This is a genomic window from Rhodococcus sp. UFZ-B548, from assembly GCF_903819475.1.
Classification (GTDB): Bacteria; Actinomycetota; Actinomycetes; order Mycobacteriales; family Mycobacteriaceae; genus Rhodococcus_F; species Rhodococcus_F erythropolis.
In genome coordinates, this window is record NZ_CAIJDS010000010.1 from 1 (window position 1) to 57,671 (window position 57,671).

The window sequence follows — 57,671 nt, forward strand, 5'->3', positions numbered from 1 at the left end:
TCCGCATCGGCGTCGACAACAAACCCTGGTTCATCCCACCACCCTCGATCGACCCCGGCCAGCACCCACGGCCCGCGAACACCACCTTCAAAACCTGAGAAGAACCTCAGGCACAACAGAACACGGCCAGGCTCCGCATCGGTCATCAAACCCCGATACGGAGCCCACAGGCCGTGTCGCGTCCACAACTCACGACGTTTTGGCGGGGCGCAAGACCGATCTACCCAACAACTCACAAACCTGCAGGGCCAGAGCGAGATCCAACTTGTCTCGGCCGGCAGCGACTGGATCCCCGAGCGCCTTGTTGATGCGATACTTCACCGTATTCCGGTGCAGATTCATGTGATTGGCAGTGTGCAGATGGCTTTCTCCGTGGGCGAAGTACACACTCAACGTCGTCCGCAAGGATGCAGCAGAAGGCGTATCGTCCGCCAACGGGCCTAGCACCTCCCAGACCCATGACTTCGTAGAATCGATGTTCTCGGACAGAAGTGAAACCACAGCGACGCCGCGGTCCCCGAAGCTCACCACCGGCCGTTGCGGCGTATCCGGCACGGCAGCAACCGAATAGGCGGCGGTTGCCTGTTCGTGAGATCGCTTGAAACCTTCGACCCCTGACCCTGGCAGTCCGATTGCCACCCGCGCTCCGCCGTCCAACGGCACTGCCGCAGCGAGAACCTCCGGATCCGGCGCAGGCACCCGGCGACCGAACGGCAGCCACGCCCACACCGTGCGTCGATCGATGGCGGTGATGATCGGCGGCTTGTCCGCTCCCGCAGCTGCGCCGAGATCACGTACGAGTCGATCGAGCGTGTTGATACCCATGACGTCCGCATCCCACGTCGACCAAACCACCAGGGCGACGTGGTTCTGACCCAGGCGGTACCCGGTCTCCGCTTCGAAAGCAGCGGTATCTGCGTTGGTGCCGGACAGGAGGGCGTGGATCGCGGCCGAATGGAGGTTTCCCTGCGCTGCCATCCATCGACTGCGTTCCCGCTCGTACGCGTCGAAGACGTAGAGCGTGATCCAGTCGATGTAGCTGTAGACCACATCCGAAGTGTGTTTCAGGACAGCCAAAGTGAGTCGCGCCGGAATATCCAGTGTGCTGATCTCGTCGTGACAGATCCGCATCAGATCGCCTTGGCCCATGTGGTAGGCCCGAACGAGAGAGTTGGACGGAACGTCCCGCTGCGCCAGACGCAGAGCGTATTCCACTGCGGCAGTAGTCGGTTGGAGATGATCGATCGGAATGTCGTTGGCCAATACGTGGATGATCGTCGTGATGTTTCCCTGCACGCTGGCCTCGAGCATTTCGAGCAATTTGGCGTCTGCATCCAATTGGTCGATTTCGTGAGCCATCATGAAGGCCATCTCACGCGCGATGTCGGCACTGCGCTCGTCGAGTCGTCGGGCCAACTCGGCAACCACCGCAAGCACTTCCGGCTCCGCGGCTGCAGGCACTCGGGCGAGACGCCGCATCGCGCCGGCGCCTCGCTCCTTGTGCGATGGACTACTCACAGAACTTCCGCACCCTTTCGTCGCAGGTACTTCAGAGCCGATTCGGCCGCGTTGTACCCGCACATTCCATGTGCTCCGGCACCCGGCGGGGTCGAGGCCGAGCACAGGTAAGTGCCCGCGATCCCCGTGCTGTACGGATCGACTGCCACGCGCGGACGCAAGACAACCTGCAGTTCGGTGTTGGCACCTCCGATGATGTCGCCGCCTACCTGATTCGGATTGTCTTGTGCCAGGTCAGCTGTACCACTGCTCGATGTCGCGACGATCTGATCCCGGAATCCTGGCGCAAACCTCTCGATCTGACGAATGATCGCCTCTGTAGCGTCGCCGGCATATCCGTGTGGCACGTGCGCATAGGCGTACAGCGGATGAACGTTCCCGGCGGATCGGGTGGGATCAGCCAGGTATTGCTGACCGAGGAGCACGAACGGCCGGTCCGGCATGCGGCCTGAATTCGTCTCACGCTCAGCGGCCACGATTTCGTCGAAACCACCTGCCAGATGGACAGTTCCGGCCCGAGCGCAATCCGGATTGGTCCACGGCACATGACCTTCGATCGCAAAATCGACCTTGAACGCTCCGGGAGCCTGCTTGAACTTTCGATAGGCTCTCGCCACTCGGCCCGGGAGTCGATCGCCCAGGATTTCGAGCGCACCCCCCGGATTGACATCCAGCAGAACAACATCGGCGTCCGGAATCTCGGAGGCCGTGCGAACCCGAATGCCGGTGTCGATCTTGCCGCCGTGATCGAGGAGCATCGCGGCCATGGCGTCGGTGATCGAACGCGAACCTCCCTCGGCAACCGGCCAACCGTAGCGGTGACCAGCAGCAGTGATCATCAATCCCACCGCCGAGGTGGCCGGACGGTTGAGTGGATAGAAGGCGTGCGCGGCAACCCCGCCGAACAGCGCCTTCCCTTTGTCGGTCTTCCACAACTTCGCGGTCACGGTTGCCGGAAGCAGCGCTCGCGGACCGAAAGCTGCGAGCCGCAGCGGATGCCGCGGGACATTGACGATCGGGCGCATCAGGTCGGACGCCAATGCATCGAATCCCGTCGACAAGTCACCGAACATGCGTTGCCATCGAGGTCCGTCCGCGCCGAGTCCCGCCGCCGTCTGCTCCAGCGAGCGGTACAGAACACCGGCGTCCCCGTTGTCGAGCGGATGCGCGCAGTCCACCTCTGCCCATCTCCAGATCAGCCCGTATCGCTCGAGGTCCAGCTTGGACAGGTACGGCGAGCCGATACCCATCGGGTGAAATGCCGAGCAGTGATCGTGAATCAACCCCGGCACGTCGATCGGACCGGAGCGGGTGCCTCCGCCGATCTGGTCGGCGGCCTCGAGCACCTGCACGTCCACACCGCTACGTGCGAGGTGTACCGCGGCAGCGAGCCCATTGGGCCCGCTACCGACGACTACGGCCTTTGTCACTTACTCACCTCTTGCTCGCTACCGCTGACCCTCGTACGCATCTTCGGTTCGGAGACCACCTGCGGATCTGTTGCCGCGCGGTCGGCCCGTACGTCCAGTGTCCACTGAACGTCGAACGGAATGGGCCCGTTCGGCAACCACGGTTGTTCGGCAACTGCGTCGGCGACCTTGAAAGTACCTCGTTCGATGACGCCGAGAGCTGCGTCGATCACCTGGTACTCCTGCGTTCCCTTGTGGATGGGCTGCGATTCGATCCAGGTCACCAGGAACTCGCCGGGCGCGAAATTGCAGCGACGCTGAATGGCGGCAATCAACTTCGCGTCGTGCAGGTGCCCGTCACCGAAGTTGAAGGCGACGATGGAGTTGCACATGAACTCGGCTTCCCGCAGCGAGTACGTGTTGATGTCGTCGCCGAGGTGCCTGATCATCAGTGAGAACAGTGCACGCCCCTGGCTGTGCATGGAACGCCAGCCCAACAGCTGATGCAGAACGACATCGGACACATCTTCGGGGTACATCGTCATCAACTGATTACGCGTATCCGGCGACGGACGCTTGATGTACTGGTCGATCTTTGCTTCGGCGCCCGGCGCGAATGCCCACGTCGCAGATGCCCAGTTGCCGGCGTACTGACGCATCGACGGCAGGAACGACACCAGATCGGGTCGAAGGTTTCCGAGAATGGGGAAGAAGGCAAGGGCTGCAATAATTCCCGCTGTGATCCAGGGTGAAGACATGGCGCCGAGGCCGTAGCCGTCCCACGCCGGGAAGCCCAGGAACAGGAAGACCGAGGCGAAAGCGAACAGAAGATTCCATTCCAGCGGAACGGCCAGCGGGAAGGTCGACGCGATGAAGAGATGGAATCCGACCATGAGGATCACGGCGAGGATGGTGAGTGTCTTGTTCGTCGAGAACAGCAGTATCAACGGGGTGACGATTTCGACCATCGTTCCGGCCACGTGTGCGACCCCGCCGCCGAGGTGCGAGGGTCGCAGATCCTCCGGGAAATTCCGGTAGTGCGCACGCTTGATCTTCTTCGACGGGATCCACGGCGTATTGCTGAGCATCGGGGGGACCACCAGCGAGAAGTGACGGCCGAACTTCGAGACACCGGCACCGATCCACACCATGACGATCAGCAGTTTGAGCGCCAGAATCATGTCGACGAAGGGCAGGAACGTGAAGAAGAAGATCGCCGGCAGGTACTGCTCACTACGGGCAGCGATGAAGGGCACCTTGTCCCGCAACCCGAGAATCACCATGAGCACGAGGAAGGAGTACAAGACCGTCGGGCGTACCAGTCCGGCATTGTCGGCGATTGCCGAATCGATTCCTGCGGTGTGAACGCCGGGAAGAACTACGGCAACAAGAAGATTGGCGACTACGGCGACGTAGATGAAGACGTCGAACACCGTGCGGGTGTCACCCGAGGTGAGCGGCACCTTGCCCGGCCACGGTGGAAGGCGAATCGTGCCGGGGCGGATCCAGTAGAGAACTCCACCGGTCATCGGTTTGAAGTGGCCGGCCAATGGACCCCAAGACCCTGCCAGGCCCAGGATTTCGAGCATCATGGTCCAGATGATGAGTTTCTGGTAGACGATCGGCTGGTTCCACCATGATCCGATGTCGAACCACGAGAGGCCGGAAGTCAAAGTGGCAACGGCTGTTCCAGCTGCCAGGTAGAGGAACAACAGTTTCATGATGTAGACGGTGTGGACCATCTTCGGTGTACCGAAGCCGTAATCCACCCAGTGCGTGGACATGTCACGCAGACGCTCGAGAAACGGCTTGTCCATGAAGGTTGCCGGATCGACGGGAGGGAAGTTTCCTTCTTTGAATCCCATGATGTGCTCCTGAAATACGGAATGTGGGCATGACGGATCGACTCGACGCACGTCGTCGAGTTGTGCTGGTATTACGGGGAAGGGACTAGTGAGCGGGAGTTGCGCTCAAAGCTCGTCTCATTCCGGGTTTGTCGATCTTGCCCACCGGGTTTCGGGGAAGCGTATCGACGACGTAGATCGCCACTGGCACCTTTACTCGGGTGAGCAAGGCCGTGACATGTTCGAGCAGTTCGCCTTCAGTGACGGGCGCGTCGGGGTAGGCAACGACATAGGCAACTGGCACCTCTCCGTAGACCTGGTGCGGAGCGCCGATGACGGCGGCCTCGAGCACGGAAGGATGTGTGGCGAGCGAATTTTCGATCTCCTTGGGGTAGATGTTCTCGCCCCCACGGATGATCATGTCCTTGATGCGATCGACCAGGGTCAGGTAGCCGTCTTCGTCGAGGACCCCGACGTCGCCGGTATGCAACCAACCATCCTTGACGGTCTTCGCGGTCTCCTCCGGCTTGCCCAGATAGCCACGCATCACGTTGCCGCCCTTGATGACCACCTCTCCGGCAGTTCCGACGGGAGCAAAGGTTCCGTCCTCGGCAAGAATGGCAATCTGCTGGCCGGGCAACGCCGGGCCGACCGTACCCAGTTTGCGCAGGCCCTCCACAGGATTACAGGCCGACGCACAGGTCCCCTCGGTGAGTCCGTAACCCTCCACGATCACGAAACCGAAACGCTGCTCCGCGCGTTCGAGGAGTTCCTTGCTGATCGGCGCCGCACCGCACACGGCAAATCTCAAAGATGACGTATTGATCGAGGCGTCTTCCGGCTGCGAGGTCAGCATCGCGTAGATTGCCGGCACCGCCGAGAAATACGTGGGGCGAAGCCGCGCAACGTCGTCGAAGAATCTCGAAACCGAGAACTTCCCGGTGACACTCACCTGTCCGCCGACAAGCAAGGGCGTCAGGACGCTGACGCAGATCGCGTTGACATGGAACAACGGCAGAATCAGCAGGCAGTGATCCGCGCCGGTAACACCGATGTTCTTGCCCATCGACGAAGCCATGAACTGCAGGTTGGAATGCGTGAGCATCACTCCCTTGGGCCGTCCAGTGGAGCCGCTGGTGTAGATGAGTAACGCCAGATCGTCTGCTGCAACATCGATTCCGGGTCGGGGATCGGTCGGCGGCACTGTCGCCAGATCGTCGACGACCAACACCGCACGGCCACCCGAGGGCGCATCGGCAGTAGCGGTGATGACCAACTCGGCCCCGGAGTCCGCGATCTGGTAATCCGCTTCGTTCGCGGTGAACATCGGATTGATGGGCGTAGCTGCAGCACCGATGCGCCAGGCAGCCATGATCGCGATCAGCAACTCGGCGCGATTGGGCAGCATGATCGCCACCACGTCACCGAGTCCGATTCCAAGTCCGGCCAATTGCGCGGCAACAGCTTCCGTACGATCTGCGAACTCTTCATACGTGAGTTCGACGTGGTCGTCCCGCAGGCACGGCTTCTTCCCGTACTTCTCCGCAAGATCCCAAGCCAGATATCCGATGTCCGCCACGAGAGTCAGCACCTTTCATTCGTGTGTGACTCAAAACACTATCGGCGTCCTGCGGCCGAAGAAACGGTCTCAGGGGATCAACTTATCCAGGTTCTTTGTTCCCTGAGCACAACGCCGCAAGGGCGGCGAACATCAGATCGAGGGCTGATGCAACACTTCGTGGGCACGTCGGGTCACCACTTCGGAGATCCGGCGCAAGACGGGTGACGACAGTTTCCACTGCTGCCAGTACAGCGGAACGTCGTCCACGCAGTCCGGATCGAATCCGATCAGCACTCCGCCGCGATCGTCTTCGCCGCACTGCAGGTCCGGTATCAACCCCCACCCGTATCCCCGTCTGACGGCGTCCGCGAAGTCTGCCGATGACGGAACAAGATGGCGAGGCGGATCTGCCGGGTGGCCGACCTTTTGATCGAGGTACCGATCCTGCAGCAGATCCTTGCGATTGAACACCACCAGCGGTGCCTTCGAAAGGGATTCGGCCGTGACACCATCTGCGAACCAGCGACGGCAGAACTCTGCGCTCGCCATCGGCCGATACCGCATGATGCCCAACCGACTGGAGGTACACCCTTGAATCGGTGACGCAACAGACGTGACGGCAGCCATGACCGAACCGTCGCGCAGCAGTTCGGTGGTGTGGTCTTGATCGTCGAGATGAAAATCGAAACTGACTTCTTGCGTGAACTCCGCGAGGGCCCCGAGAACCCAAGTGGACAGCGAATCGGCATTGACCGCGATCGAGACGCGGGCGAAGGTGTTCGAACCGTTTTCCAAACCGAGTTCTCGCACGGTGTCACGCGACAGTGCGTCTATCTGACGGGCAAGACGCAGGACTTCACTCCCGGAATCGGTGACCTGGATGGGTTTGGTGCGCTGCACCAGGATCCGGCCCACCGAGGTCTCGAGAGCTTTGATTCGTTGGCTGACCGCCGAAGGCGTGATGTGTAACTTCCGCGCCGCCGCCTCGAAGGTTCCCTCGTCGACCGCAGCGTGCAATGCCCTCAGTTGCTCGAAATCCAACATAATCTGAAGCTACTCTGATGCGTCCTAAGAATCATTAGCTGGACTGAATGAAATCTGAGCGGCAGGCTCGACAACATGCTCAGCACCAACGACCCTGCGTCGGCCCTCGTCGGTTTCGGAGTCGGACTGTCATTGATCGTCGCAATCGGCGCCCAGAATGCGTTTGTTCTTCGCCAAGGTCTGACGCGATCGCACGTACTCCCGATCGTCGCAGTGTGCGCGTTGTCAGACGCAATTCTGATCCTTGCAGGCATCAGCGGAATCGGGACCCTCCTCGAACACGCACCGTCGCTGATCACGTTCGTTCGTATCGCCGGTGCGGTCTTCCTCCTCAGCTATGCAATCTTCGCCGCCAAGCGGGCGCTTCGACCCCAGACGCTGGCGCCGGATCAGCACGGCAACGGTTCGAGGCTGGCCGCCGTCACGATGGCATTGGCTCTCACCTGGCTCAATCCACACGTTTACCTCGACACCGTGGTGCTCATGGGTTCAATTGCCAACGGTCGCGGCGAAATCGGACGTTGGTGGTTTGCGGCCGGTGCCATCACCGCGAGTGTGGTCTGGTTCAGCGCCCTCGGTTACGGCGCACGTCTGCTGACGCCGCTTTTTGCGAAACCCAACGCCTGGCGGATTCTCGACGCTCTGATCGCCGTGATGATGGCGGTTCTCGGAATCAGCCTGCTTGTCGAATTGTGACTCGGCTGCACAACCTCGATCCGACACTGCGGGTATCGGGATGGGTTACCGTCCAAGGTGAGGAAGCTCAATTCACCTGTCGCGAGTTGTGACCATCAGGTAGGGCTGATCACGATGACCGAGGACGACGGCGGCACCGAACCGCGTGACTCCAACCGCGGACTGAGTTTGCTGTGTCTACTCGCTGCGGTCGCGGGCGTCGGGGTCGGATTTGTCGGCGGCGCGTTCCGTTGGTGTCTGATCAGGGCCGACGAACTCCGTCGGACGATCATGAATTGGGCGCATCACGTTCCGTACGTCGGGTGGCTCGTGCCGGTCGTCCTGGTGGCCTTGTGCACCGTACTGGCCGTACTGATCGTCAGACGAGTACCCCTCGCAAAGGGAAGCGGCATCCAGCACGTCGAGGCGGTGTCCCGCGGCGAAGCGAAGCCGCCGGGAATCAATCTCGTGCCTGCCAGATTCATCGGCGGCCTCTTGGCGATCGGCTCCGGTCTGGTTCTCGGCCGCGAGGGCCCCACCGTACACATGGGTGCGGCGATCGGGGCAGAAGCGGGACGGCGGGCCCGCCTTGCCGAACCGGACGTCGCCATGCTGCAAACATCCACGGCCGGAGCAGGACTCGCCGTCGCGTTCAACGCGCCGATCGCCGGGGCACTGTTCGTCTGCGAGGAGGTGACGCACTCATTTCGGCTGCGCACCGTGCTGCCAACACTTTTCGGTGTTTCGGTCGCGGTGGGCTGTGCACGACTTGTCATCGGTGACCAACCCGATTTCGAGGTCGGCACCGTCCCGACGCCTCAACTCGCACTCTTGCCACTGTTTGTCGTCTTCGGAATCCTCACGGGGCTACTCGGTATCGCCTACAACCGCTTGATTCTGGGTCTACTCGACGCCGTTGCACGACTCGACAGGATCCCGCCGACTGTCATCGGCGCAACGATCGGCGCCACCATCGGCCTGACGCTGTTCCTCGACCCGCTGGCCAGTGGGGGCGGCGACGTTCTTGCACAGATGATCGTCAGCGGAAGGACCTTCGTACTGCCGATCCTGCTGCTGTACTTGGCGGTTCGGTTCTTCACTGGCCCGCTCTCGTATGCCGCTGGAACTCCCGGCGGACTGTTCGCTCCCTTACTCGCACTCGGCGCACTCTGGGGGTCGATCTTCACCGGACTGTCGAGCTTCGTGCCCGGAGTGGACGCCGGGCTCACGGTCACCATGGCCACCATCGGCATGGCTGCATTCTTCGGCGCTGTAGTGCGCGCACCGTTCACCGGCATCGTGATCGTGGTCGAGATGACAGCGGTGACGTCGACGCTCGTCCCGATGCTCGCTGCCACTGCGGCAGCGGTATTCGTCGCCACCGCGGCAGGGTCGGCACCTATCTACGACAGTCTCCGAGAACGGATGTTGGAAACTCAACGCCCACCTCTGCGATGATCACGATCGACATCGTGCCCGGCCTATGCGTAGGCAGAGGAGCATTCATGACCCCACAAAGACTTCACCGAGATAGGTGCGTCGGGTAGCGTCCGGGACCTACCGTCGACCGTTGAATCACTGCGAAACGAACCCATCGACGGCGACGGCATCGAAGTTCACAACTTGACCGGTCGAATCATCGACGACGGATACGTCCTGACACAGTGGGATTCCGTCCGAGACGTGCGTCGTGCGCGGCGCACATCCCTGTGGCGCCGCGCCCCGATCGGATGGCAACTGGTACACCATCAAGGCACCCCGCTCCACTGATTACGCACCGCAAAATCTGCGACAGCTCTCTAGATCAAGGGTGTTCCGACGTAGTTCTCGGCGATCAGCGTTCGTCCGGCGACCGAACGCGTGACCATGTCCAACTCGGCCAGTTGACGGCGATGCCCGAAACCGCTGTCGCCTGGCAAGCGATGGAGCATCGACGACATCCACCACGAGAAGTGCTGCGTCCGCCACACACGCGGCAGCACCGTTTCGGTGTACCCGTCCAACATCTTTCGGTCGGACGAGGTGAAGAAACTGTCCATTGCCTTCGCCAGAGCGTAAACGTCGGCGATCGCGAGATTCATTCCCTTCGCACCGGTCGGCGGCACGGTGTGCGCCGCATCGCCGGCAAGAAACAGGTTGCCGTGCTGCATCGGTTCACAAACGAAGCTGCGGAACTGAAGGATCGATTTCTGAAAGATCCTGCCGTCCTTGATCTCTGCACCCTCGCCGTCGACGCGCATGTGCAGCTCGTCCCAGATTCGATCGTCGGACCAGTTGTCCACGGAGTCGTCCGGATCGACCTGGAGGTAATGACGCTGCACCTCTGGCGTCCGCGTGCTGATCAGCGCAAACCCACGCTCATGGTTGGCGTAGATCAATTCTTCCGATGACGGCGGAGCCTCGGCCAGGATGCCGAACCACGCGAAGGGATACTGGCGGAAATGATCCGTTCGGATCGACGGTTCGGGAATCAGCTTTCGCGTTTGCGTACGTGATCCGTCGCAACCGGCCACCAGGGCGCACTCGAGCTTCTGGTCGTTTCCGTCCGAATCGACAAAAGTGATACTCGGGCGATCCGATTCGTGATCGTGTACTTTCGCGTCGGACACTCCGAATCGAATGTCCCCGCCGTCAGCGAGACGTCGCGCGATCAGATCCTTGAGCACCTCGTGTTGCGGATACACCGTGACTGCGCGCCCGTCGGTCAGTTCGTCGAACGCGATTCGGTGCCCTCGCCCGCCGAATCGCAGCTCGATTCCGTGATGTTCGAGGCCTTCCCGCTTCAGTCGATCACCGAGTCCGGTCTCGACCATGAGATCAACCGTGTTCTGTTCGAGCACGCCGGCACGAATGGTGCCTTCTACCTCTTCACGGGTGCGACATTCCAGGACTACCGAATCGATTCCCTTCAGATGCAACAGATGCGAGAGCATCAACCCGGCGGGACCACCACCGACGATTCCGACCTGGGTGCGCGAAGAAGACATACAGAGAACTCCTGAGGTGAGTGACGATTGAGACCACCATCGACCACGACCACTCCCCTGAACAGCTGCAATTTCACTCAGTGAAAGACTGAAATAGAGCTACTCGAGCCCGCCGCCACCGAGCCCGCGTGATATTCCACGGGCGGCCGCGACCAAGGCCGGCAGTAACGGAGCTGGATCCTGCTCCACCGGAACAACTGTCGAGACCGCTGCGACGACATTGCCGCCGGCATCGCGTACCGGAGCGGCGACGGCAAGGGTTCCGACGTTCAGATACTCACGGCAGACGACAAATCCGGTGCGTCTGATCTCGTCGAGAGTTGCTCGCAAAATCCGCTCGGACGTAATGGTTTTGGGAGTGAACGACTCGAGACCGGCCTGGAGGACGTCGTCGAGAAGCTCGGTTCCGCCGTGCGCGAGGAGAATCAATCCACCGCTGGACGCGTGCAACGGCAATCTTCCCCCGGCCCGACCGACAACGGTGACGGCACTACGCGAGGACAAGCGCTCGAGGTACAGCGCCTCGGTACCCTCACGAACGACCAACTGCACATTCTCCCGGGTGACCTCGTACAGGTCCTCGAGGAACGGCAACGCCACCTGCCGCAGGCCGTGAGCGCCGGGAGCAAGAGCGCCGATCTCCCACAACCGCACTCCGACCTGGTACTTGCCGTCACTCCGACGCTCGAGTGCGCCCTCGGCCACCAACTGCCCACACAGCCGATGAACGGTGGGCAGAGGTAAACCGCTGCGACGACTGATCTCCGACTGCGTCAATCGCGGCGATTTCGCGTCGAAGGCACCGAGCACGATAAATGCCCGGCCGATCAACGAACGGTCGCCTGATGCCATTCACACAGTGTGACAGGGCAGTGCCACTAAGAATCCACTGTGACTGGCATCAGGCGAAACGTGTTCAGGCGGTGCGGAGCTACGCGGAGTGCGCCAATTCCGGTTCGCGTTCGGTCACCGGCGGCGCGGCCTCGATCTTCATCGGTTCCTGCGCGTAGTGGAAGTGCGGACGACGGTGACCGATGAACGAACCGAACCACGACATCACAGCGACGTACCGGTTGCGGAAGCCCACCAGATACATCACGTGCACGGCCAGCCACATGAACCAGGCGATCGTGCCCTTGAACTCGACCTTGCGGACGCGACATACAGCGCTGAATCTGCTGATGATCGACATGCTGCCCTTGTCGAAGTACTTGAAAGGCGTTCCGGCCTTGACCTTTCCGTTCACAGTCTTCGCGGCGTGACGGCCACCCTGCATCGCAACGGGCGACTGACCGGGCAGACCGTTGAGCGAAGTCATGTCGCCGATGGCAAAGACGTTGGCGAACCCGCCGACGGTCAAGTCCGGATTGATGAGCAGACGACCTGCGCGGTCACTCTCACAACCGGTCGCCTCTCCGAGCACTGCGGCGAAGTCGTTGGCGCGTACACCGGCCGACCAGATGACGGTCTCGGCGTCGATGCGCTTCTCTTCCTTGGTCTTTGCCGAAGAGACGGTGACACCATGCTCGTCGATGGCGGTGACCATGGTGTTGAGGACTACCTCGACACCCGACTTCTCGAGCGAGGCCTGCGTGTACTCACTGAGCTTGCCGCCGAAGGCCGGAAGCGCAACGCCGGCGCCCTCGACCATGGTGACCGTGACCTCGTCGGCACTGATGTTGTTGATGGCCTTCGCAAAGTAGCGACGCGCCAGTTCCTTGATCTGTCCGGCGAGCTCGACGCCGGTCGCGCCGGCACCCACGACAACGAAGCTCAGCAGGTTACGGCGAACCAGCGCGTCGTTGGTGGTGTGCGCTTCCTCGAAGCAACGCAGGATCTGCTTACGCAGTACCTCGGCGTCCTCGACGGTCTTGAGCTTGTAGGTGACCTTTTCGAACTCGTCATGACCGAAGTACGCCTGCGTGGCACCGGTGGCTGCGATGAGCGAGCGGTACCCGAGCGTGTGGCGGGTGCCCGAGGCTTCGTAGACGACGGTGTTCTCTTCGGCGTTGACCTCGACGACGCGGCCGAGGCGGACGTCGGCGTTGGGGTACTTCTGCAGGATCGTGCGGATGGGCGGAGCAACTTCGCCGGCCGACAGGACACCCGTCGCCACCTGGTAGAGCAACGGCTGGAAGAGGTGCTCGGTGGTGGCGGAGATGAGAACGAACGGCGTCTTGGACTTCGCGAGGGTCTTGGCCGCGGCGAGGGCTCCGAATCCCGAACCGACGATCACAACCTGAGTCTTCTCGTGTCCAGTCGCGTCGATGTCGGCGCGACCCGCAGCTGTTCTATCCACAACGAACTCCTCAACCAAATTGAAAGTATGACTATTACGGTATGGACTGATCATGGGTCGGGTCCAGCTAGCTGGAGTATTCGCAAGACTGTTATCTCGATTGCTCATAAGTAAGCTGTCCTCATGGACTTCCGCCAACTCAAGTACTTTCTCGTCGTGAGCGAGGAACTGAGCTTCAGTCGCGCTGCCGAACGCTGCTTCATCTCGCAGTCGGCGATCAGCCATCAGGTCGCACGACTGGAGAAGGAGCTCGGGGCGACACTCTTCGAGCGCTCGACCCGGGCGGTTCGCCTGGCCCCGGCAGGATCGCGACTGGTGCCCATCGCGCAGCAAGTCCTCAGTCTCGAAACGATGGCGTACTCCGTCGCACGAGACCCGAGAGCCCGGATCCGAATCACCGGAAACATGAGCTTTGCCGCTCAGACGCTGGACGCCATCGCACACGTGCGCGAACTTCATCCGGACCTGGACGTCGAGTTCGTCATCAAGAGCTTTGCCCACCGCATGGATGCTGTGGCCTCCGGTGACGCGGACATCGCCCTGATTCGCGGCGGCGTCGACCGCCCCGGACTCGAACCCTTGGACCTCGGCGTCGAAGATCTGCTGGTCGTCATGTCGAGCCGTCACCCCCTAGCCGGCCAGCAAAGCGTCGACCTCAATGATCTGGCCGCATATCCCCTGCTCCTGCCGCCGCGCCAAAGTCAGGTGCTCATTCACAAGGTGGTCGAGGACGCATTCCGCGAGATCGATCGACGCGTCCAACTGGGCCCTGCAATTCCGAGCGATCACACAGCCACGCTGGACGTGATCACCAACCCGCGCGCCTGGACCCTGCTCTATTCGATCACCGCAGGCGAATCTCCGCGCGCTGGAATCAGCTTCATGCGAGAATCGCACGGCCGCTTGCGCATTCCCGTCTCGGGTGTGACCCGCAGCGGCGCTACCCACTCCACCGAGTTCGCCGATCTGATCCAAGCACTCAAGGACGCCATGAATCCGTCTTTCACTGAGTGAAAGTGTGATGGCGATCGACCCCCTCACAGAGCAACGTGGTGGGCAACCATGTGATGCGGCGCGCGGTTGCATCCCTTTACCGAGGAGCGGCCATGACGCGTTTGCTGAGCGAACCTGTGTGGGAATCGAAGATCTTCGACGGCGAATGGGTTCGCGGTAGCGCCGACGATCGTATTGTCGTCGAGCCGGCCACCGGCAAGCAGTTGACGACGGTCGGCATGGCAACACCCGACGACGTGGCGGCCGCTGCAACAAAAGCTACTGCTGCTCAGAAGAATTGGGCGGCAAGGCCATACACTGAACGAGCCGCCGTTCTACGCCGCGCCGGTCAACTGTTCGAGCAGTACGCCGACGAAATCGGCGAATGGGTAATCCGCGAGGCCGGAAGCATCCCGGCCAAGGCCGGGCTGGAAACCCATACCGCTGCCGAAGAGTGCTACAACGCAGCAGCTTTGGCCGCACACCCTGTCGGCGAGGTTCTGCGCTCGGAGCAACCTCGGCTGAGCTTCTCTCGTCGCGTACCCGTCGGAACCGTCGGCGTCATCGCGCCGTTCAACTTCCCCATCATTTTGTCGATCCGTGCAGTCGCTCCCGCACTGGCGCTGGGCAATTCGGTGATCCTCAAGCCTGACCCGCGCACGGCGATCTGCGGCGGTGTGGTTCTCGCTCGCATCTTCGAAGAAGCAGGCTTGCCCGCCGGAGTGTTCAGCATGCTGCCGGGCGGCGCTGACGCCGGTGAGGCAATCGTGGCTCATCCGAGCGTTCGCGTCATCGCATTCACCGGGTCGACCCGAGCTGGACGCGCGGTCGGCGAACTGGCGGGCCGCCATCTCAAGCGCGCTCATCTTGAACTCGGCGGCAACAATGCGCTGATCGTCATGGATGACGTCGACCTCGAAAAGGCCGCATCTGTCGGCGCTTTCGGATCGTTCATGCACCAGGGACAGATCTGCATGACCACCGGCCGCCAACTGGTCCACGAAAGTATCGCCGCCGACTACACCGCACTCCTTGCCGAACACGCCGACAAGCTTCCGGTAGGCGACCCGTTCACCGGTCAGGTCGCACTGGGACCCATCATCGACGCCAAACAACGCGACCACATCCACTCTCTGGTCACCGGAAGCATCGCGGCCGGAGCAAAACTGGCTGCCGGCGGCACCTACGAGGATCTCTTCTACCGGCCCACCGTGCTAGCCGACACCCCACTCACCGCGCCTGCCTTCGCCGACGAGGTCTTCGGGCCGGTCGCACCGGTGACCTCCTTCGCCACCGTCGAACAAGCCGTCGCTATAGCCAACGATTCCGAGTACGGATTGTCGCTGGGCATTCTGACCTCCGACGCGATGCGCGGACTCGAACTCGCCCAACAGATTCCCACCGGCCTGGTACACATCAACGATCAGACGGTCGGCGACGAAGCCGTCATCCCGTTCGGCGGCATGGCGTCTTCGGGTAACGGCGGCCGTGTCGGCGGTATCGGTGCAAACCTCGATGCCTTCACGGAAACACAATGGGTGACGGCGCAAAGTGCACTCCCGGTCTACCCCTTCTAGAACGAATTCACAGGGCACGTCCCACTCGGTCGCTGACCAGCATTGACGGGATCGATCTCGCGGACTTACCATCCAGGGAAAATTACTTCGCCACATTAAGCATTTTCTCTTGTTGTTCCCGAGAAGGACCCGTTGACGAACACAGTTACGACGAGCAGTGCCGCGAGCCCCAGCGCTACGCCAACTGCCACCGATTCCCCGGACCAGTCCGTAGCAAGATCGCCGCGCCGGGAGGCCGTGATCATCGGCGCTTTGAGCCTGGCAGCGATGATCGTCTCGATGATGCAGACGCTGCCGGTTCCGATCCTGGGACGGATTCAGTCCGACCTCGGAGCCTCGTCCGCCGGCGTCAGTTGGGTGACGACGGCGACCCTGCTTTCCGCTGCCGTCTTCACTCCCCTGCTGGGACGCTACGGCGATCAGCACGGCAAGAAGCGCACCTTGGTCGGCGTCCTCGTCGTCATGGTGATCGGTTCGATTGTCGCGGCATTGGCGCACAATCTGCCACTGCTGATCCTCGGCCGTGTACTCCAGGGAACAGCCACCGCGATCTTCCCTCTCGCACTCTCTGTCTTGCGCGAAGAGATACGACCACAGAAGCTTCCCGGCGCCATGGCCCTGGTCAGCGGAACTCTCGCGTTCGGCAGCGGACTCGCCCTCGTGGCCACCGGTCTGCTCACATCGGCTCCGGATGCCGACTACCGCAACGCCTTCTGGATGGCCACCGGATTCGCAGTGCTGGCCTTGATTGCCGTCGCCACGCTGGTCCCGCCCACCACGCACAAAAGCGGTGGGCGCGTGGACCTCGTCGGTGCGCTGAGTCTGGGCGCGGCACTACTTCTGCTTCTTCTGGCGATTTCTCAAGGCCACCAATGGGGGTGGTTGTCACCCTTGACCGTCGGTGTTTTCGTGGCCTCGATCGTGATGTTCGCAGTCTGGGTGTGGATCGAGAAGATCGTCGACGAGCCGCTTGTCGACATGCGGATGTTCGTCCACCGCCCGGTGATGATGGCAAATCTTGCCGGCGTCGTGGTGGGCTTCGGCATGTTCGCGAACTTCCTCGGGATCTCGTATCTCGCACAACTTCCCCGCGATCTCACCGGATACGGCTTCGACGCGAGCATTCTGCGTGCGTCGGTCGAATTCCTGCTGCCTGGCGCGATAGTTTCGCTGATCGCCGCCCCGATCGGCGGTCGTCTCATCAGGCTGCGTGGGCCGCGATTCGTTCTGGGACTCACTGCGATCCTGGGCGCGGTGCCGTTTGCGTGGCTCGCGTTCGACCACACCCACACCGCGTCGGTCATCGGTGCGGGCATGGTGATCGGCGCCGCCCTGAGCCTCGGCTATGCAGCCATGCCCGCCATCATCATGTCCAACGTCCCGCATCATCAGAGCGGCATCGCCAACGGCATCAACTCGATCTCACGTTCCACCGGTAGCGCCATCGGCAGCGCAGTAGTGACAACGATTCTGGCGTCGATGACAATCGCGAACCTCCCCGAAGGTGTTCCGGCGATGCCAAGCGAATCTGCCTTCACCGTCACGTTCGCGACCGCGGGCGTTGCCTTCGTTCTGGTGGGACTGGTGGGGTGGCTAGGGCTGCGACCGGCGCACTCCCCGTCCGCTTCCGAACAACCTCCCGCTGCGTGAGATCGGTAGTACCGCAGAGACTTAGACGGAACGTAGCCTGCGCACATGGCAGGTGAGACTCTCTACGTGATCGACCGGATCGTCACGAATCCCGGATGCGGGCAGAAGTTCGTCGACGAATGGCGTGCCGGCTACCTGCCGAACGCCCGGCGACGCTGCCTGACCCTCGACAACATACTTGTCAGTCCGCCGTTGTGGTCCGAGTACGAACCGAACGTCGTCACTATCACGTGGACCGTCGACGGAGCCTCCGGTTGGTGGGCAATGACTCGTCTGAGTCGCGGCGACACCACGCTTCGGCAGTGGTGGGATGCCATGGAACCACTCATCTGCGAACGTAGCCGCACCATGGCTGCTGCTGCCGACGACGTCGAGGCACTGGCCGATGTATAACGTCACGAGGGTTGTTTTTGCTGCCGACAGCACGGACTCGGACGGTTGGGCGAATGCGGTGAACACCATTGCGGCAGTGGCAGAATCGTCGGGCGCAGTTCGCCATCTCGTCACCGCTACTCTGCCCGGCGCCATCAACGGCGGAGATCTGATCGTTTATCTTCAGTTCGCGAATGAAGCCGCGTGGCGGGCCGTTAGCGATTCCGTCGACGCCGAACTTCACCACGATGCCATCGAACGCTTTCACGGCGCCGAGTACGTTTCCGGAACCGAGGGTCGCTCGCGCGCCACGGGCCCGAACGGGGTGTATCGAGCGTTGCTGATTCGCGTTGAACCCACTACCTCCGAGGACGAAATCGAACGCTTCGAAAGCGACTTGCTGAAGATGCCCGGGCATATCTCCTCGATCGCTGCCTGGCGACTCAGTCGGGTGAGTGCGGCGACCGGCGCAACACCCGCATGTGACGAAGCACCGTGGACCCATGTGTGGGAGCAGGAGTTCACCGACCTCGAATCACTGCAGACCCAATACCTCGATCATCCGATCCACTGGGGCGTCGTTGATCGATGGTTCGATCCCGAATGCACCGAAGTCATTGTGCGGGAAAGAATCTGCCATACCTTCGGCGAACTGGGCGACGAGATCCTATCGAGCGGCGGCTGATACCTCGCGGATCATCGCCCAAACTTTCTGGCGTGCCGGCTCTGTGAGCGACAATGACGGAATAGTGAGGAACCCGTGAAACAACCCGTCGAAGCGATGATGCTGCACGGGGACGCCGGCCGAGGCAAGCAGTTTCGCGTACTCGTCACCGGACGAGCACGGCGGATCCAGCTCGGCTGTCACGACAACAGCAGCTGGAAGATCTGCGAACGACTCTGTCCGAGTGGGTATCACCCGCACGTCATCTCGGCGTTCGGGAGCATATTGGTCCCAGTACCACTTCATGGCCGTGGTCGTGTTGTAGTGGTCGGTACCGTAGAGACGGTAGGACTCGGTGTCGAAATCGTCGTCGATCACCGGATAGATGAGAACCTGCGCCGCAACCGCCGGCCCCCCACGATCGCGAGCGGCGATGGCTACTGTCGCAGCAAGATTGCCGCCCGCGCTGTCGCCGGCAAGGACTATCTTGCTCGGGTCTGCGCCGTACTGTGCCGCGTGTTTCGTCGCCCACTCCAATGCGGCGTAGACGTCGTCGTGTGCTGCCGGCGCGGGGTACTCAGGGGCCAGACGATAATCGACGGAGACGACGACGGCGCCAACCCCTTCCGCCATGGACCGGCAGAATTCGTCATGGCTGTCCAGGTCACAGAACACGAAGCCTCCGCCATGAGCGAAGACGACCAGCGGTATGGCGTCGGAGGAAGTGTGCGGGCGGTAGACGCGGATCGACAGATTTCCACCGGGGCCCTCGATTGCGAGGTCTTCGACCGTACGCAAATCGGGAAGCCGCTCCAACGGGGCGCGTCGATTCCGAAGCAGAGCACGTAACTCCGACGGCTCGAAGCTGGTGACATCCGGAAATGCGGCGTTGAGCGTGGCCAGCATGGTGATGACTTCCGCGTGAATTGTCATGTGCACTCCTGATCTCGGACGTCGGGCATCCGCCAAGGTAGATCGCGCGCGGCCGAGTGAGAACACACCTTCCCGATCAGTGGTCTGTTTGGTCGCGAGAAGGGGTGAGAAACGGATAGGGAGACCACACCTCGTTGTGTGGTCTCCCTTTTCGATTCGGTTCAGCCGATCAGGCGTCAGCTCCTACTGCGAGCATCCACCTTGTCGTCATCGTCGTCGTGCTCGCCGGCAGCAAGTGCGATGTCGGAAGACTCGACGCCCCCATTCGGGCCTGTCTTCTCGAGGTCGACCGGTGCATCACCGGACGCAACCTCTTCGGCCTCAGGCTCTTGCGGTAGCGGTTTCTTGAGGCTCAGGATGATCGAGCCTGCCAAGACCACGATGATCACCGCGAGGCTGACCAGCGAGGGGATCTCGGGGATCGACGTGCTGATCACCTTGTGGCTGGCCTGCATGATCAGCTTCACGCCGATGAAGGCGAGGATGATCGACAGACCCTTGGAGAGGTAGTGGAACTTCTCGAGCAGACCCGAGAGCAGGAAGTACAGGGCACGCAGACCCAGGATCGCAAACGCGTTACTGGAGTACACGATGAACGGGTCGTCGCTCACTGCCAGGACTGCCGGGACGCTGTCGACTGCGAACACGAGGTCGGCGGCTTCGATGGCGACGACGACGGCGAACAGCGGTGTTGCGACGCGCTTTCCGGCTTCCTTGACGAAGAACTTGGTTCCCGCGTATTCCTCGCGAACCGGCATGATCTTGCGCAGCAGGCGAACTGCCAGCGACGTACCCGGATCGAAGCTCTCGTCGTCGTCCTTGAGCAGCTTGTAAGCGCTGTAGAGCAGGATGGCGGCGAAGACGAACAGCACGGCCGTGAACTTGCTGACCACGGCAACGCCGGCAGCGAGGAAGATTCCGCGGAAGATCAGGGCGCCGATGACACCGAAAAACAGCACACGGTGCTGGTACTCACGGGGCACCTTGAAGTAACCGAAGATCAGGGCGAACACGAAGAGGTTGTCGACCGAGAGGCTCTTCTCCAACAGCCAGGCTGTTGTGAATTCGACGCCCGAGTTCACCCCCAAGGTCAGGGTGACAACCACCGCGAACACGAGAGACAAACCGACCCAGAGTGCACTCCACCAGGCCGCTTCCTTGAAGCCGATGACATGCGCGCCGCGGTGGGCGAGCAAGTCGATGAGCAACATGACGACGATGACTGCGGCGAACGCGGCCCACGCCCACATGGGAACGTTCATCGCTGACCACCTACCCGAATGGCACTGATGACTGCGGTCACGGGGAGCTCCTTCACTGGGTTCGGACGGCCGTCTCGCCGTCTTCTCCAGTGTTCCTTGCCGACTTCTATCCATCCCGGTCGAAATATCGACGACTTTTGTATCTAAAGTTGCCGAGATCATGCAATCTAAAGGTGTTGCATCCGAAACCGCCGTTGGAAGGCAACTTGTTCTAGCCTGGCAAACATGAGCACCTCGTTGTACTACTCCGCCGTCCGCACCACCCCGCTGACCGACGACGAGAAGGCCGAAGTCGACCGACTCATCGCCGTCCACAACGACGAATTTCCGTTCGACTACGAGGTCCTGGACCTCTACCCGTCGGATATCCCCAACACTCTGCTCAACGGCTCGACCAAGATCTCGAGCGATCCGACCGAGGTGATTCCGTCACTCGTCTACTGGTTCAACGCCCTGACCGAACTCCGGCGAGCGGTGCCCGACGCCGACTGGGACGTTTCACTCGACGACACCCCCGCAGATTGGGATGACAACTCCGGCTACTCGCTCCCCGGACTCGATGACATGCAGTAGCGAATCACGGCGCCGGCGCGATGGTGGCTCCGTAGCTCTCCAGTGCGATGAGGGCCAACTCCGTCGGCAGCCGACGCTGGTCGACGCTGCGACCCAGTAGCTTTTCGGCCTGATCGAGTCGATACCGCACGGTGTTCTTGTGCAGGCCGAGGGCTGCGGCAGTAGCGGCCGCGGTGCAGTTGTTCTCGTAGTAGACCCGGACGGTGTCACGGATGCGCGTCGTGACGCCGTCCGCGCCGGCCAGGCCTTTCAGTTCCCGAGCCACCAACTCACGCAGTTCGCCCAGATCTTCGGTGAGCAGACAGGGAACCTGAACATCCTCGTAGACGGTGATACCCGGCGAGCCCCCGGAACGGACTGCCACGCGCTGCGCGGCGAGCGCCTCGCGATGACTGCGAGCGAATCCTTCCATTCCGTAACCGCTCGCTCCCACTGCAACGCGAAGATCCGAATGCCGGGCATCAACATGTGACGCCCACTCCTGGCCGTCGAAATGCGCGACCCACGACCACAGCTCACGCGCGCCCGAAGGCAAAGTCAGAACACGCTCGCCATTGGACTCGTCCACAAAGGTACGGGCGTACGAGTCCAACCGCGCCAATACGTCTGCAGCCGGGTCGGTGTCGTCCGTCCAGAGAACAAACGCCGTGTGGTGGCGCCGCATCGGATAGTCCAGGATCCGGGACGCTTCGTCGGAGTGAAGGGCTTCGCCCGCGACAATCGCGTGCACCGTCTCGGACCGACGCGCAAAAGCGCCGCGCGCCAAGCTCTCCCGCTCCTTCGCGTACGTCGCGACCAACAATTCGGTGGTCACTTCCAGCCATCTCATCGCCGAACCCCACACTCGAACCAGAAGTGCGCGTTTGAGTTCCGGACCTATCGGGAGTGCTTCTATCGACTCGTCGACGAAACCCAGCATCGCGAGGCGTCCGGCGCCGTAGATCTTGAGCAGGACCCGAAGATCCATACCGCGCCGGGCGACGGTGAGTGCAAGCGCAACCGACTCCGCCGGCGGCGTGACCTCCTGGGAACCGCCCGCGATCGCCGCCACGATGACGCGGAGCTGCGCCGCGGTGCTCGCATCCACATCGCGTCGTAGCTCCCGATCAGCCGCTACCTCGGGATTGGCCTCGGCAATGGCGTCGTCGATGCGTTGGACGAAACCGTCGATCACCTCCGGCTGGAGATAGATGGGCGCGAGATTCGCAATCCAGCCGTCCAACTCCGATGTTTCCATGACGCCTCCCCGAATTGTGACTTAGTCATAAATCTATCGCCTTGGTTCGGCCAACAAGCCCTATCTACCCAACTTCAACTGGTCCACAATCACATCTCACTGCAGTTTCACGTCGCTGCAGATTTACGTCACTGCAATCCCATCCCTCTAGTTTTTGGAGACGCTCGCGATATGAACAAGCCTTTCGACGGTCAGGTAGTGGTCATCACCGGTGGCGCCAGGGGCATCGGATACGCCACCGCGAAACGGCTCATCAGCCTGGGCGCGAGGGTCGCGATCGGCGACATCGACGAAGCCACTCTCGCGCAGGCTGCAAAAGATTTGGGCATCCGTACGTTCGGGCGTCTCGACGTCACCGACCCCGCGTCGTTCTTCGACTTCCTCGACGCCGTCGAAGGTGAACTCGGCCCGATCGACGTACTGGTCAACAATGCGGGCATCATGCCGGTCGGACGGATCGTCGACGAGGACGACACCGTGACCAGACGCATCATCGAGATCGACGTCCTCGGCGTGATCACGGGAACCAAACTCGCACTGCGACGGATGCTTCCACGCGGACGTGGACACGTCATCAACATCGCTTCACTTGCCGGCGAACTCCCGTGCCCCGGTCTGTCGACGTACTGCGGCGCCAAGCATGCGGTGTTGGGCTTCACCGATTCTGTCCGCAAGGAAGTTCGTGGCACCGGAGTGAACGTCTCGTCCGTACTGCCGACGCTCACCAACACCCAACTCACTTCCGGGACTTCGGGAATGAAGGGTTTCCGTGAGGTTCAGCCGGAGGAAATCGCCGAAGCAATCGTCGGCTTGATCACCAAACCTCGACCACGCGTGCGCATTACGCGAGTGTCCGGACTGCTTGTCCAGGCACAGGGTTTCGTGCCCCGACGGCCTTACGAGGCATTGAGCCGACTGTTCGGCGTCGAGACGCAGTTTCTCGGCGACGTCGACACCGCGGCCCGTGCTGCCTACGAGGAACGGGCGCGCACCAGCTGATCAGGCCAGCTCCGTGGCCGGCCAGTCGAGCAACTTCGCGCCCAACACGGCAGCGTGGAGCGCGAAGCTGTCGTTGGGGTCGTTGACGTTCTGGCCGGTGAGTTCACGGATACGGTCCAAGCGGTACGTGACCGCCCGGACCGACAAGTGCAGGTCTCGGGCGGTCTTTGCCGTATTGCCGCCGGCGGAGAAGTACGCGAGCAGGGTGTCGATCATCGGCCCAGCGCCGCCGCGCGCCTCGAGCAGCGGCGTGAGCAGGGTGTGGATCAGGTCGGTGACCGCCGGCCTGTCGTTGACCAGAACGCGGTAGACCAGCAGGTCACGAGCATCGATGATCGGTGCGGTCAACGACAGGCGCTGCGCCAGGTCCAGTGCGTCGAGCGCCTCCCGGTACGACGCCACGACGCCCGAAGCGGTGGTGCGAGGGCGCCCGACAGCGATCTGCCAGGTGCCGTCCAAAGCACGCCGCTGCAACTGAACTCGCCCGTCGTCATCGGTTCCCGGTCCGAGAGCCGACCGAATACCCGCCAGCACGTGATCAACGGCATCACGGTCCGGCGCCGCGAAAACGACGACCAGTTTGCCGCTCTTGCTGGCAACCAGCGCGTCGGCGTCACCCTTGCTGCCGAGCACGGCACGTTCGACGGCCCGCACCAAGGGATTGTCGTCGGTGAACTCGCGCGTCGCGGTCACCACCGCGACGGCATGCGGACCGCTGAGGTGGAGACCGAATCCCGAAGCACGACCTAACAATCCGACGACATCGGCTCCACCGGTCAACAGGTCGTCGACGAACTCACGGCGTGCCGATACCTGCGAGCGGACCAGAGAACGCCTGGCCAACTGAAATCCTTCGGCCAGTTCGGCGACGGCATCGTCGACGGCACGGAGCATGACTTCGCCGGCCGAGACGACGGCAGTCGGATCCGATTGTGCCGCAATAACAGCGGGGAGTTCACGCCACAGGCGCCAGGCCGAGGAGAGATAAAGATCGAGCAAGGCTCGCAGGGCAACACCCTGCTGCGCCGCTTCTTCACCACGGGCGCGGAAACGATGCAGCTGACGACGCTGCAGCGGTTTTCCTTCACAGACAGCATCGCTGAGCACGTCGAGGAAATCACCCAGCAACTCGACGGGTAGGCCACCGGCGTCGTCCGCCCCTGCCGCGGCAACCCGGCGGATGGCGTCGTCAGGTACCCCGGTTCGGCTCACCCTCGCATTCTCTCACTGTCAGCGGAATTGCCCGGCGTCAGGAAAGGCGCATCGAACCCGTGTCGATGTACCGCTGATGGAACGAGAATGCCTCGCCCAGGATGTGCGGCGTCTGCCCCGCGCCCGGCTGAGCGTCGGCGCGAGCGATGTAATCGCGGAGCAGTGGCCGGAACTCCGGGTGAGCACAGTTGTCGACGATCAGGCGCGCGCGTCGCCGCGGAGACAGACCGCGCAGATCGGCCAACCCCTGCTCGGTGACCAACACCTGAGTGTCGTGCTCGGTGTGGTCGACGTGCGGAACCATCGGCACGATCGCCGAGATCTCACCCCCGCGGGCCGTCGACGGACTCAAGAACATGGACACGTAGCCGTTACGAGCGAAGTCTCCCGAGCCGCCAATTCCGTTCATGATCTTCGTCCCCATGACGTGCGTCGAGTTCACGTTGCCGTAGATGTCGGCCTCGAGCATGCCGTTCATGGCGATGATTCCGAGTCTGCGCACCACCTCTGGGTGGTTGCTGATTTCCTGCGGGCGGAGCGTGATGTGGTTGCGGTAGAAGTCGATGTTCGCGGTCAGTTCTTCGATGCCCTCGTCGGTGAGCGCCAAAGCCGTCGACGACGCATGCGCGACGGTTCCGTCCTTGATCAGCTTGAGCATCCCGTCCTGGATGACCTCGGAGTAGCAGGTCAGGCCGCGGTATGGCCCCCGATCGAGACCGCCGAGCACCGCGTTTGCGACATTGCCGATGCCTGCCTGCAGCGGAAGCAAGGTATCCGCCGGCATCCGTCCGGCGCGCACCTCGAAGTCGAAGAATTCCAGGACGTGGCCGGCGATCGCCTCACTGACGGCGTCGGGTGCAGTGAGAGGGCTCGCGCTGTCTCGGCAGTCGGTCTCGACAACGGCCACAACCTTCGCGGGATCCACTCGGAATGTCGTCTGGCCGATCCGGTCTTCGACGCGGGTGATCTCGAGAGGCTTGCGATGCGGCGGCAACGCGGTGCCGTAGTAGACGTCGTGGATGCCTTCCATCGCCTCGGGCACCCAGGAGTTGACTTCGAGAATGACCTTGTCTGCGACGTCGAGCCACGTCTTGTTGTTGCCGATCGACGCGGAGGGAATCAGTTCACCTGATTCGGTGATACCGGCGACTTCGACGACCGCGACGTCGACGTTGCCGTAGTAGCCCTCCCACACCTGCTGAGCAACGTGGGAGAGATGGATGTCGACGTAGTCCATGCGACCGTCGTTGATGCGGCGACGCGCGGTGGCCTCGGACTGATACGGCATACGCAGCGCGATTCCGTCGACCTCGGCGAGCAGCCTTTCGGTCTCGGTGGACACCGAAGCACCGGTCAGGAGATTGATCGTGAAGTTCGATCCGTCGCCGCGGGTGTGGTGAATGCGCTCGGCCAGTGCCGGAATGATCACCTTGGGAGTACCGGCGCTTGCGAAACCGCTGATCGCGACCGTGTCGCCGGGGTGAATGAACTTCACAGCGTCGGACGCGGCCATCACCTTCGACGCAAAGGCTGTGGCGCGAATGCGGCTGGAGGTGGCTTTGTGTCCGGTTTCACCGAAGGTTGAACTCACGACACCAGGATAAACAGGGCACGTCGAAGCGATTTACGGGGATAACCCAGACAGAATCGCTCCGACGTGCTAGGGGCTCGGGTCAGCTGACGACGCCGTAGGCGCCCTCGCCGACCAGGCTCGCAATTCGATATTTCTGAATCTTGCCCGAGCCGGTCAGAGGAAATGCTTCTGCACTGAACCACTCCTTGGGTGCTTTGTGGCGTGCCAGTCGCTCGGTGCAGAACTCGACCAGTTCGGCTGCGGTCGGCTGGTCGGACTCGTCTTTCCACCTGATGACGGCAACCACCCGCTCTCCCCATACCTCGTCGGGCACACCCACGACCGCCACATCGAGGATCTTCGGATGTGTGAAGATCACGGACTCGACCTCTCGCGGATAGATGTTCTCCCCGCCGCGGATGATCATGTCCTTGAGCCGGCCGGTCACCCGGACGTATCCACGCTGATCCATCGTCCCCAAGTCGCCGGTATGTAACCAACCGTCCTTGTCCACGGTGGCGGCCGAAGCCTCCGGGTTGCGGAAGTATTCGGTCATGACGAGGTACCCGCGCGCGCAGATCTCACCTTGTTCGCCGAGTGGCACGCTGTCCCCGGTCACCACGTCGGAGATCTTCACCTCGACCTGCGGCAACGCGAGACCGACCGTCTCCGATTTGTCTTCGGGGGTGTCGGCGGGGCTGGTCTGCGTGATCACGGGGCTCGCCTCGGTTTGTCCGTAGACGATGCTGAACCCCGCACCGAAGGCCGATTCCACCGTGCTCACGAGTTCGGGCGGGACCGACGACCCACCCGACACGACTACCGAACAGGTCGAGAAATCGCGGCTCGCGAAGCTGGCGTCGTTGATCATCGCGATCAGCATCGTCGGAACTCCACTGACCACGTCGGCCCGAAAGCGTTCCGCCGCATCGAGAACCGCAGTCGGGTCGAAATACTGGATCAGACCGATGGACATTCTTCGCTGTGCGGCACCGAGAACCAGGATGCCGCACCCGGCAGTGTGAAACAGCGGCATCGCCGACACCACCGAACCCCGTTCGGGGAATTGACCTCTCCGACTGACGAAATCGGCATTGTTGACCAGTCCTCGGTGATGCAGCAGCGCACCTTTGGGAACTCCGGTGGTTCCCGACGTGTACTGGATCTGCGCATTGTCGTCAGGAGAGACTTCCGGCAGTGCGCCCCGTTCGCCGGCCCAACCTCGAACCTGACGATCCCAGTCCTCGAAGTTCACTGCCAGAACTTCTGCTCCCGCAATCGAAATCGCCTCGGATGCCACCGCTGCCATGTCGCCGCCGCGGAACTTTCCGGTGTGGAAGAGCCCGCGGGACTGGGACTGCGACAAGACGTACGCCAATTCCTCCGCACCCAATGCCGGATTGGCAGTCACCAGAACCATTCCGGCAAGCGCGGCGCCGTACTGCAGAATCATCCACTCCGGAATGTTCGGAGCCCAGACCGTTATCCGGTCGCCGCGGTCGAACTGCGACAAGAGGTAATGCGCGCACCCCTCCGCTTCACCCAGGAGTTCCGCAAAGGTCCAGGTGCGATCCGTCTCGGAGGCACCGGACAACGAATGCGATTGCGCCGGAACTACTTCTCGGATAGCAACCAGGTTCGGCGAGTCCGCGGCGCACTCTCGGAGCAGCCCGCCGACCGTTTGTTCCACTATCGGGTCCGACACGTCCGCGGGGAAGTACGACGTTTCGAGAACACTGCTCATCTCACATCCACTTTCTATCGTGAAGGGGTGTCGGATGCGGGGAGCGGCCCGCCTCCGTCTGGAATCTTGCGGCCGGAATCGCGGTACTGCACCGCGGCGTGAAATCCGTCGCGTTCGGCAAAATCCTTGAACCAGCGCCCTTCCGGCGAGTGGCGCGTGATTCCGTCGAACAGGGTTGCCAGCACCTGTGTGCCCTGCAACCCCATGTTGTCGTACGCCTGATTGATCATCATCTTCTGCATTGCCAATTGATTGAGCGGGACACCGGCGATGCGATCCGCCAACGCCTCCACCGCAGCGTCCAGTTCGTCGGCCGGCACCGATTCGAGTGCCAATCCCCAATCGGCGGCGGTGACACCGTCAATGGTGTCTCCCGTCAACAACATTCGCTTGGCGCGTTGCGCCCCGAGGCGGTACACCCACATAGCTGTGGTCGGGCAACCCCAGACGCGAGCAGGCGGGTATCCGATGCGGGCGTCGTCAGCCATGATCAGCATGTCGCAGGACAGCGCAATATCGCTTCCGCCTGCGACTGCATGACCCTGAACTTTGCAGATGGTCGGCTTGAGCGATCGCCAGAGGGTGAAGAAGTCATCGGTGTTCTGCTTCATGCCCCGAAAGTCCTTGATGGGGTCCCACACCGGGCCTTGATTCCACTTTCCGTCGAGATCTCCTTCGGCGAACTTCTTGAGGTCGTACCCGGCGCAGAACGCCTTGCCTGCGCCTTGCAAGATGATCACGCGAACGTCGTCGTCGTCATTGGCCGCCGCAACTGCATTTCGGATGTCCGACGGCATCCGATCGTCGATTGCGTTGAGCCGATCGGGGCGGTTCAGCGTGATGTACGCCTTACCACCAGAGGTCTCGTATTTCAGGGTCGCAAAATCTGTCATCATCGGTCCTGTCGATCGAGCGCATCTCGAACGAAACGAGTTGCGCTAGTTCTGGGTGAGCAGCAGGCGAACGACGCCCGCCCATTGACTGATCGAACGACGCGCAGAGGCATCGCTCTTGTGTACCGCCCGGGACAACGCCAAACCACGGAGCATCAGCACGGTTAGATCTGCAATTTGCGAATAGTTCTCGGAAGCAACAATTTCAGGCCCGAACGCGTCATGGACAACTCGCTGCAAATCCCGCCCGGCGACGCGCTCCGATTCGCGGAGAACCTCCGCCAACACCGGATCCGTCCGAGCCGCCGACCACAGTTCGAGTTCCGCTTGGAACGGTGGCTGAGTCAACGCCGAATACAAAGCGGAGATCGAGTTCTCGATCGTATCCACCGACGGGTCCTGTCGAGACATCGCCGACCTCACCGCCGCTTCGTTCCGCACGACGATGTTCGACACCAACGCGGCAGTGAGCTCCTGCATATTCGGAAAGTGGTGCAGGAGAGCGCCCCGACTGACTCCGGCAGCCGTTTGAACCGACTGCGTCGTCAACGACGAATACCCGTCCGCTATCAGTAAATCCGTTGCCGCATCGAGAATCCGGTGGCGCGTGGCTTCGCGCTGCGCGTCACGCAGGGTCACGGTCACACCTCCAGCCTCTCGAGTGGCATGGCTCACAGTTTCACAGTCCATTCAGACTGTCAATGGTCGAAGACCGCCGGCGTACCCTCGATCCACCGGACCTCGGACTGATCGGAGCAACAAGTGAGGACCTCACCGCCGACCGTCTCGCTGACGCTCGATCAACTTGCCTCACGTGCCGCTTCACTGATCACCGACAGCGGCCGACACATTCTCGGCATCGCGGGAGCCCCTGGAGCCGGGAAATCGACGGCTTCACAGGCAATTGCGCAGAAACTGGACTCACTCTGCACCGTCGTCGAGATGGACGGCTTTCACCTTGCCAATCGGGAACTCGACCGACTCGGCAGGCGTGGACAAAAAGGCGCTCCGGAAACTTTCGACGCCGACGGATACGCGGCGCTTCTACACCGCCTCCGATCGGCAGACTCCATTGTGTACGCGCCCGTCTTCGATCGCGAGATCGACGAATCAATCGGCAGCGCAACCGCTGTCGAACCTCGAACACCGTTGATCGTCACCGAGGGAAACTACCTCCTCCTACCAAACGGCAGCTGGCCACAAGTACGAGCGGCGATCGACACCGTCTGGTACCTCGAGGTTCCGGAGGCGACACGCACGCAGCGGTTGGTGAAACGCCACAGCCGCTTCGGGAGGAGTTCCGAAGCGGCCGCGGACTGGGTGAGGCGGGTGGATCAACCGAACGCCGACGTAATCGCAGCGGCCAGGTCACGTGCGGATCTGATCGTGGAGATCCGCACGTGACTGTCGAAGTTCGGCAGCTCCCCACACCCACCCGTCATCCAACTGAACGGCGAAGACTACGGTAGTTTGGATTAAAAACCCTGGTCAAGTCGATTTAGTATCTCCATACATACGTACGTATGGATCCTCTTTCGGCCATCATCCTCGGGCAACAAACTCTACCGCTGGTCGCCGCCGTCAGTCTGGCTCCTCAGTGAAACTCGACAGTTGCGCAGCAAACAGATTCAGCACGTTTGCGGTTATTCGTTCGGTGAAAGGATCCCGGTGAATCAGTCCACTGACCCACTCGGTCGTCCCGGCATTGAAAACGGTTCCGAGACCGCGCCGATGTGTCGCCACCATTCCCGAACCGTATTCGAACTCGCGCAGATGCTCGGGGAGTTCTCTCCCATAGGCACTTTCGAAGATTCCCGACACCTCGGCGAGGGGCGCACCAATCGGAGCGGTGCCGTTCCAGTTGTCCCGTGACCCCGAAACTGCCGGCGCCATTGCGATGATTTCCAGATCCTCTGGTGCACCGTCGACACCGGTGGCGTACGGCAGACCCTTCCTGAACGTGTAGTCCGCACCGTCCATTGCGAAAGCAGCAATACAGACCGGCGCGATTCCGAAGTTGTCACCGTAATACAGGTCGGTTCCGTTCAATGCCCAATGATCGGGCCGGTATACGGTAAAGCCGCCGGATGACCTCGGAGCTGTTGCACCGTAACGGTTGTACACCCCCGCCATCGCAGTCAAACCCATCGTCCACGCGCCCGGCCGATCAATCTCGGGGGAATCCCATGCCGTGGTGACGCGGGTGGGGTCTACTTCTCGTATGGGATCGCCGAAGGGGTTCTTGTAACAAATCTGCGCGTCACCTTCGATGCGTACCTGCCACAGGAAGTTCCCGCCGAATCGCGCCAGGCCGCCTCCTCCTTCGACAAATGCGTCGAGACGATCACGCATTTCCCACGACCAGTACTCGTCGTGACCGACGACGACTGCACACGAATATCCGCGCAGCGCTGAAGGATCCTCATGTAGGTCGTGCTGGGTGATGTGGTGTACGAGAAACGCTTGCTCCTCCGCCCACACCGTGAACGGGCGTTCGTACGTCGCCCAGAATGCGTCGGCGTGATGGCGCGAGTATCCGTTCACCCAGGCCCATTCGTACGGCGGGTGCCGCGGAACCCATCCGATTCCCGGCATATCGGTGTGAATGTTTCGCGCTGCACCTTCGGGTTTGCGCAACATCCCGCGCGCGATGGGACGCTGCGTCGACGAAATCGGTGTCGCAACGTCGCCGAAACCGTCCGGGGCACCACGGAAATTGTTGGCTCCGCCCCAGTCGTTGTAGGCCAACATCGTGCTCGTGGTGTGGATGAGGACCATGTCAGCGTGCTCGGGTTCACGTGCCTTGACAATGAAGAAGCCCTCACGTTCGACGACCACACCTTCGTGGCGCATTCGAACCAGGATCAGGTACATCCCCGAAGCCCAATTCGGTGCAACGGTGAAGGCAACGGATTCCGACCAATCACACCCGGTCGCATAGGCGTCGTCGGGCGTCGACTGTTGTTTTCCTGGTAGCCCGATGTACTTGACGATGCTCTGTGGGCGCGCGCCGTCACGGACCACCTCGATGTCGTATTCGTCAGCGGTGGTGTGGACCCGCACCGAGACGGTATCGCCGGCGAAGTAGGAGAACTTGTCTGCGTAGACCCAGATCTCGGGTGCACCCGGAATCAATCCCGGCCGTTCGACCAAACCACCAGCGGCCGACCACGCGGCAGCAGCACCCGCGCGACGTGGACGGGTTTTCTCTCTCATGGGGTAACTCCGTGGATCGTCGTATTTAGGCGCAGGGACTGGGAATGAGGGTGCCCGAGGTCGACCGAATTTCACTCGAAGTTGTCCCGGTGTTCTACGAGAGTGCCGAAACGTTTCGGCATAGTCAATAGCTTTGATGAAACGATTCGGCGCAATTTCTTCGACTGAACAATCGTCCGCCAGGTTCCCCCTGCCGAAACGATTGGGCGTTACTCTTGAGTAGAAACCGCCCAGCAACTAGAGGACGCGACCCCGATGATCACGCCGAACGTCCCGACGCTTCGCGATGTCGCGACAGCCGCCGGCGTCGCCGTGTCCACAGTTTCCTACGCACTCAACGGCAAGGGCAGAGTCGACTCTGCCACCCGGGCGCGTGTTCAAGAGGTTGCGGATCGCTTGGGTTACCGAGCCAATCGGTCGGCACAAAACCTTCGCTCGGGTCGAACCGCCACCCTCGGGTTGATGCTCCCGGCTCCGGACGAGCCTTCCTCGGCCGAGTGCCTCAACTTCGACTGGTACGGCCGTGTGGCGACCGCCGCCACACAGGCAGCGTTCCACGCCGATCACTCACTCCTGCTGTTGCCGTCGATGAAAGACCCGAACGGACTGCGTCGCATCGAGATGGACGGTGTGATCGTCGTCGACCCGATGATGCACGACCCTCGCGTCGACATCTTGAAGAAACTCGGAATACCTTCTGTCGTAGTGGGTCCCGGCAACCCTGAGCAATTCGGATGGAGTATTTCGCCGGATCTCTTCGCCACGACCGAAACGCTCTTGAACCACCTCACCGAACAGGGCGCAACGGATATCCTTGTCCTCAATCCCGGAATGGATTCGGCATGGACTCGCGCAACGACCATCGCTTACCTCGAATGGTGCCGCATCCACGGCGTGTCGCCCCGAGCCACCGACGACCTGGCGTCGTTCGAGGGCGTCAATTCCGTCGAACAACTCGTCTCCGCGGCATACGGGGCGACTCACAAAGCACTGACATCCGAGAATCCCCCTGACGCGATCCTCTCGGTCATCCTCGGTTGCGCCCCCGCCGCTGCACGAGCGGCGCTCGATCTCGGCCTGTCAATTCCCGGAAGTATCTTGATCGCCCAGGACAGTGACGAGCCCGCTCTACTGATCTCCGATCCCCCGATCACCGCCGTCGACTTCTTCCCCGAAGAACAAGCAGCTTTGGCGGTGGATGCACTGCTCGCCCTGATCGACGGTGACGAACCCTCTGCGCCGACCCACACCCGTAGCGAACTACGAATACGAGCAAGCACCGCAAATTCGCTCACCCCATGAATTCACTCGGCACCGATAGACTGATTTCCTGACAATCGTCCGTCGCAGACCGAGAGGAATCAAGCCATCGCGCACCGCTCCCGCGACCGCTTGGCCAGGTACCTCGCCGTAGCGCTCGTCTGCATCTTCACGCTCGTGATCTCGGTCGCCAGCGCCACCGGTCTCGACCGCGATGTCCCTGCGGTACGCATCGCTTACGCCGCTGCCGCAGATACTTTCGGCGATCTGTATCTTCCACCCGGATCGGACGGCGACCTGCCAGTCGTCGTATTGATCCACGGCGGCGGCTGGGCGCAGAAGAGCAATCTGGAGTACGCGGGTGCGTGGGCAAAAACGCTGACCCCCTACGGAATTGCGGTCTGGAACATCGAATACAGACGTATAGGTGGGCAGGGCGGTTGGCCGACTACTCTCTCCGATACCGTTGCGGCGACCAACGCGCTTGCCGGCATCGTTCAGGAAAAGGCCTCCGGGCGACTGGATTTGGGTCGCGTGCACATCGCCGGATACTCCGCGGGCGGACAACTGGCCGCGTGGGTCGCGTCGCGACCACAACAGGACACGGATGCTCCCGCGCCTGACCTCACCGTGCCGATTCGTTCGGCGACGATCATGGCCGGCGTCTTCGACATGACACTCGCCGCAACCGCGGGCAAAGATCGATTTGTTCGAAATCTTCTGGGCGGCATGCCGGTCGATCACCCTGACCGTTACCGCATCGCGTCACCGATCGAACATCTCCCCACCGGGCTCCCCGTCACGGCGATCCACGGACTCGGCGACAAGGTCGTGTCGGTCGAACAGAGCCGGCGCTATGCCCGTGCCGCACGAGCAGCAGGCGACGTGGTCGATCTGATCGAACTACCCGGCGTCGGCCACGGCGACTTCGGAAACCCGACAACCAACGCCTGGGCTATCACCAAGCAAGCAGTAATCGATCACGTAAACACTCCTTGAGCAGGTGAAACCGCCTACTGTGAGCATGATCGCCCGCAAAAGGATTAGCTGAAACCAACTCCATGACGTACGGTGGGGTTATCAGAGGGCAGCCGTCAGTCAGGCAGCCGGTCGCTTCGCCCGGAACGACAGTTCCAATATTCGTTCCAGGGGCAGACTTCCAGTTCGGTGCAAATCCGCGCCTTTGATCACTACGCACTTTCATCAGTCCCGCAGATTGTTGACCAGGCCGAAGGCTCCGACAGAGTCCGCCGCCAATCGCGTACCGACTGCACCAGTATCAACATGCGCTACACACCGCACGGGTCCAAAACCCTTGCGGTTCAAAGGAATACCTTGTACAACACCATGATTCACCCCGACGACACGAACAACCAGACGAACAGTGTCCCGACAAACGGACTACGGATCCCGACCAATTCGGGCCGTCTCCGCGAACGGGCTCTCGAAATTGTCTGCACGCTCTACCGCTGCAGCACCGACGAAGCCGCCGACCTGCTGGTACGACATTCTCAGACCAACAACCTCAAGGTCACCAGCCTGATCAAGGCGCTTGTCGCCTTGATCGACGAGGACACCTCCGGCACCGGCTACGGAAGCAACAACGCGCTGGCGTCTCACTTCTGGCTTCGCGAGATCAGGAATCTCAGCCAGGCCCACCGACGCAGCGATCACTTTCACCGCCATCTCGTCGGCGCGTAACAGTCGCTGAACGACAACTGACCTGAAACGACAGCTGGGGCAGTACACGGAAATCGTGTACTGCCCCAGCTTCGTGTTTTCAGTTGTCAGGCGGAAGCCGATTCTCGGCAGTCAGGCGGAAGCCGATTCTCGGCAGTCAGGCCGAGGCCGATTCCTTGTTCAGGTCCTGCCGCACACCGTCGGTGTCGGTCGCCTCGTCCACATGCTGCGGAGCGAAGAGCAGGCAGACGATGCTCAGGATGCACATGCCGATCAGCAGTGCGATGACCGGCCAGATGCTGCCGGTTGCCTTGTACATCAGCGTCGAGACCAGCGGAGACAATCCGCCGAAGATCGCGCCGGCACCCTGGTACGCCAACGAGATACTTGTGTAACGAGCCTGCGGCTTGAACATCTGTGAGAGAACGGCGGCGATCGGACCATACGTGGCAGCGAGCACCAGTCGCATGACCGCAAACGTCAGGAAGATCAGGAAGACGGATCCGGACTTCAGCACCAAGAACTGCGGCGCGGCGAGTATCGCGACCGCAGCGAGACCCCAGATGACCACGCGGACGCGCCCCACCTTGTCGCCGAGCCACGCCACGCCCAGGGTCGCGATCAACTCGACCACCGCGGCGACACTGAGCGCGTTGAGAATCAGCGTCTCCGACAAGCCGACGTCGGGGTCGGTCGCGTATGCCGTGATGAAGGTCGTCACGAGGTAGTAGCCGCCGACTGCGACCGGCAGAATGCCGATGCCCAGGATGATCGGACGCCAGTTGGTCACCAGTGCGTACTTGAGCGGCAGCATCTCCGGGACGTCCGCGGATTTCACCTCGGACTCGAAGACCGGGGACTCCTCGACCTTGAGGCGAACCAACAAGCCGACGAGGATCAGCAGCGCCGAGCACAGGAACGGCAGACGCCAGGCCCACTCGCGCAGCGCGTCGTCGCCGAAGGTGGAGAGAATGCTGAAGAACCCGGTGGCCAGAAGGGCGCCGGCCGGGTTGCCCAGCTGAGCGAATCCGCCGTAGAAAGTCTTCTTGTCCTCGGGAGCATGCTCGACGGCCATCAGGACCGCGCCACCCCATTCACCGCCGACGGCGAAGCCCTGAACGAAGCGGAGCAGAACCAGCAGCAACGGCGCCCAGAACCCGATCGACGCGTAAGTGGGCAACATGCCGATGAGGAAGGTGCCTGCACCCATCAGCGTCAGGGTGACGACAAGTGCGGTGCGCCTGCCCATCTTGTCACCGACATGGCCGAACACGATTCCGCCGAGCGGGCGAGCGAAGAATCCGACGGCGTACGTCGCGAACGCCGCCGCAACGCCGGTCAGGCGATCGGTTCCGGGCGGGAAGAAGATGTCACCGAATACCAGGGCGGCTGCCGTGGCATATACGTAGAAGTCGTACCACTCGATGGTTGTACCGACGAAGGCTGCAAATCCCGCCTTGCGGGCCTTCACGATCTGTTGCTCTCGGTTCATTGCTTTTCCTCGGTGGTCGAAGTGCTCGACAATAGGTGGTTATGACCTGAATGTGCGAGTTCGCCGTCGATCCAGGTCTCCCGCACCTCGATCTGCGCAATCGCGTCGGCCGGAACCTCGAGGGGGTCCGCGCCCAGAATGACGAAGTCGGCCCGCTTGCCGACCGAGATGCTGCCAAGTTCTGCTTCACGGCCCAGCGCACGTGCACCGTTGAGCGTGTGAGCCTGCAGTGCCTGGTCGGCGGTGATGCGGAGTGCATCGGAGCCGAGCTGATGGCCTTGACGCGTCACACGAGTGACGGCTGCTTGAATTGCCTCGAGCGGCTTGGGCTCTGCGACCGGGGCGTCGGAGCTGATGGTCACGGGAACCTCGGCAGCGATGAACTCCCCGAGCGGGTTGAACCGCTCACCCGGAGTTCCGATCGCAGCGGTGACGCCCTCGCCCCAGTTGTAGTAGTGCTGCGGCTGGTTCACCGGGTACACACCGGCCAGGTTCATCCGGGCGATCTGCTCGGCCGTCGGGAGCCCGCAGTGCTCGATGCGGTGACGCGCGTCGGCGTCGGGGTGAGCCTTCTGCGCAGCTTCGATGGCGTCGAGCACCATGTCGATGGCCGTCGGTGACTGAGCGTGCGTGGCAGTCTGCAGACCCACGGAGTGTGCCTTGGCAATCAGCTCCGAGTAGTCCGCCGGCTCATGGTAGAGCTGCCCGGTGCGGCACGGGTCGCCCACGTAACCGTCGGGGAAGTATGCGGTCCAGCCGCCGAGAGTGCCGTCGGCGTAGAACTTGATGCCGCCGAACGCGAGCCGCGAATTGCCGAAGGCGCCGTGCATTCCCGTGTCGATGACGTGATCGAGGAGATGGCTGAGCATGTACATGCTGACACGGGTCTTGAGCTGATCCTGCTCGGCCAGACGCAGGTACATGTCGAATTCACGACGCGTCACCTGGCAGTCGCCGATGGTGGTGACGCCGCCGGCCAGGAACTTGTCCTGAGCGACCGACAGCTGGCGAAGGTGCTCTTCCGGCTCGTCCTCGAGATGGAAGTTGGGTCCGTGATGGCCGACCTTCACACCGTTGACACCGGTGAGGATGTTGCACGCGGCGTCGGACAGCTCGCCCGTCAACTCGCCGTCTGCATCTCGGAAGAACTCGCCACCGGCCGGGTTCTCAGTGCTCGCATCGATGCCGTGCTTGTCGAAAGTGAAGGAGTTGACGACGCCGCCGTGACCGCTCGCGTTCATGAGGTAGACCTCGCGATCGGTGGCCACCTGATCGAGCTCTTCCTTGAGCGGATGGCGCCCTTCGATCAGGTTGCGGTGCTCATAGCCGTATCCGCGAATCGGGACACCCGCAGGAGCTGTGAGTGCCGCTTCCTGAAGCAGGGCAATGATTCCGGGAATCGAGTGCGCCTTCTCCGGTCCGCAGTCCACCCAGCTGAGCATCTGTCCGTACATCAACGGGTGTGCGTGCGGATCGACGAATCCGGGGACGACGGTGGCGCCGTCGAGTTCGACCACCGCGGTCGTGCGAGTGCTCAGGCGTCGCGCCTCCGTGCGGCATTCCTCGAGTGTCCCCACCGCGGCAAAGCGGTTTCCGAACACCAGGAACGCTTCGGCTCCCGCCGTGCTGTCGTCAACGGTGTGGATCTTGGCGCCGGTGAAGATCGTGGCGGTGGCGTCGAGCGGCGAGGCTTCGTGCGTGTGCAACTTGCGCATGGTGGTCCTTCGTCGAGATGGTGGTGCAGGTCACTGCGTGTTGAGCGAAAACTACGCCCTGACCTGGAGCTATGCAATGCATCAAAGTTTCAGACCAGGTGGTACACAACCTTTTTGTACAAGTTTTCGTGCATTTCTGCACTTATCCACATCATCTATGCCCACATGCGACTGTTCTAATAGGAAGCTCATACAGAAAAATCTCTGGAAAAGTTGGGGCATCCATGACGGTCGATCTCGATTCCAAGCTCATAGCTGCTCTTCAACGCAATGGGCGAGCGACGTACCGCGAACTGTCCGTGGCGGTCGATGCCCCACGCGCGGCAGTGTCCACCAGGGTGCAGGCACTACTCGACTCGGGAACGGTGTCCGTGGTTGCCGTCGCACACCCCGAACTTCTCGGCCTGAAGGCACTCGCACACGTGTCGATCGCCGTGTCCGGACCGATGACCCCGGTACTGGACGCGTTGATCGAATCCGAGGCTGCCGTGTACATCTCGGCAGTCAGCGGGCAGTACAACGTGATCGCGGAACTTCGGGTGCCCAGCCACGACGATCTGTACCGCGCCATCGCCGAACTCCGCTCACAGCGTGGCGTCAGATCCGTGAGCACGCTGGTCTACGTCGACGTCATCAAGGGAATCTTCATGCCCGAGACCGCTTTACAAGCCGACATCCGACTCGATTCGACGGACGTCGCCTTGATCGAACTGCTCGAGCGCAACGGTCGCATGCCATTTCTCGAGCTGGCCGAACACACCGGCCTGTCGCCGAGCGCTGTGCGCAATCGCGTCAATCATCTGATCTCGAGCACGGCACTGCGCGTCGGTGCCGTCGTCAAGCGGCGAGGTGGTGGCCGGTCGCTGGCGATGGGCATCGGCGTCAATCTCGGCTCACGGGACGACAACGCGGTATCGGAGATCGAGTCGCTCCCGGGAATCGAATTCCTCGCGCGGACTCTGGGACGGTACGACGTGATCGCTACGGTCGCCGCCAACTCGTCCAACGACCTCCATGCCTTGTCCGAGCAAATCCGGGGCATCGACGGTGTCAGCGGCTTGGAATCGTGGGCGCATCTCGAGGTTTTCAAGGAGCACTACGCCCGCAGCCTGGACGTACGCGGATAGTTCACAAGTCATTGACCCACTCGTGAGCGCACGCTAACCTCGGACAAAGTCATTGACCCACTTACCCGAGGTGGCACACATGTCCGATTCCGGACGCAAGGTAGACATCGTCGCCGCGGCGATCGAGGAGGCGATATCGACCGGTCGATGGCCCGTCGGATCAAAACTCCCGCCGGAGACCGCACTGGTCGAGGAATTGGGAGTCGCCCGAAACACCATGCGCGAAGCGGTACGGGCGCTTGCACACGCCGGAGTTCTGTCCGTTCGTCATGGTGGCGGCGTCTACGTCCTGGCGGCGTCGCCGGTGGAAGGATTACTCGGGCGCAGGCTCGCCAGAGGTGACGTTCTCGACGTACTGCGCTTGCGACGCGGACTCGAGGTCGAAGCCGCGCGACTTGCAGCGCAGCGCCATACCCCCGAAGATCTCGCGGGGATACATGCAGCCTGGAATGCCCACCCCGGTCACGTCGGCGGCTTCACTGTCGAAGCCGGCATGGCCCTGCACCTTTCGATCGTCGAGGCGTCCCACAATTCCGCACTGATCGACGTCTACCGGGGAGTCCTTGCCGCCGTGACGGATTCGCTGTCCGCAGTCAGTGTCGGTCCAGGTTTCCACGTCGACGAGCACCGACCCTTGATCGCGGCCATCGAGGAACGCAACCCCGACGAAGCAGCGCGCGCGGCGGGCGCAGCGCTCGATACGGTCATCGACGCAGTCGAAAGGAGTTTGTCGTGAAACAGGGAAACTGGAATGGTACGACGTATTCGCCTCTTGCCGAGCAACTCTCACCGGCATCGACGGAGGCACTGCGCTCGATCGGGGACGTGAGCACGGTGCACGACGTCTGCGCCGGAACCGGGAACTTTGCGCTCCCGGCGGCCCAGTCCGGTATGACGGTCCACGCACTCGACCTCTCCGCCAGCCAGCTCGAGGTCGCGCGCAAACGCTGGATTCCCCACCCCGGCACTACCCAACCCACCTTCACGATCGGCGATGCGCAGTCTTTACCCTGGCCGAATTCGAGTGCCGACGCCTGCGTCAGCATCTTCGGGATCATCTTCTGCCCCGACCCCTCGATTGCCCTCGCAGAGATGATGCGGGTGACCCGGCCAGGCGGAAAGATCTGCGTCGCAACGTGGTCGGAGAACGGGTGGGCAGCAGCACTCCGCCGGGAGGCCGCCTCGGCGTGGAATGGCATCACACCACTACCGACGACATGGTCGAGCTCGAGCGAATTCGAGAAGGCGGCAGCCGGATTGGAATCGGTGAGCTCGGCCTCCCACCTGCTCGAGTGGGAACTACCAGCCGGATCGGATCCCGTCGAGGAACTGTGCGACCAGGCACCGGCGTTGAAGAACTTTCGCGAGGCCGTTCGAAGCACCGGGAATTGGGCTTCGATGTCAGCGCATCTCCGCTCGACGCTCGAGCCCTATCTCAGGTCGAGTGCGACAGGCCCCGTCGCCACCAGCGAATACATCCTCCACGTTGGCACTGTCCCGAACTCTGACACCGCGTTCTTCCGAACGCGCGGGTAACCCTCTTTGCCGGATACGGTCTCTTCACCGTCCACCGACCCGAAGAGGCCCGCTCGATGTCCGAATCGAACTCCCTGCCCGAATTGAAGCAAGCATCGCAGCAAGCATCGAAACAAACCTTGTCCATGACCGTCCTCATGACGCCGGACATGTCCAATTTCTCGGGCAACGTTCACGGCGGAACGATTCTGAAGTTTCTCGACCAGGTCGCCTATGCGTGCGCGAGTCGATACGCCCAGACGTACGTCGTGACCCTGTCGGTGGATCGTGTGGTGTTCCGTGAACCGGTGCATGTCGGAGAACTCGTCACGTTCAGCGCTTCCGTCAATTACACCGGGCGCACCTCGATGGAAATCGGAATACGCGTCGAAACCGAAGACATTCTTCTCGGAAAATCTCGACACACCAATAGTTGCTACTTCACGATGGTCGCAATGGGCAGCGACGGAAAACCGGCCGAGGTAGCCCAACTCCGGCCGACCGGAACAATCGCGAGGCAGCGATTCGAGGCCGGTCGTCGGCGTCGTGAACTGCGCAGAGAGAACGAGCTTCGTGAACAGTCCATCCGGGCTGCAGTTCGGGACTTAACGCCCGAACACGATGACTAAATCCAGTAAAAATTTAAGTTATAACCTTATGCATTAAACTGATCGAGTGACTTCGAAGGCACGGGAAAACTATGACGTTGTGATTGTCGGCGCGAGCATCGCGGGATGCGCGGCCGCAATCATGTACGCCCAGCAGGGTCTGCGGATAGCGCTTCTCGACGCTCGCTCCGACATCCGGGCGCACAAAGTCCTGTGCACTCACCACCTACAACCCTGCGGTGCCCCGATCTTGCAACGACTCGGCGCCACGGAAAAACTGCTCGCCCTGGGAATGGTGGAAACCGTTCCGAAATTCTGGACCCCGTGGGGAATGATCACCCCTGATGCTGCAGAGAACTCACCGCCGCCCGGATTCAACGTCCGAAGGGAAACTCTCGACCCCCTCCTGCGCCAACTCGCGAACGACTACCAGAACGTCGACCTTCTTCTCGGACATCGTGTTTCCGGACTACTGACCAAGAACGGCACTACTGCAGGCGTCTACGGCACCGAACAGGGTTCGGCCTTCACTGTCGAAGCACGATTGACCGTCGGAGCAGACGGCAAGGATTCGACCGTCGCACGATCCGCGCGTTGCGACTCGGTGAGTGCGTCCAACGGGCGCTTCAGCTACTTCGCTCAACTCTCCGGACTCGAACGACCCGACGGAGAATCTTCATTGTCGTGGTTCATGGATCCCGACGTCGCCTATCTGCTCCCCAACGACGGCGGAATCAGCGTGCTGGTCGTCTTCCCTGCCCTCGACAAGCTCGGCCCGTTCACTGACGACCTGTCTACTGCTTTCCTCGCGTACGCCAACGCATTACCCGGCGCTCCGCCCGTTCGCCGAGAGCACATCGTCGGGAAGATCGTTGGTACCAAACACTTCTCCACAATCCTCACCGACCCGGTAGGTAACGGGTTCGCACTCATCGGCGACGCCGCGGCAACCAACGACCCGTTATGGGGCATCGGATGCTCGTGGGCACTGGAGACCGCTCAGATGCTGGTCGACGCGACCGCCCAAATGCTGACGGAGACGACGTCACACACACTCGACTCGCATCGGAACGTGAACGCTGCCTTGACCGAATACCGCAGTGCCAGAGCGAGTATGACGAAACACATCGATTACATGAGCGGTTACGCCGGCGGGCGAAAGTTCACCGCGATCGAACGTCTGCTCATCTCCGCGGCCACCCATGACCACGACGAAGCCCAAAGGTTCTACTTGTTCGGTTCCCGGTTGATACCCGCCGAGCAGTATCTCTCGACTCGCTCGGTCGCGCGGGCAGCACAAAAACATCTCAGACACCGTCTGCGTCGTAGATCTGTGGCCGGGACGTAATCTGCCAAGCGTTTTTTCGGCGCCGGCAACGGGGAACCCTCCGATCGCAACCGAGCCGGAGGAGCGACCATGCGTGCACACATCGCCATTCCGAGTGAATCGACTTGTCACAGGTACGTAGTCGCCGTCGCCAGCTCCACCTTCGCCGAATCGGTCATCTGGTGCGACGGCCCCGCGTTCGCCGCAGTACTCGTTCTGGGCAGCGAGATTCCGCAGCACAGTGGCCACCGAGCCGTACTCGCCTGGAATCACTACTTCGGGTGGGCGCTCGGCGTGGAAACGACACCGGATACGTCGTTCGCCGTTGTCGAATGCCTCGGTATCGGGAGAATGCCGGACCCGGAACTGTGCGCCGACCGCGCTGTCGAGTTGATTGCCCAGGCGGGTAGTTAAGGAACTCGTCGCGCGGCGCGCAATCAAGCGGGCATAGGATCGAGCGCGAGTTTCGCACGCCCGACGAAAGAGAGCCCGACATGGACCCGGTGAACAGGCCTGCCGGTCAGCTGGCTCTCGAGAACGAACCGGACGGCAGGGCGACTTTGCGGGCGCGTCAGACGCCCCGCAGTGAGCGTCGCAAAATCGGGAAGGGCCTGCGCAAGCGAGTAGCACGATCGTCGCTCGGTGATTGGACGCCCCCGCCCAACCGACGCGATCCGGTCGATCAGGTCAACACGGCACACGAGGGAAGACTCGACTGGTTGGTTCCGATTCGTGTGGGACGCATGGTCGCTTCACCGTACGGTTTCCTGCGCGGTACCGCCGGCTTGATGGCAGAGGACATGGCGCAGCTCCCGTCCACCGGCATCACTCCCGTCATCTGCGGGGATGCGCACGTCGGAAACTTCGGGTTCTACGGGTCCCCGGAACGCGAACTTGTCATAGACCTCAATGATTTCGACGAAGCACATCCGGGTCCCTGGGAATGGGACCTGAGAAGGTTGGCTGCGAGCATCTGGGTGGCCGGGCGGCAGAACGGTCTCACCGAAGCTGAATGCGAAACAGCAACAACCTCGTGTGTGTCCGCATATCGCCTCCACTTGGCAAAGCTGTCCGAGCGTCCACTGTTCGATCGCTCCTTCGACCGGGTCGATCTCGACGGACTCACCGACCACGTCACTGATCCCGGGTTGCTGGCCGAGATCCGACGCGCCGCGGAGCGCGCACGACGGCGTACGAGCGATCACGCGGTACCCCGGTTCACCGTCGAGGATCACGGACGGCGCCAGTTGGTCGAGAACCCGCCGCTCACAACACGACTCACGCCGCAGGACACCGACTTCCTCCTGGAGGGTCTGGACGAGTATCTCGAAACCCTTGCACCACACTGGCGCCGAGTCGTCTCGGGATACAACGTCATCGACGTTGCGCACCGGGTTGTCGGAGTCGGAAGCGTCGCTCTGCGTGCGTATGTCGCCCTGTGCGAAGGGAGCATCCCGGACGACGTCATCTTCTTGCAGCTCAAGCAGGCTCGCCGATCCGTCGTTGCACCCTTCGTGCACGGTGACTCGGCCTGGCACGACCATCAAGGACGACGCGTCGCGGAATACCAGCAGGCTCTCCAGACAGTCAGCGATCCACTGCTCGGGTGGTGCACCGTGGACGACCGCCAGTACTACGTCCGTCAGTTCCGGAACATGAAAGGTTCTGTGGACCTGAACAATATCGATGCAGCAGCCTTGACCGACTATGTCGCGATCTGCGGTCGTCTACTGGCCAAGGGACACGCACGAACCAGTGGCGCGTCACTGATTTCCGGTTACCTGGGAACCTCGGACACGGTCGACACCGCCCTCACCCGGTTTGCTCGGCTCTACGCCGATCAAACCGAACGTGACCACGACGCTCTGTGCCGGGCGGTATCGGCCGGTACGATCGCCGCGGAGCCGGGAATCTGATCCCTCACGCCGCGACGATCCTGCCCTGCTCGAACTTCACTCCTCCCCAGATTCCGGTCTGGCCAGTGGCAGAGGCGAATTCGCGACACGATTCCGCAATCGGGCACCTGTTGCACACGTCGGTCGCGTAGTCGTATCCCTCGGACGGAAAGGGAAACCAGCGGTCCGGCTCGGGGTCTCCTCGACATTCCGCCTGCCACCAGGTTCGGTCGTCCGAGATCGGCAGAAGCTCAGCCAGATTCGAGATTTCGTCAGCGCACATCACTTACTCCTTTCGACCGTCACGTCCGACTCAATTCACGCCAGATCTTCTGCTGCACTTTCTCGATGCGTCGAGGTGCCTTCGGTTCCCACAGCAGCCGCATGCCGGCCTCAGCCGGTGTGCGATCCGCTTTGCGCTGATTGCAGGAACTGCAGCACGCCACCAGATTCCCCCACGTGTTGGGCCCGTTGCGGCTTCGCGGCTGGACGTGGTCGATGGTCGTTGCTCTGGCGGCGCAGTACGCACATTGACGACCGTCCCGGTCGAAGATGCCGGCGAAGGTCGCTCGGCTGGAATCGGTGACCGTAACCCGGTGGGCGACATACACGTACTCGGCAAGCAGGATCGTCCGAGGCAGTGGGATCTCGACGTGCTTGGAGCGCACCGGAAGTATCGGGATCACGTCTTCGGTGGACTGCGCGGAACCGGTGGCGATCAGGACGATCGCACGATCGGCGCTCACTTCACCGAGGTACTCGTACGTTGCGTTGAGTACCCGGACGGACCGGTTCATCCAACTGTGAGAAGCGGCGGTAGATGCGCGGTTCGGGTTCCGCATGAGACGTCTCAGTTCATGTCGAGGAGTGGAACTCCTGGACGTGAAGACGGGTCAGGAGCAAATGCAAGAAACGGGGAACGGCATATATCCAGCGCCACTCTGTTCCCCGAATGCAGGAAGGGAAATGCCGCGGGGTGAGTGCCCGCGCAGGTGCAACGCTTGCTTCGAGTCGCGCATGCCTGTCCCTTCCACTTCTTGTTCTCTTCACCGACGATTGCCGGCGCCCATCATCACACGGAAGGCATCCTCAGCGATATTGATTTATCACGCCGGAATAGCCGTCCAGCAAAGGCCGCGGTTTGACGCCGGAACACGCGGCTTGATCGAATGAGCCATGACTTCGTCGTACATCGACCTACGCTCGGACACCGTCACCAAGCCTGATGCGGAGATGCGGAAGGCGATGGCTGACGCCGAGGTCGGTGACGACGTCCTCGATCACGACCCGACCATGGCGGCGCTCGAGGAAGAGGTCGCACATACTCTGGGCTTTCCGGCGGCCTTGTGGGTACCGAGCGGATCGATGGGCAACCTGATTGCGCTGATGCTGCACCTTCGCCGCGGCGATCAGTTCCTCGCACCGGAACACTCTCACGTCTTGGGGTCAGAGTTGGGCACCGCTGCTTGGCTCGCACAGGGAATGCCGATGGCGCTGCCGCACGACGGCGGACCCGGACGTCCCAGTCCCGAGACCGTCGTGAAGGCGGCGGGCTCCCCCGGCCCGTACTTCACGTTGAACACCACGCTGCTCTGTCTCGAGAACACCCACAATTTCGCCGGCGGCGCTGTCATGAATCCGACGGAGTGGACGAAACTGGTCGACGCAGCGCGATCACGCGGCTTGAAGATTCACCTCGACGGCGCCCGCCTCTGGAATGCCGCTGCTGCACTCGATGTTTCGCCCACCGAACTTACTTCCGGCGCCGATACCGTCCAGGTGTGCCTGAGCAAGGGACTCGGTGCGCCGGTCGGCTCGATTCTGGCCGCATCACCTGAATTGATCACCGAAGCCCGAAGGATCCGCAAGATGCTCGGCGGCGGCGTTCGTCAGGGCGGGGTGCTTGCCGCAGCTGGCATCGTCGCGCTTCGCTCACAAGCTCGCCTGTCCGACGATCACGACAATGCGCAACGCCTGGCGTCGGGCCTTCGTGAACGCGGTTGGGCTGTCGACGAACCCGCAACCAACATCGTTCTCGCCGCCACAGCCGATCCGTCGGCCACCGTTGCTCAGCTCGCCGCTGTCGACGTCGGTGCAGTCACCGTCGCCGGGAAGGTTCGGTTCGTGACACATCGAGACGTGAGCACTGCCGACATCGACGAGGTTCTGTCCCGACTAGCCGCCTGAGCTACACCATCAGCGGTTGAACCTCCTGCGCGACAAGGCGAATGAACTCGCGGACGTCCGGCTCGTCAACGGTCGGTTGGAGTACCACGGTGGTTGCACCCGCGTCCACCCATCGCACTGCTGCGGCCGCAACGTCGGCCGCGGTCCCCACGGCAATCGCTTCCTCCGGCGACTCGCACCCTGACGCTGCGGCCTCGGCAAGGGCGCGCTCACGACCGCTGGAACCAAATGCACAGATGACGTAAACGACCACCTCGAGATCCTGCGCTCCGATATGAGCGATCGCCCGGCGAACGCCTTCCGGGGTCGTCCCACCCGAGAGCACGGTGCCCTGCGCCAACTCACCACTGAGCGCCAAAGTCTTTGGCCCCGTAGCACCGACGAGCAACTGCGGCACCTTCTCGGGCGGCCACGCCAGCTTGACGTCCGTGAGATTCACGTATCGACCGGATACCGTCACCGACTCACCGCGCAGTAATCGCTCGAGTGCTCCGAACTGCTCCCGGAGGAGGGTCAACGGCGATTCGACCTTGGCGCCGATCTGCCGCATCCAACTCTGAACGCCGTGACCGAAGCCAACCCGCAGTCGATCCGGATGAACTCTGCCCAGCGCCGAAATCTCCATCGCCGTGATCGCGGTATTGCGCATCGGAGTCGGCAGCACACCGATCGCTACTCCCAGGCGCGTGGTTTCAGCCAATACAGTTGCAGCAGTGGCTATTCCTCCGCCGAAGAAGCAGTCCTCCCACAGCCAGACCTCGTCGATACCGACTTCGTCGGCATACCCCGCATGCCGAACCAGATCTTCCGGGGATTGCTCCGGGCGCAGGACCACGGCAATCCGTGCGGCGCTCATGCCGTCACCAGAAACGCAGCGATCTCGTCAGCTGTTCGGCAACCCTGTTCGCGTCCGAGTTCAGCTGCCGGGCGCCTTGTCGCCGGCGAGAGAGAGTTGGTTCCGATCGCTTCCACGACGGCGTCGTCGGCGAAGATCGCCAGTACCCGTGACTGCGTCATCGCGTCGATTTCCTCTCGTAGGCTGCCGCCAAGCAGATTCGGGGCGGGATCGGCAGCAGGTGAAAGAACCACGACCACATCGCAGTCGGCAGCCAAATGAACATTCGAGCCACTTGCCATTCCGCCGTCCATGTACCGGTCGCCGTCGATCGTGACCACCGGCCACACCCCTGGTACGGCGCAACTCGCTCCAACTGCGTCGATCAGGTCTACGCCGTCAGCACTGCCGAACACCCTCAACTCACCGGTCTGTGCGTTGATCGCCGGGATGCGCAACACCCGCTCGGGCCACAACCGATTGGGCAGCCTTGCCTCGATGACCGCACGACGCACGGCGGGTTCGACGGTGTCGGCGGCCATCGCTGCCTCGCCGAGCGCACGAAGTTGTTCGGACCGATCCGCGGAGCCCGCGATCGCGTCGACGAACATCTGACCGAGGACCTCGACATCTACCTCCGGATCGATCTCACCGGTCGCAGCGGCCGTTTGTGCGTCGAAAAGCTCCTGAAGGGTCGCGCCGCCCGCAATCTGAGCAGTCACGGTGGAACCTGCAGAAGTGCCGATCAATACGTCCGCTGCCAGCAGCGCTGCGGCAGCGTCCGGCGATTTGTCCTGAACGCCCAACAGAAAACCGGTTTCCCAGGCGATTCCCGCAACGCCGCCACCGGCAAGTACCAACCCCAATTTCACGCCGTCCACCTCTCGTCGATCACGATCCGTGCCCGAAGTCGACGTTAGACCTACTCTGAAGTGATGTTCATGCGCAGCGCAAAGACATTTGTTCCCGACGCACTCCGCGGGTTGATCGCATCCACCGACGACATCGCGTGGAACCCCGATCCCGGATACCTCACTCGTGCACAGCCCCTTCCACGCGGGCGAGTCGCGCTCGTCTCCGGCGGCGGCTCGGGTCACGAACCCATGCACGCCGGATTCATCGGCGAAGGAATGCTCACGGCCGTCTGTCCCGGGTTGATCTTCAGCTCACCCAACGCATTGCAGATCCATGAAGGATCCAAAGCTGCCGACGCCGGTGGCGGCGTCCTGCACATCGTGAAGAACTACACCGGCGACGTGATGAATTTCGGTATCGCACGGGAACTACTCCGCGAGGACAAGATCGACACGGACGTCGTCTTGGTCGACGACGACGTCGCGACCGAACGCGCAGACGGTAGCGGCCCGGGGCGACGCGGCACTGCGGCAACGATCGTGGTGGAGAAGGTCTGCGGCGCGTCGGCCGCCCGCGGTGACGACCTGGCCGAGGTGACCCGGATCGGACAACACGTCGCGCACTCGGCTCGCAGCATGGCCGTCGCTCTTCGCCCATGCACCTTGCCGGGGGCTGACGAGCCGTCGTTCGACCTACCGGACGGGCAGATGGAACTCGGTATCGGAATCCACGGCGAACGCGGCACAGAACGCGTGGACGCCCTGCCCGCACCGGAATTGGTGCGACGGCTGACGGATCCGATCATCGAGTCCCTGAGTCTCGCCGAAGGTGATCACGTCATTGCGGTCGTCAACGGGCTGGGAGCCACCCACCCAATGGAGCTGCAACTACTGTTCGCCGAACTCGGAGATTATCTGGCCGACCAGGGAATTCACATCGAGCGGACGCTGATCGGAACGTTCGTCACTGCATTGAACATGGCCGGAGCATCCATCACCCTTGTTCGCACAAACAAAGAAATCCTCGAATTATGGGACGCACCAACAAAAGCGCCCGCCTGGCCGAATGCTATGGCACGTGAGTACAGCGGCATGGGCAAGCGTGAATCATTCGGTCCCACATTCACACCCGACACCTCACGCACTGCCGAAAGCAGCTTCGTCGGCGGCTGGATTGCGGACTGGGCCGCGAAGGTACTGGAGCAGGAACCTGCCCTGACCGATCTCGACCGACGAGCAGGAGACGGCGACTTCGGGACCAACATGGTGGCCGCACTGGATCAGCTCGACATCTCGGCGATCCGTGACACCTATTCCACTGCAACGATATTCGATGCAGTCTCCCAGGCGTACCTCGGTCACGCCGGCGGTACGTCCGGCGCGTTGTTCGGCATCTGGTTCCGGCATTTCTTCCGCGTCGCCGCAGAATCAGCGGACTCCGAACTCGACCTCGGTGCGATCGCGACTGCAGCACGGGCGGGGCTCGACAACATCACCTCGCTCGGCGGCGCACGCGTCGGCGACAAGACGATGGTCGACGCGATAGTTCCGGCGGTCGAGTCGTTGGAGCAATCCGTGAACTCGGGAGCCGATCGGGACGCTGCTCTGGCCAGCGCAGCGGCAGCGGCGGTGGCCGGCGCGGAGTCGACCGAAACCATGCTCGCAAACCGCGGACGTGCAAGTTATGTGGGCGAAGCCGCTCGCGGAGTGGTCGATCCGGGAGCGCTACTCATAGCGTGGTTTTTCGCTAGTGCAGTGGGTCACTAGCGAGCACTTCGCAGCTGTGACTAATCTGGCAGCCACAGCACATCGTTTGTGAGGGCCCGTGGGCAAAAGCACCGGTCTCACACACCACACAGGAGCAGCCCATGCTGAGCACCATGCAAGACGCCCCCCTCTCCATTGCTCAACTTCTCCGCCACGGTGCCTCCGTTCACGGCGCTTCCGAGGTTGTCACGTGGACCGAGTCCGGCCCGCGCCGTGTGTCATACGCAGACGTCGGCAAGCGCTGCGCACAGCTTGCGCACGCCCTGCGCGGACTCGGTGTCGAGGGTGACGAGCGAGTCGCCACGTTCATGTGGAACAACTCCGAGCACCTCGAGGCGTACCTGACGATCCCCTCGATGGGTGCTGTGCTCCACACGCTGAACATTCGCCTGTTCCCCGAGCAGTTGATCCACGTCGCCAATCACGCCGAGGACCGCGTGATCATCGTCGATCCGTCCCTGATTCCGCTTCTCTCTCCGCAGCTTCCGTCGCTGACAACCGTCAAGCACATCATCGTCACCGGTTCCTCCACTGCGGGACTCGAAGCTCCCGAGGGCGTGCAGGTTCACACATACGAGGGCTTGATCGCCGATCAGCCAACCGAGTTCGACTGGCCCGAGGTCGACGAACTCAGTGCTGCCGCAATGTGTTACACGTCCGGCACCACGGGCGACCCCAAGGGCGTCGTCTACTCCCACCGCTCGATCTACCTGCACTCCATGCAGGTCTGCATGAGCGACGGCCCCAACCTCGCGCAGGGCGATCGTGCACTCGCCGTAGTGCCTCAGTTCCACGCCATGTCGTGGGGACTTCCCTACGCCGCGTTCATGATCGGCGCCTCGCTGATCATGCCCGATCGCTTCCTCCAGCCTGCTCCGTTGGCTGCGATCATCGCCAGCGAGAAGCCGACGTTCGCCGCGGCCGTACCCACCATCTGGCAGGGCCTGCACCTCTACCTCGAGCAGAACCCACAGGACATCTCCTCGATGCGTGAGGTTCTGATCGGCGGCTCCGCGGTACCGCCTGCCCTCATGCACGCATTCGAAGCCGACCACAACGTCTCCGTCCTGCACGCCTGGGGCATGACCGAAACCTCCCCACTCGGATCCGTTGCCCGCCCGCCGGCCGGTGTCACCGGCGACGCGATGTGGAAGTACCGCTACTCTCAGGGCCGCTTCCCGGCATCCGTCGAGGCACGTCTCATCGACGACGACGGCAAAGTTGTTGCACACGACGGCGTTTCCGTCGGCGAGCTCGAAGTGCGCGGCCCCTGGATCACCGGGTCGTACTACGGCGTCGATGCGGAAGACAAGTTCAACGACGGCTGGCTCAAGACCGGTGACGTCGGATCCATCACGGCCGACGGCTTCCTGAGCCTGTCCGACCGCTCCAAGGACATCATCAAGTCCGGCGGCGAATGGATCTCATCGGTCGACCTCGAGAACGCCGTCATGGGTCACCCCGACGTCACCGAAGCTGCCGTCATCGGCGTGCCGGACGAGAAGTGGGACGAGCGCCCGTTGGTCGCGGTTGTTCTGCGCGCCGGTTCCGAGACCACGATGTCCGAACTCCAGCAATATCTTTCGGACAAGGTCGCCAAGTGGCAGCTCCCCGAGAACTGGGCTGTGGTTCAGGAAGTTCCGAAGACGAGCGTCGGCAAGTTCGACAAGAAGCGTCTGAGGGCCGACTACCACGAAGGCGGACTCGAAGTCACTCGCCTCTGACACGGAGTGAATGCTGAAGCATGAATACTGAAGGTGGGCAACAGGTTTTCAATCTGTTGCCCACCTTCGTTTAACGAGCAATGCACTTTACGGACGATAACCGACCGTGTGAAAAGCGATGTCGACGTACTTCTGCGCCAATTGCGTCGGCGACATCGGCCCGCCGGTCTGGAACCAACGCGGCAGTGACTGCGCCATACCGAGTATGGCCCGGACGGTCTCTTCGGTGTCGGTGACCGCGAAATCTCCCGATGCCACACCGTCGTCGACGATCCTGCGCATGAGCAACTCGAGCCGCTTACGACTGGCGGCGTATCGACTTCGGCTTTCCGGTGAGACATGCCGAATCTCGGTGTCCAACGCAGCATGCCGCGACCGGTGGGTCATGTAGAGAACAATCGCCTCCACCACCAAGGCGAAGCGTCGTACCGGATCTTCGCCGGCTTCCACCTCTGCCGCTTCGGTTCTGGTATTCAGCTCACTCATCGAGATCTCGAACAGAGCGACGAGGACTGCCTCTTTGTTCGCGTGGTGATAGTAGAGCGCGGGAACGGTTACCCCGACACGGTTGGCAATCTGCCGCACCGTCGTGCCGTGGTAACCGTTCTCGTCAAACAGCTCGAGCGAAGCCATCAGGATGTCGGTCATCACCAGCGGCGGGAAAGTCCTCCAGTCCACTGCCACCGAATTCACCGGCTCCACCTCGCGAGTCATGAATAGCCGAAATTACCGCGGTGCCATACGGATTGCACCGTCGAGGCGGATCGTCTCACCGTTGAGCATAGGGTTGGAGACGATATGCGCAGCAAGCGCGCCGTACTCGCTGGGATCGCCCAGGCGAGAGGGGTGAGGCACCTGCTGACCCAGCGACGCCTGAGCGGCTTCAGGCAGTCCGGCCAGCAACGGGGTCTTGAACAGGCCGGGAGCGATGGTGTTGACGCGGATCAGCAGCGACGCGAGGTCACGGGCGATGGGGAGCGTCATACCGACGACGCCACCCTTCGACGCGGAGTACGCAGCCTGCCCGATCTGACCGTCATAGGCTGCGACGGAGGCGGTGTTGATGATGACGCCGCGTTCACCGTCGATGGGTTCGGTCTTCGAAATACGTTCCGCAGCAAGACGAAGAACGTTGAAGGTGCCGATCAGGTTGACGTCGATGACCTTCTTGAACGCGTCGAGCGGGAAAGCACCCTTCTTGCTGACCGTCTTGACTGCGTTGCCGATTCCGGCGCAGTTGACTGCCACGCGAAGGGGTCCGAGGGACTCGGCCACGTCGAGTGCCGCGGTGACCGCAGCCTCGTCGGTGACGTCTGCAGCCGCGAAGCGGACCCGGTCGCCAAGTTCCTTGGCGATGGCTTCACCGTTGGACGACGGAAGGTCGATGATGACGACGCTGGCACCGTCGGCAAGAAGGGCTTTGGTCGTAGCTAGGCCGAGGCCGGATGCTCCACCGGTGACGACGGCGACGCTGTCGTTGACGATCATGAGAGTTCCTTTCGAAAGGTTATGTGTTTCAGATGCGTTCGATGATGGTGGCGTTGGCCATGCCGGCGCCCTCGCACATGGTCTGCAATCCGTAGCGTCCGCCGGTGGCCTCGAGGTGGTTGACCATCGTGGTCAACAGTCGAGTACCCGAGGACCCCAGGGCATGGCCGAGTGCAATCGCGCCGCCCCACGGGTTGAGCTTTGCCGGATCGGCGCCGAACTCGTGAGCCCAGGCGAGTGGAACGGGAGCGAAGGCTTCGTTGACCTCGTAGGTGTCGATGTCGTCGATGCTCAAACCCGCGCGAGCGAGCACCTTGTGGGTGGCGGGGATGGGTGCGGTGAGCATGAAGATCGGGTCGTCGCCCGCAACGGAGAAGGAATGGAAACGAGCTCGAGGGGTCAGCCCCAGCTTCGACGCCATTTCTTCGCTCATGATCAGTGCTGCGGACGCGCCATCGGTGAGCGGCGACGAGTTACCGGGAGTGATCGACCACTGCGCTTCGGGGAAGCGCTGCGCGTACTTCTCCGAGTAGAACGACGGCTTCAAGCCGGCGAGTCCCTCGGCGGTAGTAGACGCGCGAACCGTCTCGTCGACGGTATGCGAGACGGTCTCACCGGCGGCGTTGGTCACCCAGATCGGCAGAATCTCCTTGTCGAAGAGCCCCTGCGCCGCAGCCTCTGCTGCCCGCTGGTGGGACTGCGCAGCGAATGCGTCGAGAGCCTCGCGGTCAAGCTTCCACTTCGCGGTGATCAACTCCGCGGAGATGCCCTGATTGACCAGGCCTTCGGGGTAGCGAGCCGCGATGCCCGGACCGGAAGCATCCTTCCCCATCGTCGCGGTACCCATCGGGACACGACTCATGGATTCGACGCCTGCCGCGATCACGATGTCGTAGGCCCCGGCGATCACGCCTTGAGCCGCAAAGTGCGCAGCTTGCTGACTTGATCCGCACTGGCGATCGATCGTGGTGGCGGGTACCGACTCGGGGAACCCTGCCGACAGGACCGCGCTGCGGGTGATGTTGAGCGCCTGCTCACCGGCCTGGCCGACGCAACCGCCGATCACGTCGTCCACCAAGGCGGGGTCGAGGCCGTTGCGCTCGACAATCGACCGAAGGACGTGCGCCAGCAGTTCGACGGGATGAGTCTCGGACAGCGCTCCACCGGGTTTGCCCTTGCCGGATGCGATCCGGACTGCATCGACGATCACTGCTCTGGTCATCTGCGTTCCCTTCGAGGACGTGCATTGCTGGGGCGGTCCGGCACCCGAGTTCGTGGCACCGGATGCCGGACCGAGATCGCGAGAGCACCCTGACTTAGCGCTCGCTAAACAATTACCACCGAGTCGGACCGCCCGTCAAGAGAGGGCTACCGAACTCGAAGCCGATGTGGGCAGATGAAAAGTTGGGCGATCAGGAACCCCTGACCCACGCCCTTCATTAGTACTTTCGAATGATAGGTTTTCAATCTTCGCCCGAAATGTCCGGAATCGGATAACCTTCCGCCACAAGCAATCCAAGCCACAGGGGATTCGGGGCGTGGCACCAATCGATGACAAACCGCAGGGGGACTGACCCGGAGGTAGAGCGTGGACCTGCGATACGTTGCATTCACACGTGCCGACTCGCATTTCTACGACCGAATCAGAACGGTCACTCGACCTGACACACCGACTGACCAGCACTTTAAGCCTGCAAAGTCGGTGGACTGGTCACTCTGGCGACGCGGTCCCCAAAGCGGACCGTGGAACTACTTTCAACCGCCTGACAGCGTGCTGCCAGAACAGGGATGGAAGATTCACTGCTCCGCTACCCAAGCCAACGCGCAGGAGCTGCTCGATACCGTCTCCGAGTATTGCGGCCGCGATCTGGTGCCTTTCAAATTTCTTCGGACGGCAGCAGACCTCATGTTCTCCAACAGCAAGCAGGCCAATCGAACATCCAGCGGAAAATTCATCACGATCTATCCGGCGGATAGCGTTGCCACACAACGTGTCATCACCGAACTGGACGAGCTTGTCACGGCTGCCGACGGGCCATACATCCTCAGCGATGTGCGATGGAACCGGGGACCACTCTACTTACGGTACGGCGCGTACCTGCCCATGCAGACCAATGATTCATTCGGCGATCGCGTCCCGGCAATACGTCGCCCTGACGGATCGCTCGAACCCGATCTGCGCGGCACTTCCTTCAGAACTCCAGACTGGGTACAAATCCCGGACTTCGTTCGCGCGCAGCAAGACAAGCTGAAATCACGCGACGCCTTCCCCTATTCGATCACTGAAGCCCTGCACTTCAGCAACAGCGGGGGGATCTACTCCGCGCTGGACGACGCCGGCATCAATCTCGTCATCAAAGAGGGTCGGCCCTTCACCGCCCCGGACGCCAACGGCCGGTACGCAATCGACCGCATTTGCAACGAGTACGACACGCTGACTCACCTTGCCGACAACCCGTACTCACCTTCCGCGCTCAACTTGTTCGAGCGCGAAGGACACCACTTTCTTGTCACCGAGCGCGCACCCGGTGCTCCCCTGAATCAGGAGATTGCGCTCCGCTATCCGCTGATACGCGCGGATCAGACACTCAGCTCCCGAACGGAATACAGAACCTGGGCGCTCGGTATTGCACAACAGCTGACTACCGCAGTCGAGAGCTTCCACAACGCCGGAATCGTTCATGCCGATCTTCACCCCGGCAACGTGATGTGCTCACCGTCGGGTATTCGGATCATCGATTTCGAGATGGCCCACAGCATCGACGAGCAACCGCCCCGGTCCACCGGGGCTCCCGGGTACACCGCACCGCAACAGTTGACAGGAATCGAGGCAGATCGATACTCCTTGGGATGCATCGAGCTGGGACTCTTTGTCCCACTTACTACATTGCTCCCCCTCGACCGCAACAAGATTCCCGAACTCATCGGCTACGCGGTGTCTCGATTCGATCTTCCTCGTGCCTTCTGTGCCTCGCTCTATTCGATGCTCGACGCACAGCCGCCGGAACCGGTGGATCACCCGCATCGTTGGGACACGTCGTCGAGGGAAACCTTGCAACGTATGGACGCTCGATTGCGCTGCGGCATCCTCACCACACTTGATCTCTCCCGCGCTGATCGACTCTTTCCCGGTGACATCGCCCAGTTCGAAGTGAACGGTTACGGCATTGCTCACGGCTCGTGCGGAAACCTACTCGCCGATGATCTTCCCACCGACACCTTGGAGACAGTTCTGGAATGGACTGAACATCAAGTTGATTCGGATACGCAACCACGGTTCGGTTTCTTCGACGGGCTCGCAGGTGCGGTGCATACCTTTCGGCAGCTAGGACGACACTCGACTGCCGACAGATGGGTCGAGACTTTGCGTGGAGTCCCACTCGACGATCTCGACTCCAGCCTCTTCGGCGGCCTTTCCGGAATCGGGTGCCTTCTACTCGAGGAATCGGAGTCATGTCCGGCGGCATCGTCAACTCTCGCTCTCGTCACCGAAACTCTGCGGGATCGCCTTCCGGCTGCTCGCGCACACGTCCGCTTCACCGACGGAACATCTTGGGCGACAACGGGTCGCGGAGGCTTGATGAGAGGGCCGAGCGGGCAAGCGCTGTTCTGGACTCGCCACTACGAACGGACCGGTGATCCTCGATCGCTGGAACACGCGCGACAGCTTGTCGACATCGACCTGTCCGTGATGCAGATGTGCCCTGACGGTTCGATGCAGCTGAGAGAGGAGCGCCGGACAATGCCGTACCTCGGATCGGGATCCGTCGGCGTGGGCCTGGTACTTCTTCAACTTCTTCGACATGTCGACGAGCCGCGCTACGCGTCTGCGCTACTTGCCATATCCCGCGCTGCCGCCGTCGAATTCACTGCCCAAGCCGGACTACTAAACGGGCGAGCCGGGCTGATTCTCTTCCTCGGCGAACTCTCCAAGAGTCCATATGCCGGCGCCGATTGTGAGC

50 protein-coding genes and 1 pseudogene (1 of these 51 running past the window's edge) are annotated in these 57,671 nt (G+C 61.9%); 25 read left to right on the forward strand and 26 right to left on the reverse strand.

Annotation, left to right across the window (positions count from 1 at the left end):
• Positions 1–189: 189 nt before the first annotated feature.
• The 5 genes from H7C86_RS11435 to H7C86_RS11455 all read right to left on the reverse strand — a co-directional run bounded on the left by H7C86_RS11435 (position 190) and on the right by H7C86_RS11455 (position 7,376).
• The gene (locus tag H7C86_RS11435) at positions 190–1,479 is read right to left on the reverse strand and encodes a CdaR family transcriptional regulator (protein ID WP_019745783.1); all 1,290 of its coding nucleotides are present in this window, start codon (positions 1,477–1,479) and stop codon (positions 190–192) included.
• 35 nt (positions 1,480–1,514) lie between these two features.
• The gene (locus H7C86_RS11440; RefSeq protein ID WP_019745784.1) at positions 1,515–2,948 is read right to left on the reverse strand and encodes an NAD(P)/FAD-dependent oxidoreductase; all 1,434 of its coding nucleotides are present in this window, start codon (positions 2,946–2,948) and stop codon (positions 1,515–1,517) included.
• A complete protein-coding gene (locus H7C86_RS11445) occupies positions 2,945–4,792 on the reverse strand; it encodes a DUF3556 domain-containing protein (RefSeq protein ID WP_182261538.1) in 1,848 nt (615 codons plus the stop codon). The genes H7C86_RS11440 and H7C86_RS11445 overlap by 4 nt, the downstream gene beginning before the upstream one ends.
• Before the next feature lie 85 nt (positions 4,793–4,877).
• Positions 4,878–6,350: a class I adenylate-forming enzyme family protein gene (locus tag H7C86_RS11450; protein WP_182261539.1), complete on the reverse strand. Its 1,473-nt coding sequence runs from the start codon at positions 6,348–6,350 to the stop codon at positions 4,878–4,880.
• Between the two features lie 132 nt (positions 6,351–6,482).
• Positions 6,483–7,376, reverse strand: a complete 894-nt coding sequence (locus H7C86_RS11455) for a LysR family transcriptional regulator ArgP (RefSeq protein ID WP_182261540.1) — start codon at positions 7,374–7,376, stop codon at positions 6,483–6,485.
• Between the two features lie 75 nt (positions 7,377–7,451).
• Between H7C86_RS11455 and H7C86_RS11460 the strand changes: the two genes are divergently transcribed.
• From H7C86_RS11460 to H7C86_RS11470, 3 genes and pseudogenes are all read left to right on the forward strand, one after another.
• Positions 7,452–8,072: a LysE/ArgO family amino acid transporter gene (locus tag H7C86_RS11460; RefSeq protein WP_020971145.1), complete on the forward strand. Its 621-nt coding sequence runs from the start codon at positions 7,452–7,454 to the stop codon at positions 8,070–8,072.
• Between the two features lie 114 nt (positions 8,073–8,186).
• A complete protein-coding gene (locus H7C86_RS11465) occupies positions 8,187–9,509 on the forward strand; it encodes a ClC family H(+)/Cl(-) exchange transporter (protein ID WP_182261541.1) in 1,323 nt (440 codons plus the stop codon).
• A gap of 66 nt (positions 9,510–9,575) precedes the next feature.
• Positions 9,576–9,821 (forward strand): annotated as a pseudogene (locus H7C86_RS11470) (nuclear transport factor 2 family protein); the annotation flags it as partial.
• Between the two features lie 29 nt (positions 9,822–9,850).
• Here the strand turns inward: H7C86_RS11470 and H7C86_RS11475 are convergent.
• The 3 genes from H7C86_RS11475 to H7C86_RS11485 all read right to left on the reverse strand — a co-directional run bounded on the left by H7C86_RS11475 (position 9,851) and on the right by H7C86_RS11485 (position 13,337).
• Positions 9,851–11,038, reverse strand: a complete 1,188-nt coding sequence (locus H7C86_RS11475) for a 4-hydroxybenzoate 3-monooxygenase (protein WP_141488225.1) — start codon at positions 11,036–11,038, stop codon at positions 9,851–9,853.
• 99 nt (positions 11,039–11,137) lie between these two features.
• A complete protein-coding gene (locus tag H7C86_RS11480; protein ID WP_141488224.1) occupies positions 11,138–11,890 on the reverse strand; it encodes an IclR family transcriptional regulator in 753 nt (250 codons plus the stop codon).
• 79 nt (positions 11,891–11,969) lie between these two features.
• The gene (locus H7C86_RS11485) at positions 11,970–13,337 is read right to left on the reverse strand and encodes an NAD(P)/FAD-dependent oxidoreductase (protein ID WP_019745793.1); all 1,368 of its coding nucleotides are present in this window, start codon (positions 13,335–13,337) and stop codon (positions 11,970–11,972) included.
• Positions 13,338–13,460: 123 nt separating this feature from the next.
• On the opposite strand from H7C86_RS11485, the gene H7C86_RS11490 reads away from it, so the two are divergent.
• The 5 genes from H7C86_RS11490 to H7C86_RS11510 all read left to right on the forward strand — a co-directional run bounded on the left by H7C86_RS11490 (position 13,461) and on the right by H7C86_RS11510 (position 18,614).
• On the forward strand, positions 13,461–14,351 hold the full coding sequence (locus H7C86_RS11490) for a LysR family transcriptional regulator (protein WP_003943104.1): 891 nt from the start codon (positions 13,461–13,463) through the stop codon (positions 14,349–14,351).
• Positions 14,352–14,443: 92 nt separating this feature from the next.
• Complete coding sequence (locus H7C86_RS11495) at positions 14,444–15,907, forward strand: benzaldehyde dehydrogenase (RefSeq protein WP_031333857.1); 1,464 nt, start codon at positions 14,444–14,446, stop codon at positions 15,905–15,907.
• 132 nt (positions 15,908–16,039) lie between these two features.
• The gene (locus H7C86_RS11500; RefSeq protein WP_220463457.1) at positions 16,040–17,557 is read left to right on the forward strand and encodes an MFS transporter; all 1,518 of its coding nucleotides are present in this window, start codon (positions 16,040–16,042) and stop codon (positions 17,555–17,557) included.
• Positions 17,558–17,602: 45 nt separating this feature from the next.
• Entirely contained in the window at positions 17,603–17,950 is a 348-nt protein-coding gene (locus tag H7C86_RS11505; RefSeq protein WP_021331699.1) for a hypothetical protein, read from the forward strand.
• On the forward strand, positions 17,943–18,614 hold the full coding sequence (locus tag H7C86_RS11510) for a Dabb family protein (protein WP_182261542.1): 672 nt from the start codon (positions 17,943–17,945) through the stop codon (positions 18,612–18,614). Before H7C86_RS11505 ends, H7C86_RS11510 begins: the two co-directional genes overlap by 8 nt.
• On the opposite strand, the gene H7C86_RS11515 is transcribed toward H7C86_RS11510, so the two are convergent.
• Together H7C86_RS11515 and H7C86_RS11520 are read right to left on the reverse strand one after the other, a co-directional pair.
• Positions 18,597–19,526: an alpha/beta hydrolase gene (locus H7C86_RS11515; RefSeq protein WP_182261543.1), complete on the reverse strand. Its 930-nt coding sequence runs from the start codon at positions 19,524–19,526 to the stop codon at positions 18,597–18,599. The genes H7C86_RS11510 and H7C86_RS11515 overlap by 18 nt on opposite strands.
• A gap of 176 nt (positions 19,527–19,702) precedes the next feature.
• Positions 19,703–20,788, reverse strand: coding sequence for a TerC family protein (locus H7C86_RS11520; protein ID WP_019745800.1), 1,086 nt, complete (start codon positions 20,786–20,788; stop codon positions 19,703–19,705).
• 225 nt (positions 20,789–21,013) lie between these two features.
• Here H7C86_RS11520 and H7C86_RS11525 point away from each other — a divergent pair, with 225 nt between their 5' ends.
• Entirely contained in the window at positions 21,014–21,361 is a 348-nt protein-coding gene (locus H7C86_RS11525) for a hypothetical protein (RefSeq protein WP_182261544.1), read from the forward strand.
• A gap of 4 nt (positions 21,362–21,365) precedes the next feature.
• On the opposite strand, the gene H7C86_RS11530 is transcribed toward H7C86_RS11525, so the two are convergent.
• Entirely contained in the window at positions 21,366–22,598 is a 1,233-nt protein-coding gene (locus H7C86_RS11530; protein ID WP_019745802.1) for a CdaR family transcriptional regulator, read from the reverse strand.
• Between the two features lie 171 nt (positions 22,599–22,769).
• Here H7C86_RS11530 and H7C86_RS11535 point away from each other — a divergent pair, with 171 nt between their 5' ends.
• Entirely contained in the window at positions 22,770–23,597 is an 828-nt protein-coding gene (locus tag H7C86_RS11535; protein ID WP_047888240.1) for an SDR family oxidoreductase, read from the forward strand.
• Here H7C86_RS11535 and H7C86_RS11540 read toward each other — a convergent pair whose 3' ends face one another.
• The 5 genes from H7C86_RS11540 to H7C86_RS11560 all read right to left on the reverse strand — a co-directional run bounded on the left by H7C86_RS11540 (position 23,598) and on the right by H7C86_RS11560 (position 29,658).
• Positions 23,598–24,809, reverse strand: coding sequence for a CdaR family transcriptional regulator (locus tag H7C86_RS11540; RefSeq protein WP_046379495.1), 1,212 nt, complete (start codon positions 24,807–24,809; stop codon positions 23,598–23,600).
• Between the two features lie 37 nt (positions 24,810–24,846).
• Positions 24,847–26,400 (reverse strand): acetyl-CoA hydrolase/transferase family protein, encoded by a 1,554-nt coding sequence (locus H7C86_RS11545; protein ID WP_182261545.1) that lies wholly within the window; start codon positions 26,398–26,400, stop codon positions 24,847–24,849.
• An 82-nt stretch (positions 26,401–26,482) separates the two neighbouring features.
• Positions 26,483–28,126, reverse strand: a complete 1,644-nt coding sequence (locus H7C86_RS11550; RefSeq protein ID WP_182261546.1) for an AMP-binding protein — start codon at positions 28,124–28,126, stop codon at positions 26,483–26,485.
• 14 nt (positions 28,127–28,140) lie between these two features.
• Positions 28,141–29,022, reverse strand: a complete 882-nt coding sequence (locus H7C86_RS11555; RefSeq protein ID WP_182261547.1) for a crotonase/enoyl-CoA hydratase family protein — start codon at positions 29,020–29,022, stop codon at positions 28,141–28,143.
• Between the two features lie 42 nt (positions 29,023–29,064).
• Positions 29,065–29,658 (reverse strand): TetR/AcrR family transcriptional regulator, encoded by a 594-nt coding sequence (locus H7C86_RS11560; RefSeq protein ID WP_020909519.1) that lies wholly within the window; start codon positions 29,656–29,658, stop codon positions 29,065–29,067.
• Positions 29,659–29,781: 123 nt separating this feature from the next.
• On the opposite strand from H7C86_RS11560, the gene H7C86_RS11565 reads away from it, so the two are divergent.
• Complete coding sequence (locus H7C86_RS11565) at positions 29,782–30,423, forward strand: nucleoside/nucleotide kinase family protein (RefSeq protein ID WP_182261548.1); 642 nt, start codon at positions 29,782–29,784, stop codon at positions 30,421–30,423.
• Between the two features lie 177 nt (positions 30,424–30,600).
• On the opposite strand, the gene H7C86_RS11570 is transcribed toward H7C86_RS11565, so the two are convergent.
• On the reverse strand, positions 30,601–32,235 hold the full coding sequence (locus H7C86_RS11570) for a N,N-dimethylformamidase beta subunit family domain-containing protein (protein ID WP_182261549.1): 1,635 nt from the start codon (positions 32,233–32,235) through the stop codon (positions 30,601–30,603).
• 255 nt (positions 32,236–32,490) lie between these two features.
• Between H7C86_RS11570 and H7C86_RS11575 the strand changes: the two genes are divergently transcribed.
• The 3 genes from H7C86_RS11575 (at position 32,491) to H7C86_RS11585 (ending at position 35,196) form a co-directional block, all read left to right on the forward strand.
• Positions 32,491–33,537, forward strand: coding sequence for a LacI family DNA-binding transcriptional regulator (locus H7C86_RS11575; RefSeq protein ID WP_021331689.1), 1,047 nt, complete (start codon positions 32,491–32,493; stop codon positions 33,535–33,537).
• A gap of 90 nt (positions 33,538–33,627) precedes the next feature.
• Positions 33,628–34,494: a S9 family peptidase gene (locus H7C86_RS11580; RefSeq protein WP_182261550.1), complete on the forward strand. Its 867-nt coding sequence runs from the start codon at positions 33,628–33,630 to the stop codon at positions 34,492–34,494.
• A 336-nt stretch (positions 34,495–34,830) separates the two neighbouring features.
• Positions 34,831–35,196, forward strand: a complete 366-nt coding sequence (locus H7C86_RS11585) for an ANTAR domain-containing protein (RefSeq protein WP_029537179.1) — start codon at positions 34,831–34,833, stop codon at positions 35,194–35,196.
• Between the two features lie 136 nt (positions 35,197–35,332).
• On the opposite strand, the gene H7C86_RS11590 is transcribed toward H7C86_RS11585, so the two are convergent.
• Together H7C86_RS11590 and H7C86_RS11595 are read right to left on the reverse strand one after the other, a co-directional pair.
• The gene (locus H7C86_RS11590; protein ID WP_182261551.1) at positions 35,333–36,667 is read right to left on the reverse strand and encodes an MFS transporter; all 1,335 of its coding nucleotides are present in this window, start codon (positions 36,665–36,667) and stop codon (positions 35,333–35,335) included.
• Positions 36,664–38,382 carry an amidohydrolase gene (locus H7C86_RS11595; RefSeq protein ID WP_182261552.1) on the reverse strand — a complete coding sequence of 573 codons (1,719 nt, stop codon included), beginning with the start codon at positions 38,380–38,382 and terminating at the stop codon, positions 36,664–36,666. The genes H7C86_RS11590 and H7C86_RS11595 overlap by 4 nt, the downstream gene beginning before the upstream one ends.
• A gap of 224 nt (positions 38,383–38,606) precedes the next feature.
• Here H7C86_RS11595 and H7C86_RS11600 point away from each other — a divergent pair, with 224 nt between their 5' ends.
• From H7C86_RS11600 to H7C86_RS11630, 7 genes are all read left to right on the forward strand, one after another.
• Positions 38,607–39,509: an Lrp/AsnC family transcriptional regulator gene (locus H7C86_RS11600; protein ID WP_182261553.1), complete on the forward strand. Its 903-nt coding sequence runs from the start codon at positions 38,607–38,609 to the stop codon at positions 39,507–39,509.
• 79 nt (positions 39,510–39,588) lie between these two features.
• Complete coding sequence (locus tag H7C86_RS11605) at positions 39,589–40,245, forward strand: FadR/GntR family transcriptional regulator (RefSeq protein ID WP_182261554.1); 657 nt, start codon at positions 39,589–39,591, stop codon at positions 40,243–40,245.
• Positions 40,242–41,045, forward strand: a complete 804-nt coding sequence (locus tag H7C86_RS11610; RefSeq protein ID WP_182261555.1) for a class I SAM-dependent methyltransferase — start codon at positions 40,242–40,244, stop codon at positions 41,043–41,045. The genes H7C86_RS11605 and H7C86_RS11610 overlap by 4 nt, the downstream gene beginning before the upstream one ends.
• Positions 41,046–41,170: 125 nt before the next feature.
• Positions 41,171–41,653: an acyl-CoA thioesterase gene (locus H7C86_RS11615; RefSeq protein ID WP_166655080.1), complete on the forward strand. Its 483-nt coding sequence runs from the start codon at positions 41,171–41,173 to the stop codon at positions 41,651–41,653.
• Between the two features lie 46 nt (positions 41,654–41,699).
• Positions 41,700–42,980, forward strand: coding sequence for an NAD(P)/FAD-dependent oxidoreductase (locus tag H7C86_RS11620; RefSeq protein ID WP_259349087.1), 1,281 nt, complete (start codon positions 41,700–41,702; stop codon positions 42,978–42,980).
• 69 nt (positions 42,981–43,049) lie between these two features.
• Positions 43,050–43,373 (forward strand): DUF6292 family protein, encoded by a 324-nt coding sequence (locus H7C86_RS11625; protein ID WP_182261556.1) that lies wholly within the window; start codon positions 43,050–43,052, stop codon positions 43,371–43,373.
• 80 nt (positions 43,374–43,453) lie between these two features.
• A complete protein-coding gene (locus H7C86_RS11630; RefSeq protein WP_029256548.1) occupies positions 43,454–44,875 on the forward strand; it encodes a DUF2252 domain-containing protein in 1,422 nt (473 codons plus the stop codon).
• A 4-nt stretch (positions 44,876–44,879) separates the two neighbouring features.
• Here H7C86_RS11630 and H7C86_RS11635 read toward each other — a convergent pair whose 3' ends face one another.
• Positions 44,880–45,137 (reverse strand): WhiB family transcriptional regulator, encoded by a 258-nt coding sequence (locus tag H7C86_RS11635; RefSeq protein WP_003943196.1) that lies wholly within the window; start codon positions 45,135–45,137, stop codon positions 44,880–44,882.
• 19 nt (positions 45,138–45,156) lie between these two features.
• Positions 45,157–45,696 carry an HNH endonuclease gene (locus H7C86_RS11640; protein WP_020971175.1) on the reverse strand — a complete coding sequence of 180 codons (540 nt, stop codon included), beginning with the start codon at positions 45,694–45,696 and terminating at the stop codon, positions 45,157–45,159.
• 334 nt (positions 45,697–46,030) lie between these two features.
• On the opposite strand from H7C86_RS11640, the gene H7C86_RS11645 reads away from it, so the two are divergent.
• Positions 46,031–47,041, forward strand: a complete 1,011-nt coding sequence (locus H7C86_RS11645; protein WP_019745824.1) for a low specificity L-threonine aldolase — start codon at positions 46,031–46,033, stop codon at positions 47,039–47,041.
• 1 nt (position 47,042) lies between these two features.
• Here the strand turns inward: H7C86_RS11645 and H7C86_RS11650 are convergent, their stop codons facing one another.
• Both H7C86_RS11650 and H7C86_RS11655 read right to left on the reverse strand, forming a co-directional pair.
• Positions 47,043–47,897 (reverse strand): LLM class flavin-dependent oxidoreductase, encoded by an 855-nt coding sequence (locus tag H7C86_RS11650; protein ID WP_020909534.1) that lies wholly within the window; start codon positions 47,895–47,897, stop codon positions 47,043–47,045.
• Positions 47,894–48,757, reverse strand: coding sequence for a patatin-like phospholipase family protein (locus tag H7C86_RS11655; RefSeq protein ID WP_182261557.1), 864 nt, complete (start codon positions 48,755–48,757; stop codon positions 47,894–47,896). Before H7C86_RS11655 ends, H7C86_RS11650 begins: the two co-directional genes overlap by 4 nt.
• Before the next feature lie 54 nt (positions 48,758–48,811).
• Here H7C86_RS11655 and H7C86_RS11660 point away from each other — a divergent pair, with 54 nt between their 5' ends.
• Positions 48,812–50,497 (forward strand): dihydroxyacetone kinase family protein, encoded by a 1,686-nt coding sequence (locus H7C86_RS11660; RefSeq protein ID WP_182261558.1) that lies wholly within the window; start codon positions 48,812–48,814, stop codon positions 50,495–50,497.
• Positions 50,498–50,598: 101 nt separating this feature from the next.
• Complete coding sequence (locus H7C86_RS11665; protein WP_019745828.1) at positions 50,599–52,221, forward strand: long-chain fatty acid--CoA ligase; 1,623 nt, start codon at positions 50,599–50,601, stop codon at positions 52,219–52,221.
• 87 nt (positions 52,222–52,308) lie between these two features.
• On the opposite strand, the gene H7C86_RS11670 is transcribed toward H7C86_RS11665, so the two are convergent.
• From H7C86_RS11670 to H7C86_RS11680, 3 genes are read right to left on the reverse strand one after another with little or no spacing between them, the layout of a single operon-like run.
• Complete coding sequence (locus tag H7C86_RS11670; protein WP_047888253.1) at positions 52,309–52,935, reverse strand: TetR/AcrR family transcriptional regulator; 627 nt, start codon at positions 52,933–52,935, stop codon at positions 52,309–52,311.
• 12 nt (positions 52,936–52,947) lie between these two features.
• Positions 52,948–53,709, reverse strand: coding sequence for a 3-hydroxyacyl-CoA dehydrogenase (locus tag H7C86_RS11675; protein WP_003942978.1), 762 nt, complete (start codon positions 53,707–53,709; stop codon positions 52,948–52,950).
• A 28-nt stretch (positions 53,710–53,737) separates the two neighbouring features.
• A complete protein-coding gene (locus tag H7C86_RS11680; protein ID WP_182261559.1) occupies positions 53,738–54,931 on the reverse strand; it encodes a thiolase family protein in 1,194 nt (397 codons plus the stop codon).
• A gap of 366 nt (positions 54,932–55,297) precedes the next feature.
• Here H7C86_RS11680 and lanKC point away from each other — a divergent pair, with 366 nt between their 5' ends.
• Positions 55,298–57,671, forward strand: partial view of a class III lanthionine synthetase LanKC gene (gene lanKC, locus H7C86_RS11685; protein ID WP_182261560.1) — the 5' portion only. 209 nt of this gene lie beyond the right edge of the window; only the first 2,374 of its 2,583 coding nucleotides appear in the window; the start codon lies at positions 55,298–55,300; its stop codon lies beyond the right edge, outside the window.

Bases quoted from the DNA above. Each gene is read 5' to 3' on its own strand.
- H7C86_RS11435 (WP_019745783.1), bottom strand. From the start codon at position 1,479: ATGCGGCGTCTCGCCCGAGTGCCTGCAGCCGCGGAGCCGGAAGTGCTT.
- H7C86_RS11445 (WP_182261538.1), bottom strand. From the start codon at position 4,792: ATGGGATTCAAAGAAGGAAACTTCCCTCCCGTCGATCCGGCAACCTTC.
- H7C86_RS11455 (WP_182261540.1), bottom strand. From the start codon at position 7,376: ATGTTGGATTTCGAGCAACTGAGGGCATTGCACGCTGCGGTCGACGAG.
- H7C86_RS11460 (WP_020971145.1), top strand. From the start codon at position 7,452: ATGCTCAGCACCAACGACCCTGCGTCGGCCCTCGTCGGTTTCGGAGTC.
- H7C86_RS11465 (WP_182261541.1), top strand. From the start codon at position 8,187: ATGACCGAGGACGACGGCGGCACCGAACCGCGTGACTCCAACCGCGGA.
- H7C86_RS11475 (WP_141488225.1), bottom strand. From the start codon at position 11,038: ATGTCTTCTTCGCGCACCCAGGTCGGAATCGTCGGTGGTGGTCCCGCC.
- H7C86_RS11480 (WP_141488224.1), bottom strand. From the start codon at position 11,890: ATGGCATCAGGCGACCGTTCGTTGATCGGCCGGGCATTTATCGTGCTC.
- H7C86_RS11490 (WP_003943104.1), top strand. From the start codon at position 13,461: ATGGACTTCCGCCAACTCAAGTACTTTCTCGTCGTGAGCGAGGAACTG.
- H7C86_RS11495 (WP_031333857.1), top strand. From the start codon at position 14,444: ATGACGCGTTTGCTGAGCGAACCTGTGTGGGAATCGAAGATCTTCGAC.
- H7C86_RS11505 (WP_021331699.1), top strand. From the start codon at position 17,603: ATGGCAGGTGAGACTCTCTACGTGATCGACCGGATCGTCACGAATCCC.
- H7C86_RS11510 (WP_182261542.1), top strand. From the start codon at position 17,943: ATGTATAACGTCACGAGGGTTGTTTTTGCTGCCGACAGCACGGACTCG.
- H7C86_RS11515 (WP_182261543.1), bottom strand. From the start codon at position 19,526: ATGACAATTCACGCGGAAGTCATCACCATGCTGGCCACGCTCAACGCC.
- H7C86_RS11520 (WP_019745800.1), bottom strand. From the start codon at position 20,788: ATGAACGTTCCCATGTGGGCGTGGGCCGCGTTCGCCGCAGTCATCGTC.
- H7C86_RS11525 (WP_182261544.1), top strand. From the start codon at position 21,014: ATGAGCACCTCGTTGTACTACTCCGCCGTCCGCACCACCCCGCTGACC.
- H7C86_RS11530 (WP_019745802.1), bottom strand. From the start codon at position 22,598: ATGGAAACATCGGAGTTGGACGGCTGGATTGCGAATCTCGCGCCCATC.
- H7C86_RS11535 (WP_047888240.1), top strand. From the start codon at position 22,770: ATGAACAAGCCTTTCGACGGTCAGGTAGTGGTCATCACCGGTGGCGCC.
- H7C86_RS11550 (WP_182261546.1), bottom strand. From the start codon at position 28,126: ATGAGCAGTGTTCTCGAAACGTCGTACTTCCCCGCGGACGTGTCGGAC.
- H7C86_RS11555 (WP_182261547.1), bottom strand. From the start codon at position 29,022: ATGATGACAGATTTTGCGACCCTGAAATACGAGACCTCTGGTGGTAAG.
- H7C86_RS11570 (WP_182261549.1), bottom strand. From the start codon at position 32,235: ATGAGAGAGAAAACCCGTCCACGTCGCGCGGGTGCTGCTGCCGCGTGG.
- H7C86_RS11575 (WP_021331689.1), top strand. From the start codon at position 32,491: ATGATCACGCCGAACGTCCCGACGCTTCGCGATGTCGCGACAGCCGCC.
- H7C86_RS11590 (WP_182261551.1), bottom strand. From the start codon at position 36,667: ATGAACCGAGAGCAACAGATCGTGAAGGCCCGCAAGGCGGGATTTGCA.
- H7C86_RS11595 (WP_182261552.1), bottom strand. From the start codon at position 38,382: ATGCGCAAGTTGCACACGCACGAAGCCTCGCCGCTCGACGCCACCGCC.
- H7C86_RS11600 (WP_182261553.1), top strand. From the start codon at position 38,607: ATGACGGTCGATCTCGATTCCAAGCTCATAGCTGCTCTTCAACGCAAT.
- H7C86_RS11605 (WP_182261554.1), top strand. From the start codon at position 39,589: ATGTCCGATTCCGGACGCAAGGTAGACATCGTCGCCGCGGCGATCGAG.
- H7C86_RS11615 (WP_166655080.1), top strand. From the start codon at position 41,171: ATGACCGTCCTCATGACGCCGGACATGTCCAATTTCTCGGGCAACGTT.
- H7C86_RS11625 (WP_182261556.1), top strand. From the start codon at position 43,050: ATGCGTGCACACATCGCCATTCCGAGTGAATCGACTTGTCACAGGTAC.
- H7C86_RS11630 (WP_029256548.1), top strand. From the start codon at position 43,454: ATGGACCCGGTGAACAGGCCTGCCGGTCAGCTGGCTCTCGAGAACGAA.
- H7C86_RS11635 (WP_003943196.1), bottom strand. From the start codon at position 45,137: ATGTGCGCTGACGAAATCTCGAATCTGGCTGAGCTTCTGCCGATCTCG.
- H7C86_RS11640 (WP_020971175.1), bottom strand. From the start codon at position 45,696: ATGCGGAACCCGAACCGCGCATCTACCGCCGCTTCTCACAGTTGGATG.
- H7C86_RS11645 (WP_019745824.1), top strand. From the start codon at position 46,031: ATGACTTCGTCGTACATCGACCTACGCTCGGACACCGTCACCAAGCCT.
- H7C86_RS11650 (WP_020909534.1), bottom strand. From the start codon at position 47,897: ATGAGCGCCGCACGGATTGCCGTGGTCCTGCGCCCGGAGCAATCCCCG.
- H7C86_RS11660 (WP_182261558.1), top strand. From the start codon at position 48,812: ATGTTCATGCGCAGCGCAAAGACATTTGTTCCCGACGCACTCCGCGGG.
- H7C86_RS11665 (WP_019745828.1), top strand. From the start codon at position 50,599: ATGCTGAGCACCATGCAAGACGCCCCCCTCTCCATTGCTCAACTTCTC.
- H7C86_RS11670 (WP_047888253.1), bottom strand. From the start codon at position 52,935: ATGACTCGCGAGGTGGAGCCGGTGAATTCGGTGGCAGTGGACTGGAGG.
- H7C86_RS11675 (WP_003942978.1), bottom strand. From the start codon at position 53,709: ATGATCGTCAACGACAGCGTCGCCGTCGTCACCGGTGGAGCATCCGGC.
- H7C86_RS11680 (WP_182261559.1), bottom strand. From the start codon at position 54,931: ATGACCAGAGCAGTGATCGTCGATGCAGTCCGGATCGCATCCGGCAAG.